Source organism: Stutzerimonas balearica DSM 6083 (assembly GCF_000818015.1).
In the GTDB taxonomy this organism is placed as follows: domain Bacteria; phylum Pseudomonadota; class Gammaproteobacteria; order Pseudomonadales; family Pseudomonadaceae; genus Stutzerimonas; species Stutzerimonas balearica.
This window is the reverse complement of sequence record NZ_CP007511.1, coordinates 1,381,199-1,436,731: the sequence shown is the minus strand read 5'-3', so window position 1 is coordinate 1,436,731 and position 55,533 is coordinate 1,381,199. Positions and strand designations below refer to the sequence as shown.

The following is a 55,533-nucleotide window of genomic DNA, read 5'->3' as shown; positions in this document are numbered from 1 at the left end:
TCGCGGCCGGATGGATCAGCAGCAACAGCGCCAGCGGGCTGGCCAGCAGCAAGGACAGCGTACGCGCGGCCGGCCGGTACACGAATGCTGACTCAGCGTCGGGCGTGTTCATCATTCGCCGGCGCATCGAGGTCCTGGGTTGCCTCCAGCCAGAGCGCGTTGATGATGCCGAAGCTGCAGGCCAGCAACACGCCAAGAATCCAGGTGAAGTACCACATCGTTCATTCTCCTTGGCCCGGATGGGCACCGATGAAGCAGGCAGCGCCGTACAAGCCGGAAATTCTGCGCGAGGGCAGCCGTTGCCCACCCGCTTGAATTAAGGACGGCGCAGGTGCGCCGCGAACCGGCGTTGCGCAAACGCCGGGTATCTCAATACAGGCCATGCGGATTGGCTTCGATGGTCTGCTGGTTGATCCGCCCCCACATCCGCACATAGCTCCAGAGCGTGTAGCAGAGGATCAGTGGCACGAAGATGCACGCCACCACGAACATGATCCCCAAGGTCTTGTGGCTCGACACCGCGTCCCACAAGGTCAGGCTCGATGCCGGGTCCAGGCTCGACGGGAAAACGAACGGAAACAGCGCGAACCCGGCAGTGCAGATGCTGCCGACGATCATCAGGCTGGTGCCGAGAAAACTTACGCCACCGTGGTTGCGGGTCGAGCCAAGCAGTGCCAGCAAGGCACCGACCACGCCGGCGATGGGCGCGATGAGGGTCAGCGGATAGCGACCGTAGTTGGCCAACCAGCCGACATTGTCCTGCGCCACCTGCTTGTCCAGCAGCGGATTGAGCGCCGCGCCCGGGTCACTCACCGACAGCTGGCTAAAACCGTGAATGCCCAGCGCCAGCCAGGCACCCGCGGCGAGGAAGCCGAGCAGGAACACCAGTGCGCACAACCGCGTCGCCTGGCGCGAGCGCTCGCCCAGTGCGCCATCGGTGCGAAGCATCAGCCAGGCACCGCCGTGAGCGCAGAGCATGCTCAGGCTGACGATGCCACAGAGCAGCGCAAACGGATTGAGCAACGCAAAGAACGAGCCCTGGTAGGTCGAGCGCATCAGCTCGTCGAGCTGGAACGGCAGCCCGATAAACAGGTTGCCGAAGGCCACGCCGAACACCAGCGCCGGCACCGCACCACCGACGAACAGCGCCCAGTCCCAGGCATTGCGCCAGCGCGGGTCTTCGACCTTGCTGCGATAGTCGAAGCCCACCGGCCGGCAGAACAGCGCGAACAGCACCAGCAACATGGCCCAGTACAGCCCGGAGAACGCCACCGCATAGACCATCGGCCAGGCGGCGAACAGCGCGCCACCGGCGGTAATGAACCACACCTGGTTGCCGTCCCAGTGCGGCGCAATCGTATTGATCGCCGCGCGCCGCTCGTTGTCGGTCTTGCCGACGAAGGGCATCAGCGCCATGGCGCCCATGTCGAAGCCATCGGTCAGGGCGAAGCCGATCAGGAGCACACCGATCAGCACCCACCATACGAGTTTGAGCACTTCGTAATCGAACATCTTCGTTACCTCACACGGTGGTAGGTTCGGTGGGGGCATCCTTTGCGACAGGCCTCGCAATCGCCTCAGGCGATTTCGGCGCCTGGCCGGCTGCGGCCTGCCCACGTTCGAAGTGGTAACGCCCGGTATGCAGGCTGCTGGGGCCGAGGCGTGCAAAGCGGATCATCAAAAACATTTCCACCACCAACAGCAGGCTGTAGAAGCCCACCAGGGCGATCAACGAGCCCCAGATGTCGCCCGCAGCCAGCGTCGAGGTGGACAGATGCGTCGGCAACACCTCGCCGATCGACCAGGGCTGGCGGCCGTGCTCGGCCACATACCAGCCGGTCTGCGCGGCAATCCAAGGCAACGGCAGGCTGAACAGCGCGAAACGCAATAGCCAGGGCTTGCTTTCCGCATCCCGCTTGATCGAGGCCCAGCTGGCGAGGGCGAATAGCAGCAGCATCAGGAAGCCCGAGGCGACCATCACGCGGAACGTCCAGAACAGACTGAACACGTCAGGAATGGTATCGAGCGCGGCCTGCTTGATCTGCTCATCGGTGGCATCCACCACATCGGCGGTGTACTTCTTCAGCAGCAGGCCGTAGCCAAGGTCGCCCTTGACCTCGTTGAATGCGGCAATCGCCTCGGCCGACTTGTCACCGCCACGCAGCCGTTGCAGCCGCTCGTAGGCCAGGATGCCGTTGCGAATGCGCCGCTCGTGGTCGGCGATCAGATCCTTGATACCGGTGACCTGCTCGTCCAGCGAACGGGTTGCGATCAGCCCGAGCACATAGGGAATCTTCACCGCGTAGTCGGTGCGCTGGGCATCCTGATTCGGCAGACCGAACAAGGTGAAGCCGGCCGGCGCAGGATGGGTCTCCCACTCCGCCTCGATGGCCGCCAGCTTGACCTTCTGCACATCGCCGATTTCGTAGCCGGATTCATCGCCGAGGATGATCACCGAGATCGTCGACGCCAGGCCGAACACCGCGGCGATGGCGAACGAACGACGGGCGAAGCCCAGGTCGCGCTTCTTCAACAGATAGAAGGAAGAAATCGCCAGCACGAATATCGCCCCGGTGACATAACCGGCCGACACCGTGTGAACGAACTTGACCTGCGCCACCGGGTTGAACAGCAATGCGCCGAAATCCACCAGCTCCATGCGCATGGTTTCGAAGTTGAACTCCGAGCCCACCGGGTTCTGCATCCAACCGTTGGCGATGAGAATCCACAGCGCCGACAGGTTCGAACCCAGCGCCACCAGCCAGGTCACCGCCAGGTGCTGCACCTTGGAAAGGCGGTCCCAGCCGAAGAAGAACAGCCCGATGAAGGTCGATTCGAGGAAGAACGCCATCAACCCTTCGATCGCCAGCGGCGCACCGAAGATGTCGCCGACATAGTGGCTGTAGTAGGCCCAATTGGTGCCGAACTGGAACTCCATGGTCAGCCCGGTAGTGACGCCCAGGGCGAAGTTGATGCCGAACAGCTTGCCCCAGAACTTGACCATGTCCTGGTACACCTGCTTGCCGGTCATTACATAGACCGACTCCATGATGGCGAGCAGGAACGCCAGCCCGAGCGTCAGCGGCACGAACAGAAAGTGGTACATCGCCGTCATGGCGAACTGCAGACGGGATAGATCGACAACGCTTTCCGAGATCATCTCGGCCCTCCCTCGAAGTTCTGGCTTCGTGATTCAAGCAAGTGCTCGGCCACGCGTGCCGAACCGTTTTGCGGAATGCTGGGCGCATCGAACCAGATGATTTTTATGCTTATAAGAATGGCGAGCTTGACCAGCAGGATGATGACGACATCGCGTCGCAGGGATGACTTGAACATGCCTCTTGCTCCTTCAACGCGTCGCGTCGCCGCTGCGCCCGGCGAGCCGATGCGCAGTCTGCGATTGACGGCCCCCGATGGGGCGAGGGCCTTGACCGGCCATGGCTGCCCGGCTCAATCGCCTTGCCTCGCGCCTTGCCGTGGAATGCTCCGGCACCAGACGGGCGCAGTGTCCGGCGCAGGCGAAACGGCAACAATTGCGACAGCCTGCCGCAGGCCCTGCGCACTCGTGCGGAGCCGACCGCACAAGCGTAGATGCCGGGCCGGCGAAGGCAGCCAGACAACCCGCGGCAAAACTGCGCCAGATCAACGCGGCCGCCAGATAGCCCGGCAGGTGTCGACCGACTCTGCCGCCGCCCATGGGAAAGCGCACGCCACAGAGCCGCCCTGCTGCGGCAGGCTGTCGCATCACGACACCTGCAGCCAGCGGCGGAACGCCGTCGCGCCCGTGCTGGACAACGGACACCAGGCGAAATCCCAGGGCAACGGCGGCAGCTCCTCGGCCTCGGCAGCCGGCTGACGACCGCCCAGCCGCAGTCGCGGCTTCCAGTCGTAGACGCACGGCCCGCCCTGCCAACCAAGCACGACGCCTAGCGCCGGGCTTTCATCGCTGCTGACCCAGCGCGCCGCCGCCGCCACCAGCATCGCGTCGACCAGTTCGTCGTCGACCCGGCTGCCGTAGGGCGAACCCAGCAACCAGCGGCAGACATTGAGGTGAAGGGTCCAGTCGAGCGCCAGCTGTCGCCCGTAGGCCCAGGTCATGAACTGGCGAAACAGGTTCAGCCCGTCGGGCGGGTCCAGTTTGAGCAAACCGGGGCATACATCGAACAGTGCATGCCAATACGGCAGTAGCCTGGCATCCAGATGCACGAAGCTACGTGCATGGCTGGGGAAGTCCGGAAACGGCAGGCGATAGGCTGCGCGGCCTTCGGCCCGGGCAAATCTTTCCATCGCGGTCATATTGGTTTCTCCTGAGTGAGCCACGCCGAACGCGGCACGACAAACCGGCAGCCGAAGCCGCCGGAGACCGGGCAAGGTTCAGGAGCGAATCAGGGTGCGCGAGGATTCAGCGACGGCCAATGCGCACGTGGCGTGCGCAAGGGTCCGTCTGCGGCCCGCAACCGCTGCCTGGCGGGGCGGCCGAGCCAGCCCAGACACAGCAGAAGAGCGCCGAGCAGCAGCAGCGAGCTGCACAGCGGGCAATCGAACGGCATGTCGGCCGACTCATGCGCGTGCCCGAGGCTAAGCGCCGCATCGGCGCCGGGCGCATCGGGGTCTGACAGGCACAACGCCGGGCCACCCAGCGCCAGGCGAAAACCGATGTGAGTGGCATGTTCCAGCGCGCAGGCATAGGCGTTCGCGAGGATGAGGATCAGCAACATCCAGGCGAGCAGGCTGCGGTTTTTCTTGACGCTGGTCATGTTTGAACTCTATGCCCGCCACCGCAACGGCGAAACGAGGCAAAGCGTCGCAGCATCGCCGCAGGAGCGGGCGATCAATGATTCACGGTGAACGCCAGCATCGCCGAGAGCTGGCAGAGCGAACGGCCACTCTGCTCCTGCCAGCGGTTGAAGGCGGCCTGCACCGTGGCCAGATCGCGCTGGCTGGTGGGGGCCTTGTCGATGATTTCCTGAGCCTTGAGTGCGGCGACCACATCGTTGCTGGGAACGAAGGTGTCCTTGCCGACCATGCGCAGCAGGCGCGGCGCGGAGAGGCCGCCCAATTGGCTGCCCTGCCTGGCCAGATAGCGCCACAGACCGACGATGTTGGTGCCCGGCCAATCGGCGATCAGATTGCCGAAACTGCCCTTCTCCCGCGCCACGTCGAGTACGAACTGGGCGTTGCGTGGCACGCTCTTCAACTTGCCGAGGTGACGGATCAGTTCGGCGTTCTGCATCAGACGCTCGATGTGCTCGCCGCCCATCAGCACGACCTTGTCCGGCTGGAAACCAAAGAACGCCTTTTCGAACGCGGGCCACTTGGCGTCGACCAGGCTGTGTTTCAGGCCGGCGCGAAAGATGCGCAGGGCGATCAACGACAGGTAGCGGTCGTCCGGCAGCGCGCGCAACTCTTCGGCAGTGTGCGGCTGCGGCAGCCGTGCCTCCAGCGCGGCGGCCGAGCCGAAGCGGTTGAGGCAGTATTCGTGCAGCCACTGGTAATCATGCATGGGCGGGCCTTTCGGTTGAGCAAACGACGGCAAAGGGTGCCGAGGATGACGACCGGCCGCAAGCACCGCCGACACCCAGCTGACCGCGGCTGCGATCAAGCCACGCCGCTGTGCGGCTTGGGCCCTCCTGCCGACGAAGGCGCAGGGTGGAAAGCACGCACGGCGATCTTTCCACAGCGAGCCACCGACAGGGCCCGAGCCGGAGGCTTTCTGCCAGCACATCCTTGCCCGGCGGAGCCGGTAGATGGCTGCGGCCATCGGCCCTACGGCACAGAACGGACCTCTCGCGCAGCGATCTCCGCCACGCGCCCGGCCAGGCCCCGGGGCAGAGAACCGCACCGTCGCCATCCGCACATTCACCGTCCGCCACCCGCGCATCTCAGCCGCGCAGCGCCTCGGCGGTTTCGCGCAGCAGCCGCTCGGTGCCGATCCAGCCCAGGCAGCCATCGGTGATCGACACGCCGTAACGCAGCTCGCCGGACAGCGGCTGGCAACCATCGAACAGATTGCTCTCGAGCATCACGCCGCGCAGGCTGACATCGCCGGCCAGCCGCTGCTCGATAACCTCTGCCAGCACGGCCGGCTGGCGCAGGGGGTCCTTGCCGCTGTTGGCGTGGCTGCAATCGACCACCAGCCGCACGGCAATCCCCTGCTTGGCCAGCGCTGCCCGGGCCTGCGCCACGCTCGCGGCATCGTGATTCGGCCCGCGATGGCCGCCGCGCAGAACGAGATGCGTGTCGGGGTTGCCGTGGGTTTCCAGCAGCGCCGGGTGGCCCAGCGCGTCGATGCCGAAATGCCGATGGGGATGCGCGGCCGAGCGCATCGCATCGCAGGCGATGGTCAGGCTGCCGTCGGTGCCGTTCTTGAAGCCCACCGGCAAGTCCAGCCCGCTGACCAGCTCACGGTGGATCTGCGACTCGCTGGTGCGCGCGCCGATCGCGGCCCAGCCAAGCAGATCGTCGAAGTAGCTGGCCGCCATCGGTTGCAGCAGCTCGGTGGCCAACGGCAGTCCGGCTTCGAGGATGTCCAGCATCAATCGACGCGACAGGCGCAAGCCCTCGGCCATGTCGCCGCGGCCGTCCAAATGCGGATCGTAGAGCAGGCCTTTCCAGCCCACGGTGGTCCGAGGCTTCTCCACATAGGCGCGCATGACCAGCAGCAGCTGGTCGCTCAGCTCCGGTGCCAGCGCGGCGAGACGTTCGGCGTATTCCAGCGCGGCGACGGGGTCATGCAGGGAACAGGGGCCGACGACGACCAACAGGCGTGGGTCGCGACCATCGAGCACGGCGCGGATGGCGTTGCGATCATCGTGTACACGTGCGGCAAGCGCGTCCGATAGGGGCAGGCGCTGACGCAGGACGGCGGGGCTGGGCAAGGGTTGAGCACTGCGGCGGGCGGCGCCAGCCTGGCTGGGACTGGGCTCGATGAGGCTCTGGGCGGTAGCGGTGGTATGCATGATCTGGCGATTCCTTCGGCCGGCGCGGTTTCCCGCGTCGGCGCTAGTCGAGTGTTCGGTCGTGAGGTTTGAGCGCGGCGGCGGTGAAGCGGCTAAATCGCCAGTCGTAGCGGTAGTAACGGTCGGTGCGGTAAGTAGTCATGGCTCATTTCCTCGTTGCGTTGGCCGTGATGGCCGGAAAAAAACAAAACCCCCGGTCGGGTTGCCGACCGGGGGTTTCTTGGAAAACGTCTCTGGTGGCGACCCTGCTTGCTAGGCCGCCTGTGGGGTATCAGGCGCGCCTATGGCTAAACCAATACCCAAAGAAGTAATAGACCGCAGCCGCAATCTGCCCACGAACGAGCGCAGCGCACATGGCACCGGCATCGACAACGTGAACGGCTACGGGTTTCAGGGACATGCTGATCTCCAGACGATGGCCGAACCATACCCCGCCGGGCGTGCGGCTTTCAACCCGCCTGGCGAAGAAGCTTGCTAGGGGGGCTTCATACGTAGGGTGGGCTTCAGCCCACCGCGCCAGCTCGTGGACGCGCATGGCGGGCTGAGGCCCGCCCTACGCCCGCTTCCGGCGCCCGGCCTACAGGCTCATCACCTCGACGAAGCGCGGCGTGGCGTTGTCGTCAATGCGCAGGCTCTTGAAGTCGAACAGGTTGCGATCGGCCAACTGCGACGGCACCACGTTCTGCAACGCCCGGAACATGATCTCGGTGCGCCCCGGCGACTTGCGCTCCCACTCCTGCAACATTTCCTTGACCACCTGACGCTGCAGGTTCTCCTGCGAGCCGCAGAGGTTGCACGGGATGATCGGGAACTCCTTCATCTTCGAATAGGCTTCGATGTCCGCCTCGTTGCAGTAGGCGAGCGGACGGATCACCACGTTGCGGCCATCGTCGGAAAGCAGCTTGGGTGGCATGGCCTTGAGCGTGCCGCCGTAGAACATGTTGAGGAAAAAGGTCTCGAGGATGTCGTCGCGGTGGTGCCCGAGCGCCATCTTGGTCGCGCCGATCTCGTCGGCGAAGGTGTACAGCGTGCCACGGCGCAGGCGCGAGCACAGCGAGCAGGTGGTCTTGCCTTCCGGGATCTTCTCCTTGACCACCGAGTAGGTGTCCTTCTCGATGATGTGGTACTCGACCCCCAGCGCCTTCAGGTACTCGGGCAGGACATGCTCGGGAAAGCCCGGCTGCTTCTGGTCCATGTTTACCGCCACCACCTCGAAGCGGATCGGCGCGACCTTCTGCAGATAGAGCAGCACGTCGAGCATGGTGTAGCTGTCCTTGCCGCCGGACAGGCAGACCATGACCTTGTCGCCGTCCTCGATCATGTTGAAATCGGTGATGGCTTCGCCGGCCAGGCGGCGAATGCGCTTCTGCAGCTTGTTCTGGTTGACCGAAAGGGTGCCCATGGTGGATGTCCGGAGGAATGCAAAGCCGCGCATTTTACGCGCAAAGCACGCATCGCCCCAGCCCGACCGTCACCCTCGGCTGTGACGCCGCGCCACACGCTGGGGTGGCCCGCGTGCTAGGGTCCTCGCATGAACGATGACCTCTGCCCTTCCCTCGACCTGCCCGAGCAGCTGCTCGTGCTCCTGCGCGAGCAGCCGCACGGCTTGAGCGAATACGAGCTGATCCAGCGGCTCAAGCAGCGGCACAGCACGCACGTGCCGAACCTGCCGCTGGCCGACAAGCTGGTGCTCTTCAGGACACATTTCCTGGTATTCAACGCGCTCTATCTGCTGCGTGACCGCCTGGGCGAAGCCGACATCGCCCATCTGTCGATCAATCCCATGGCGATCCGCCTGCTGCCCTATAGCAGCGGCGAAGCGGCGCTCGCCGAACGCGATCCGTTGCGCGACTACTACCTGGACCTGCGCAACCTGCGCGACACCGACGAGGACGATGTCGAGCGATTACTGGCCAGCTTCTGGACGCGCATGCAGGGCAGTGACGAAAAGCAGGCGGCGCTGGAGCTGTTCGAGCTCGACCGCGTCGCCGAGCCGGTGACCGCACTGATGATCAAGCAGCGCTACAGGCAACTGGTCAGCCTGCATCACCCGGACCGAGGCGGCAGTACGGAGCGGCTGCAGTCGATCAACCTGGCGCTGGAAATTCTGGAGCGCTATTACCGCTGAGCGCATAGCTCCCATTCGCTCTAATCCGCTGGTCTGCAAGCGCGGGCCGCACTCCTATACTGCGGCATAAGGTCGCAGCCAAAAGCCACGGCACAAGGCAAACCAGGCGAGCGGCCTCACCACCATTGAGGAGACGCCGGCATGATCAATCACGTATGGGGCCTTTTCGCCCACCCCGGTCAGGAGTGGCAGTCGATTCGCGGAGAGGAAGAAACCATCAGCCACATGTACCTGACTCACGTGCTGCTGCTCGCCGCCATCCCGGCGGTATCTGGCTTCATCGGCGCGACGCAGGTCGGCTGGAGCATCGGCGGCGGCGAGCCCGTCAAGCTCACGCAGGCCAGCTGTATGCAACTGGCGGTGATGTCCTACCTGGCCATGCTTGCCGGCGTCGCGGTGATGGGCGCTTTCATCCACTGGATGGCGCGGACCTACGACGCCAACCCGACCCTGGCCCAGTGCATCGTGTTCGCCGCCTATACCGCCACGCCGCTGTTCGTCGGCGGGCTTGCCGGGCTGTATCCGCACATCTGGGTCGCACTGACAGTCGGTACCGCGGCGGTCTGCTACACGGCCTACCTGCTCTACGTCGGGCTGCCGAAATTCATGAACATTCCCAGCGATGAGGGCTTCATGTTCTCCAGCTCGGTGCTGGCGGTTGGCCTGGTGGTGCTGGTCGCCATCATCGCCACCTCGGTGATCGTCTGGGGCATGGGCATGGGCCCGGTCTACGTGCGCTAAACATCAGCGGGCCGGGACCTGCGGCCCGCTTCACCGATCTCTGCGCCAGGGGCCGCCCCTTTGCGGCGGAAACCCTTGGCGCATCTGCCGTTCTAAACAGGAACGCCAGCCGACGCGCAGCGCTCGGCCGGGCCTTTCCAGGCAGATGGAGATCGCTCATGAGTCCTCACTTTCTTACCTTGATGACCCGGCCTGACCAGGCTTGGGCCGACATCCGCCGCGACGAGGAAAAGCACAGCTCGAACTACCTGATCCATCTGCTGCTCTGGGCGTTATTGCCTGCAGTCTGCATGTTCATCGGCACGCGCTATGTCGGCTGGAGCCTGGTCGAGAACGAGCGGATCTGGCTGGACACCCGCAGCGCCCTGCAGCTGAGCGGGCTGATCTACCTGACGATCATCCTCGGCACCTTCATCATGGGCTTCTTTCTGCGCTGGATGTCACGCAGCTTCGAGGCACGACCGACATTCAACCAGTGCGTCGGCTTCATCGCTTATCTGATCACACCGTTCTTCATCGCCGGCCTGGGCGCGCTTTACCCGACGCGCTGGACGGCCGTTCTCGTGCTCGTCGCCGCAGGGCTGTATTCGACCTATCTGCTGTTCGTCGGCCTGCCGAAGTTCATGCGCATCGATGATCGCAATACCTTTCTCTACGGCGTCAGTACCTGGGCCGTCGGGCTGCTCGTGCTGGTCAACCTCAAGGTGCCGATGATCCTGTTCTGGTCGCTGGCGCTGGACCCGACCTACGAGCGCTCCGGTGTGCAGAACCAGAGCTACGGCTTCGAGGAAAACCGCCCGCAGGAAGCGCCGGGCGGCGTGGACAACGAGCGCCGCTTCAACGAACGGCCGAACGAGTGACGTGACGCCGGTCCGCTGGCGCTGTCCGACGGCGAGCGCTTTGGCATAATGCGGCACTCCCCAGGAGTGCCCTATGCCCGAACGACTTCATGCGCGTGTCGAGGCCTGCTACCAGCTTGCCGAACAGTTCTTCGCGCGCCGCTTCGAGCGGCCGCAGGTGAGCTTCAAGCTGCGCGGCCAGAAGGCCGGCGTCGCCCATCTGAACCAGAACCTGCTGCGTTTCAACGCCCAGCTGTATCGCGAGAATACCGAGCATTTCCTGCGCCAGACCGTGGCGCACGAGGTCGCCCACCTCATCGCCCACCAGATGTTCGGCCCACGTATCCAGCCACATGGCGAGGAGTGGCAGCTGATCATGCGCGGCGTCTACGAGCTGCCAGCCGATCGCTGTCACAGCTACGAGATCCAGCGCCGCCCCAGCATGCGCTACATCTACCGTTGCCGCTGCCCCGAGCAGGAGTTTCCGTTCACCGCCCAGCGCCACGCGCTGGTGCGCAAGGGCCGTCGTTATCTGTGTCGCAGCTGCCGTGCCCCGCTCGCCTACAGCGGCCAGCAGCGCGTCGAGTGATGAGCCAGCGCCCTGGCGAAAACCAGGCTGCGTAGGCTGGAAAACCGCAGCGCGTTTTTTCCGCCGCGTTCCGACATGCCAAGCAACGGAAGTCAGCCGAACCTGGCAGGTGGATAAGGCTGCGCCGTTATCCACCCTACAGGCAGCGATCACGAACAGAGCCGCCAGCACCGCCGACAGGGCAGCCAGCCGGCATGTTCCCAGTGCGTAGGGTGGAAAACCGCAACGCGTTTTCCGCCGCGTTCCGACATGCCAAGCAACGGATGTCAGCCGAACCTGGCGCGTGGATAAGGCTGCGCCGCTATCCACCCTACAGGCTGCGGGCGCGCCAGGCGGCGATCACGAACAGAGCCGCCAGCACCGCCATCAATGGCAGCCAGCCGGCGTGTTCCCAGACATAACCGGCGACATAACCCACCACGCTCGAGCCCAGGTAGTAAGCGCACAGGTACAGCGCCGAAGCCTGCGCCTTGGCGCCCTCGGCATGGATGCCGACCTGACCGCTGGCCACCGCGTGCGCGGCAAAGAACCCCAGCGTGAACAAGCCCAGGCCCAACACGATCGCCGCCAGCCAGGCACTGGCACAGAGCGCCACACCGAGCAACATCAGCCCGACGCCACCGCGCAACACGTTACGCGCGCCGAAGCGAGGCACCAGCCGTCCGGCCCAGCCGGCGCTGAAGATGCCGGCCAGATAGACGACGAACAGCAGCCCGATGACCGTCGAAGACAGCCCGAACGGCGCGCCTGCCAGGCGGAAGCCAATGTAGTTGAACAGGGCGACGAAACCGCCCATCAGCAGGAAGGCCTGGAGAAACAACCCGCGCAGCCTGGGGTTGCGCAGATGCAAACGGAAGTTGCCGAGCAGCACCCGAAGCGAGAGCGGCTGCGCCTTGAAGTGGCGCGAAGCCGGCAACAGCCAGACGAACAGGCCCAGCGCGAGCAGGCCGAGTCCGGCGATGCCGCCCAGGGCGAGTTCCCAGCCGCCGATGTCACTGAGCAGCCCCGACAGCAGGCGACCGAGCAGCCCACCCAGTGCCGTTCCACCGATATAGAGTCCCATTGCCGCCGGCAACGAAGGCGGGTCGAATTCCTCGCCCACATAGGCCATCGCCAGCGCCGGCAGACCGCTCAGCGCCAGCCCCAGCAAGGCCCGCAGCACCAGCAACAGGTTCCACGACTCCACCAGCACGCAGGCCAGGCCCAGCAGGCTGGCCAGGCCGAGCGCGGCGGCCATCACCGGCTTGCGTCCCCAGCTCTCGGCCAGCGCTCCGGACACCAGCAGACAGAGCGCCAGGCACAGGGTGGTCAGCGACAGCGCCAGACTGCTGGTCGCCGCCGACACGGCGAAATGCGCTGCCAACAACGGCAACAGCGGCTGCACGCAATAGAGCATCGCAAAGGTGGCGAAGCCGGCGCAGAACAGCGCCAGCGTGGCCCTGCGATAAGCCGCAGTGCCCTGCCGCAAGTGGGTGTGAAGGGTGTCGGTCGTCATGTTTCCCGTCGCCGAGAGAGTGGAAAAAAGCCGCGGAGCCTAGCACACAAAGAGGCCATATACGCCACCACAGAGGCCTGCAACGCCAGACGCTGGCCCATGGCGGCGCGCGGTCTGTCTTTCGACATCAGGCTCGCGGCACCGACGCACGCCAAAGCCGTCCGTGCCAGCGGGCCCATTCCAACGCCCCGCCTGTCGGTCAACGACCGAACCGAATGGCGCCGACCGAGTCCCTTACTAGACTCCCTCTGTATCGCCGGTTCGGAGTTTGGCAATGACAACAACACACACGCCTGAACAGTCCTCCAGCAAGCGCGAAGAAACCCGCCTCTTCGTTTTCCTGATCGTTTTCCTCTTCCCCATGCTCAGCGTACTGCTCGTGGCCGGCTACGGCTTCATCGTCTGGATCACGCAGATGTTCTTCGGGCCGCCCGGCCCGGCGAGCTGAGCCCGGGGCGCCGACGCCCAGCTGAACCGGTGCCCTCGCCGCGCACCTCGTCACGACCTGGTTGGAAGTCTTTCATGGAGACAGCCCTGCACATCGCCAGCCTGCTGGTGCACTGCCGGCCACAATGGCTGGACGCGGTGAAAGCGAACCTGGGCCTGCTGCCCGGCGTCGAGCTTCACCAGCACAGCCCCGCAGGCAAGCTGGTGGTGGTCCTCGAAGCGGACCACGAACGCGACATTCTCGCCACGCTGGAGCACATCCAGCAGCTGCCCGGCGTGCTCAATGCCGCGCTGATCTATCACGAAGAACTCCTCAGCCTCGAAGGAGAAGCCCCATGAGCCTGACTCGCCGCGAATTCGCCAAGGCCAACGCAGCCGCCATCGCTGCGACGGTGGCCGGCCTGCCGATCGCCAGCACCGCCAGCAACCTGATCACCGAGGCCGATGCCACCAATCTCAAGTGGAACAAGGCACCGTGCCGCTTCTGCGGTACCGGCTGCAGCGTCATGGTGGCGACCCGCGAGAACCGCGTGGTCGCCACCCACGGCGACATCAAGGCGGAGGTCAACCGCGGCATCAACTGCGTCAAGGGCTACTTCCTGTCGAAGATCATGTACGGCGCCGACCGCCTGACCCAGCCCTTGCTGCGCATGAAGAACGGCCAGTACGACAAGCAGGGCGCGTTCGAGCCGGTCACCTGGGACCAGGCCTTCGACATCATGGCCGAGAAGTACAAGGCGGCCCTCAAGGCCGGAGGTCCCGAGGCCATCGGCATGTTCGGTTCTGGGCAATGGACGATCTGGGAAGGCTACGCCGCCAACAAGTTGATGAAAGCGGGGTTCCGCTCCAACAACATCGACCCCAATGCGCGCCATTGCATGGCCTCGGCAGCGTTCGGCTTCATGCGCACCTTCGGCATGGACGAGCCGATGGGCTGCTACGACGACATCGAAGCGGCCGACGCCTTCGTGCTCTGGGGTTCGAACATGGCCGAGATGCACCCGGTGCTGTGGACGCGGGTCACCGACCGCCGCCTCAGCGCGCCGCACGTGAAGGTCGCAGTGATGTCCACCTTCGAGCACCGCAGTTTCGAGCTGGCCGACATCCCCATGGTGTTCAACCCGCAGACCGATCTGGTGATCCTCAACTACATCGCCAACCACATCATCCAGAGCGGCGCGGTGAACAAGGAATTCGTCGACAAGCACACCCGCTTCGCCAAGGGCGCGACCAACATCGGCTACGGCCTGCGACCGACCGACCCGCTGGAGCTCAAGGCCGAGAACCGCGGGGTGGCCAATACCTGGACCGACATGAGCTTCGAGGACTACGCCAAGTTCCTCGAGCCCTACACGCTCGAACATGCCGCGCGCGAAAGCGGCGTGCCGGCAGAACGGCTCGAAGCGCTGGCCAAGCTCTATGCCGACCCGAAAACCAAGGTCATGTCGTTCTGGACCATGGGTTTCAACCAGCACACGCGCGGTGTCTGGGCGAACAACATGATCTACAACATCCACCTGCTGACCGGAAAGATCAGTGAGCCGGGCAACAGCCCGTTCTCGCTTACCGGCCAGCCCTCGGCCTGCGGCACGGCGCGCGAGGTCGGCACCTTCTCCCACCGCCTGCCGGCGGACATGGCAGTGACCAACCCCAAGCACCGCGCCACCAGCGAGAAAATCTGGAAACTGCCGGCCGGCACCATCCAGGAAAAGCCCGGTTTCCACGCCGTCGAGCAGAGCCGCATGCTCAAGGATGGCGTGCTCAAGGTCTATTGGACGCAGGTGACCAACAACATGCAGGCCGGGCCGAACATCATGCAGGAGGTCCTGCCCGGCTGGCGCAACCCGGAAACCTTTGTCGTCGTCTCGGACGTCTACCCGACCGTCTCGGCACAGGCGGCCGACCTCATCCTGCCAAGCGCCATGTGGGTGGAGAAGGAAGGCGCCTATGGCAACGCCGAGCGCCGCACGCAGTTCTGGCACCAACTGGTCGAGGCACCCGGCGAAGCACGCTCGGACCTCTGGCAGCTGGTGGAATTCTCCAAGCGCTTCACCGTCGACGAGGTCTGGCCGGCCGACCTGCTGGCCAAGGCGCCGGAACTCAAGGGCAAGACGCTCTACCAGGTGCTGTTCACCAACGGCCAGGTCGACCGCTTCCCCAACGAGGAAATCGCCGAGGGCTTCGGCAACCATGAGGCCGAGGACTTCGGCTTCTATATCCAGAAGGGCCTGTTCGAGGAATACGCCTCGTTCGGCCGCGGCCATGGCCACGACCTGGCCCCGTTCGATACCTATCACCAGGAGCGCGGCCTGCGCTGGCCGGTGGTCGACGGCCAGGAGACGCGCTGGCGCTACCGCGAGGGGCTGGACCCCTACGTGGAAAAAGGCAGTGGCGTGCAGTTCTATGGCAACGCCGACAAGAAGGCGATCATCTTCGCCCTGCCCTACGAAGTGCCCGCCGAGGTGCCGGACGAGGATTACCCCTTCTGGCTCAGTACCGGCCGGGTGCTCGAGCACTGGCACACCGGCAGCATGACGCAGCGGGTCGACGAGCTCTACCAGGCCGTGCCGGATGCGCTGGTGTACATGCATCCCGAGGACGCACGCAAGCTCAACGCCCGCCGCGGCAGCGTGGTGAAGGTGATCAGCCGGCGCGGCGAGATGCAGGGCCGCATCGAGACGCGCGGGCGCAACAAGCCGCCACAGGGGCTGGTGTTCGTGCCGTTCTTCGATGCCAACAAGCTGGTCAACAAGGTCACCCTCGACGCCACCGACCCGATCTCCAAGCAGACCGACTTCAAGAAGTGTGCGGTGAAGATCGAAGTGGTCAGCATCGCCTGAGGAGAGCCGACATGACATTCCGTTTCCTGCCGTTGTCTCTGCTCGCGGTGTTCGGCCTGGCCGTTGCCGCGGACGTGAACTACCCGCTCGATGCCCCGGCGCCGGACGGTCGCCGTCCGGGCGGCACCCTCACCCAGGAGTTCACCCCGCCGCCCTTGCGCGACGAGGAGAACAAGGACCTGCGCCGCGAACGCAACTATCCCGAGCAACCGCCGACCATTCCGCACACCATCCGCGGCTACGCCATCGACAAGAACGCCAACAAGTGCCTGTCGTGCCACAGCCGCGAGGCCAGCGCGCGGACCCAAGCGCCGATGATCAGCATTACCCACTTCAGCGACCGCGACGGCCAGGTGCTCGCCGCCGTGTCCCCGCGGCGCTATTTCTGCACGCAGTGCCACGTACCCCAGCACGACGCCAAGCCGCTGGTGGAAAACCAGTTCAAGAACATCGACGACCTGCTGTATCGGGAAAATCCCGCCACCGGGAAGCAGAACTGAGGAGGCCTGAATGAAGTCGATAATGGCCATGCTCAAGCGCTACTGGGGCGTGCTGCGTCGCCCCAGCGTGCACTACAGCCTCGGCGTGCTAACCCTTGGCGGCTTCATCGCCGGGATCATCTTCTGGGGCGGCTTCAACACCGCGCTGGAAGCGACCAACACGGAGGCGTTCTGCATCTCTTGTCACGAGATGGAAAGCAACGTCTACGTCGAGATCAAGGACACCATCCACTACACCAACCGCTCCGGCGTGCGCGCCACCTGCCCGGACTGCCATGTGCCGCACGAATGGACCGACAAGATCGCGCGCAAGATGCAGGCCTCCAAGGAGGTCTGGGGCAAGATCTTCGGCACCATCAATACCCGCGAGAAGTTCCTCGAGAAGCGCCGCGAACTGGCCGAGCACGAATGGGCGCGGCTCAAGGCCAACGATTCGCTGGAGTGCCGCAACTGCCACGACTTCGACTTCATGGACTTCACTCGCCAGAGTCCGCGTGCAGCCAAGTTCCACTCCACCGCCCTGGCCAACGGCGAAGCGACCTGCATCGATTGCCACAAAGGGATCGCCCACCGCCTGCCGGACATGAAGGGGGTGCCGGGCTGGTAAGGAGCCCGGCCCTCGGCCAGCGCCGCGACCGTAGGGTGGAAAACCGCAAAGCGTTTTCCACGCGCCCCGTTGCGTAAGGCATCGAGCCTGGCGGACCCTCGCAGCCGGCGACCCCACGCGTGGATGAGGCGGCGCCGTCATCCACCCTACGGCCCCCCACAAGCGCCGCCCGATCTCCCGAGCGGCAGGCGCCGGATGTAGGGTGGAAAACCGCAAAGCGTTTTCCACGCGCCCCGTGGCGTAAGGCACCGAGCCTGGCGGCCCTCGCAGCCGGCGAACCCACGCGTGGATGAGGTGCACCGTCATCCACGCCACCTCCTGGCAAGCCGGGCGATCGGCGCCAGAACCCTTCCCCTGCCAACGGGTCGAAGAGTCGCTATCCTTCTGTGACACCTCACTCTGCCGTACTGCCCGTCAAGGAGACTCCCCGATGCGCCACTGCCTGTTCGGCCTGCTCATGGCTGCCAGCGTCGCTGCCCACGCCGAAATCCAGACCCAGGAAATCCCCTACAAGGCTGCCGACGGCACCGAAATGATCGGCTACTACGCCTATGACGATGCGATCGAGGGTCCGCGTCCGGGCGTGGTGGTCGTGCACGAATGGTGGGGGCTCAACGACTATGCCAAGCGCCGAGCTCGCGACCTGGCCGAACTCGGCTACAGCGCGCTGGCCATCGACATGTACGGCGAGGGCAAGAACACCGAGCATCCTAAGGATGCGATGAGTTTCATGAAGGCCGCGCTGGCCGATGCCGACGCCGCCAAGGGCCGCTTCAACGCCGGCCTCGACCTGCTGCGTCAACAGCAGCAGACCGATACCCGCAAGCTCGCCGCGGTGGGCTACTGTTTCGGCGGCAAAGTGGTACTGGACATGGCGCGCCAGGGTGTGCCGCTGGCCGGCGTGGTGAGTTTCCACGGCGCACTGGCCACCGAGACGCGCGCCGTGCCGGGCAGCGTCAAGGCGCGCGTGCTGGTCGAGCATGGTGCCGAGGACAGCATGGTCAGCACCGACGATGTTGCCGCGCTGAACGTGGAAATGGTCAAGGCGGGCGCGGACTACCGGTTCGTCAGCCTGCCAGGCGCCAAGCATGGCTTCACCAACCCGGGCGCCGATGCCTTCAAGGAAAAGGGCCTCGATCTGGCCTACAACAAGCAGGCCGACGAACGCTCCTGGAACGACATGCGGCGCTTCCTCGAGGAAACCTTCAGCCGCTGAGGCTGGCACAAGCCGGTCGCATCGGCCGGCTTCGTTCAGCCCTGGCGATACGGCAGCGCGGCCTGCGCCGCCTGCCGATAGGCCAGTACGCCGACGCGCTCCTGGCCAAGAAAGTCGGCAACAGCCGCACGCAATCCCGGGTGCGCCAGGTAATGCCATGAACGGGTGATCACCGGCTCGAAACCGCGGATAAGTTTGTGTTCCCCCTGCGCGCCGGCATCGAAACGCCGCAGGCCGCTGGCAATCGCCCACTCGATGCCCTGGTAGAAACAGGTCTCGAAGTGCAGCCGGTCGAACTCGGCCAGGCAGCCCCAGTAACGGCCGTACAGCGTGTCGTCATCGCACAGGCAGAACGCCATCGCCACCGGCCGCTCGCCCTGGCGCACCCAGATCAGGCGAATCGCCTCGGGCATCCGCTCGGCCAGCAGGCTGAAGAAGCTGCGCGTCAGGTAAGGAGCCTGGCCGCGTACCTGGTAGGTATTGGCGTAGCAGGCGTAGACGAAATCCCAGTCGGCCTCGCTCAGCTCCCCGCCGCTGCGCCAGTCGAACGCCAACCCCTGCCCCGCCACCTGTTCTCGTTCCTTGCGCAACTGCTTGCGCTTGCGCGAGGCGAGGGCATCGAGAAAGTCCTGGAAGTCGCGATAACCGCGGTTGTGCCAGTGGAACTGGCAGCCGATGCGCTCGAGCCAGCCATCCCGCCCGGCGAGCAGCGCATCGGCTGCCGGCTCGCTGAAATTCAGATGCAGCCCCGACAGGCCGGCGGCGTCGAGCCCGCGGCTCAGCTCGTCAAGCACTCCGGCCGCCGCCTGCGCATCACCCAGCAGGCGCTGCCCGGCGACCGGCGAAAAAGGCACCGCACAGAGCAGCTTGGGGTAGTAGCGAATGCCGGCTCGCTGGCAGGCATCGGCCCAGGCCCAGTCGAATACGTACTCGCCATAGGAGTGTGCCTTGCGATACAGCGGCAACGCGGCGCGCGGCACGCCATCGGCATCCAGCAGCAGGCGATGCTCGGGCTGCCAGCCACTGCGGCCACCCACGCTGCCACTGTCTTCGAGCGAAGACAGAAAGGCGTGGCGCAGGAACGGCTGGCGGTTCGCGAGCAAGGCGTCCCAGTGCTGGGCGGGAATATCCGCGAGCCGGGAAAGAGTCTGGATGGGCATGCGCGCAGTCTGCCCGGCCTCGGCGACGAAAAAAACCCCGCCAGTCGGCGGGGTTCAAGGGAGCGTTACGGATGAAGAGATGAAACGACGTGTCGGTTAGAACACGTACTGAGCGCGCAGGCTGATGGCGTCGCCGTCGTCGTCGCCATTGGCGTTGACTACGTCGTCGACGCTGGTCTTCAGGTAGTTGGCCGACAGCTTGACCGACTCGTTGGCGTACCAGTTCACACCGATGGTGTGGGTCTTGGCACCGGCTTCTGCGCTGTCCAGCGCACCGACATAACCGCTCGGGGCGATACCGGTCTCGTCGACGGTGATGTCGTCGAAGCGGTAGAAGACTTCCCAGGCGCCGGTACGCTTGTTTTCCGGCTTGATCTTGTCGAACTTGCCGCCGTCGAGCTTGTAGGAGCGCGACTCACCGGTGAGGGTGTAGGCCAGCTGCACGTTGTAGCCGGTGGCTTCGAGGTCTTCGAAACCTTCCATGCCATCGACGGTACGGGTCAGGTATTCACCCTGCACCGAGAACGGGCCGATCATGTAGGCCGCTTCCAGGCCCCAGGCCTGATCGGTGCCGTCGGTCATGGTGCCGCCGAAAGTGGCACGGTTGCCGTTGGCGCTGTCTTCGGTGGTGCCGCGCACCGACAGGCGCGGACGGATGCGCTCGCGGTAGCCTTCTTCCACGTCGCGGCTGCCGAAGCTCGCGCCCAGGTGCAGCACCTGGTCCTTCTCGACGATCGGTGCGATCACGCCACGCAGCACGAAGCTGGTGTTGTTGGAGCCATCTTCGTCCTCGAGCATGTCGGCGCCTTCGCCGCCGTCCTGACGATAGGCACCGGCCTCACCGTGGAACATGCCGACGGTGGTGCGCAGGCGGACACCTTCGCCATCTTCGTGGCTGTTCAGCCAGGGCGCCAGGTCATAGATCGAGGAACGCTCGATCGCGGTGATCCACTTGGAGCTGATCGCTTCTTCCAGGCCGAAGGTCGGTTTGATGCGGCCGATCGACAGCTGCACCGGCTCCCAGCCGTTGTAGTGGATCGCCAGCTCGTCCCAGTTGCTCGAGTCATTGGTGAAGTTGCGGTTGAAGGTGTAGCCCCAGTCGGTGAAGGCAACGCCGGAGATTTCCAGACGCGCGCGGCGGAAGTAGGTCTCGTCGGCGCGCTCGCCGTTCTGGGTGTAGAAACCGTCGAAGCTGTCGGCATCGGCCTGCAGGCGACCGTTGATCTTGAAGGAGAACTCCTTGTCGGTGGTCCCGACCTCCAGGCCTCCCTTGGTCTTGATAACGAGATCGGCGCCATCGGTGGTGACGGTGCCGGCGAAAGCCTGGGCGGAAACGGCCAGAGCCAGGGCGCTGGCAGCGAAACCGGCGAAGTGCTTGCGGATCATCCAAAATTCCCCTTTATGTTTAGCGTCGGAAACACACGAGTTGGGCTCTTTGTGTTGCGGGGGAATGTTGGCGAGCGGTTATTGCAGCCAAGTGGCTGTTGCGTAAAGGTTTTGTGACACGGGAACTTTTGCCCGAAGCGCGTCGCAGAGCGGCTGGCCAGCCATTGACGACGAGCGGTAGCGCGCCGCGGTGCGCTCGATCAGTCGCGCCCGGCGCGCTCGCTGGGCCGCCGCGCACCGGCTACCAGCTTGTCCACCGCGCGTGCGGCGGCGACCATGCCGAAGCTCGCGGTGACCATCATCGCGGCGCCGAAGCCGCCGGCACAGTCGAGCTTGACGCCCTCGCCGACGAAGCTCTTGCTCTGGCAGACCCCGCCGTCCGGCTTGGGGTAGCGCAGCTGTTCGGTGGAGAACACGCACGGCACGCTGTAGGTTCGCCCCGGTGTGCGCGAGAAGCCGTACTCGCGGCGCAGCAGCGAGCGCACCTTGGCCGCGAGCGGGTCGTTGTAGGTCTTGTTCAGATCGGCGACCTGGATCTGTGTCGGGTCGACCTGCCCGCCGGCGCCGCCGGTGGCGACGATCTGGATCTTGCGGCGCTTGCACCAGGCGATCAGCGCAGCCTTGGCCGGTACGCTGTCGATGCAGTCGATGACGCAGTCGAGGTCTTCGGTGATGTACTCGGCCATGGTCTCGCGGGTGACGAAGTCGGCCACGGCATGCACCCGACAGGCTGGGTTGATCGCGCGGATGCGCGCGGCCATCTCGTCGACCTTCGGCTTGCCCACGGCGCCGTCGATGGCCTGGATCTGCCGGTTGGTATTGGTGATGCAGACATCGTCCAGGTCGAACAGGCTGATCTCGCCGACGCCGCTGCGCGCCAGGGCCTCGGCGACCCAGGAACCGACCCCGCCGAGCCCGACCACCGCCACGTGCGCAGCGGCCAGCCGCTCGAGCCCGTCGCGCCCGTAAAGCCTGGCTATGCCGCCGAAACGCTGCTCATCGACCGTCATCTCACACCCCCCGAAAACCAGCCGCGATTATAGGTGTTCGGGGCTGCCGAATCGCAATCGGCGCGCCCTTTTCGGGCCCTCTATACAGCCGTCGAGGCCGAGAGTAGGATGCGCGCCAGCCGGCGTCCGCCGGTCCTTCCCTTCGTTCCTTCTCCTGGAACTTCGCACCGATGTCTGCTCGCAAATTGGGTCTCAACCTGGTCATGGTCGTGGCCGTGGCCTCGCTGTTCACTGGCCTGTGGGCCTGGTTCAACCAACCGGTGGATGCACCGGACTGGCCCGACCAGATCTCCGGCTATTCGTTTTCCCCGTTCCGCCTGCACCAGTCGCCCCAGGACAACATCTACCCGAGCGACGACGAGATCCGCGCCGACCTCGAGCTGCTCAGCAATCAGACCGACAACATCCGTACCTATTCGGTCGACGGCACGCTCGGTGACATCCCGCACCTGGCCGAGGAACTCGGCATGCGGGTGACGCTCGGCATCTGGCTGAGCAACGACCTGGAAGCCAACGAGCGGCAGATCGCGCGTGGCATCGAGATCGCGCGCAACGAACGCAGCGTGATCCGCGTGGTGGTCGGCAACGAAGCGCTGTTTCGCGAAGAGGTGACGGTCGAACAGATGATCGGCTATCTCGACCGGGTGCGCAGCGCGCTGAAGGTCCCGGTGACCACCGCCGAACAGTGGCACATCTGGCAGAAATACCCGGAGCTGGCCCGCCACGTCGACCTCATCGCCGCCCACGTGCTGCCTTACTGGGAATTCATCCCGCGCGAAGATTCGGTGGACTTCGTGCTCGAGCGGGCCCGCGAGCTGAAGAAACAGTTCCCGAAAAAACCGCTGCTGCTGGCCGAAGTCGGCTGGCCGAGCAACGGCCGGACCCGCGGTGGCGCCGAGGCCGACCAGGCCGAGCAGGCGATCTATCTGCGCACGCTGGTCAACAAGCTCAACGCCAAGGGCTTCAACTACTTCGTCATCGAGGCCTTCGACCAACCCTGGAAGGCCGGCGAGGAAGGTGCGGTCGGCGCCTACTGGGGCGTCTACAACGCCGCGCGCCAACCCAAGTTCCCGCTCACCGGGCCGGTGGTGGAAATCCCGCAGTGGCGCCTGCTGGCCAGCGCCTCGGGCATCCTCGCGCTGCTCGCCTTGGCCCTGCTGCTGATCGACGGCAGCGCCCTGCGCCAGCGCGGGCGTACCTTCCTCACCATCGTCGCCTTTCTCGCCGCGACCATGCTGGTGTGGATCGCCTACGACTTCAGCCAGCAGTACAGCACCTGGTTCAGCCTGACCGTCGGCGTGCTGCTGGCGCTCGGTGCCCTGGGCGTGATGGTGGTACTGCTCACCGAGGCCCACGAGCTGGCCGAAACGGTGTGGAAGCGCAAGCGCGTGCGACCGTTCCTGCCGGTGACCGACGAGACCGGCTACCGGCCGATGGTGTCGGTCCACGTGCCCTGCTACAACGAGCCGCCAGAAATGGTGAAGCAGACGCTCAACGCCCTGGCGCGCCTGGACTACCCGAATTTCGAAGTGCTGGTAATCGACAACAACACCCGCGACCCCGCGGTCTGGGAGCCGGTGCAGGCGCATTGCGAAGCGCTCGGCGAGCGCTTCCGCTTCTTCCACGTCGCGCCACTGGCCGGCTTCAAGGGCGGTGCGCTGAACTATGCGCTGGAGCGCACCCATCCGGACGCCGAGGTGGTCGCGGTGATCGACTCGGACTACTGCGTCAGCCCCGACTGGCTGCGCCACATGGTGCCGCACTTCGCCGATCCGAAAATCGCCGTGGTGCAGTCGCCGCAGGATTATCGCGACGAGCATGAGTCGCTGTTCAAGAAGCTCTGCTACGCCGAATACAAGGGCTTCTTCCACATCGGCATGGTCACGCGCAACGACCGCGACGCGATCATCCAGCACGGCACCATGACCATGACCCGGCGCAAGGTGCTCGACGAGCTGAAATGGGCCGACTGGTGCATCACCGAGGATGCCGAGCTGGGCCTGCGGGTGTTCGAGAAAGGGCTGTCGGCGGCCTATTTCGAACAGAGCTACGGCAAGGGCCTGATGCCCGACACCTTCATCGACTTCAAGAAGCAGCGCTTCCGCTGGGCCTATGGCGCAATGCAGATCATGAAGCGCCATCTGGCCAGCCTGTTCTTCGGCAAGGGCAGCGAGCTGACCCGCGGCCAGCGCTACCACTTCGTCGCCGGCTGGCTGCCGTGGGTGGCCGACGGGTTGAACATCTTCTTCACCGCCGGTGCGCTGCTCTGGTCGGCGGCGATGATCATCGTCCCCAACCGGGTCGACCCGCCGCTGTTGATCTTCGCCCTGCCGCCGCTGGCATTGTTCTTCTTCAAGCTCGGCAAGATCCTGTTCCTCTATCGCCGTGCGGTGGGCGTGAATATGCGCGATGCGGCGTCGGCGGCGATCGCCGGCCTGGCACTGTCGCACACCATCGCCAAGGCCGTGCTGTTCGGCATGGTCACGCGCAGCATCCCGTTCTTCCGCACGCCGAAGATGCGCAGCAACCACGGGCTGTTGCTGGCGCTGGCGGAGGCGCGCGAGGAGGCCTTCGTCATGCTGCTGTTGTGGGGCGCCGCGCTCGGCATCGCCATCACCCAGCCGCAGCCGGGGCTGGATGTGATGTTCTGGGTCGCGGTGCTGCTGATCCAGTCGCTGCCCTATGTCGCGGCGCTGGCCATGGCGATGCTCTCGTCGTTGCCCAAGCCCGAGCAGCATGCGCAGGCCAAGCCCGCCTGAGCCTGCCGCAACACCCGCAAGGCCCGGCCCAGTCGCCGGGCGTTCTGCTTTAATATGCCGCCTTTTCCGCCCTGCCGACCGGAGCACCGATGACCGCCCCTGCCCTTTCCCCGACCCTGCAACTGGCCTGCGAGCTGATCAATCGCGCCTCGGTGACGCCTCTGGACGAAGGCTGCCAGCAGCTGATGAGCGCGCGGCTCGCCGCCTGCGGCTTTGCCGTCGAGCCGATGCGCATCGAGGACGTGGACAATTTCTGGGCACTGCGCGGCAGCGAGGGCCCGGTGCTCTGCTTCGCCGGTCACACCGACGTGGTGCCGACCGGCCCGGTCGAGGCCTGGCACAACCCGCCGTTCGCCGCGCGCATCGACGAGCAGGGCATGCTGCACGGCCGCGGCGCGGCGGACATGAAGGGCAGCCTGGCGGCCATGGTCGTGGCCGTCGAGCGCTTCGTCGCCGACCACCCGGCACACAAGGGGCAGATCGCCTTTCTCATCACCAGCGACGAGGAAGGCCCGGCGCACCACGGCACCAAGGCGGTGGTCGAGCGCCTGCGCGAGCGCGGCCAGCGGCTGGACTGGTGCATCGTCGGCGAACCGTCGAGCACCACGCTGGTCGGTGACGTAGTGAAGAACGGTCGCCGCGGCTCGCTCGGCGGCACCCTCACCGTGCGCGGCCAGCAGGGCCACGTGGCCTACCCGCACCTGGCGAAGAACCCGATCCATCTCGCCGCGCCGGCACTGGCCGAACTCGCCGCCGAGCACTGGGACGACGGCAACGCGTTCTTCCCGCCGACCAGTTTCCAGGTCTCCAACCTCAACGCCGGCACCGGCGCGACCAACGTCATTCCCGGCACCTTGACCGCGGTGTTCAACTTCCGCTTTTCCACCGAATCCACGGTCGAGGATCTGCAGCGCCGTACCGCGGCTATCCTCGACAAGCACGGCCTGGACTGGCACGTCGACTGGGCGCTGTCCGGCCTGCCGTTCCTCACCGAACCCGGCGAGCTGCTCGATGCGGTGTCGGCGAGCATTCGCGCGGTCACCGGCCGCGACACCACGCCGTCGACCAGCGGCGGCACCTCCGATGGCCGCTTCATCGCCACCCTCGGCACCCAGGTGGTCGAACTCGGCCCGGTGAACGCGACCATCCACCAGGTCGACGAGCACGTGCTGGCCAGCGACCTCGACCTGCTCGCCGAGATCTACTACCAGACCCTGGTGCGCCTGCTCGCATGCTGACCTGCCCGATCTGCCAGGCGCCGCTCGCCGCGGTCGAGCGCGGCGTCGCCTGCCCGGCCAACCACCGTTTCGACCGTGCGCGCCAGGGCTATCTGAACCTCCTGCCGGTGCAACACAAGAACAGCCGCGACCCGGGCGACAACCAGGCCATGGTCGAGGCGCGGCGGCGCTTCCTCGACGGCGGCCACTACGCGCCGCTGGCGCGGCGCCTGGCCGAACTGGCGGCCGAACGCGCGCCGCGCGCCTGGCTGGACATCGGTTGCGGCGAGGGTTACTACACCGCGCAGCTTGCCGAGGCTCTGCCAGCGGCCGAAGGCTACGCGCTGGATATTTCGCGCGAAGCGATCAAGCGCGCCTGCAAGCGCGCGCCACAATTGGAGTGGCTGGTGGCGAGCATGGCGCGCGTGCCGCTGGCCGATGCCAGCTGCGACCTGCTGGCCAGCGTGTTCAGCCCGCTGGACTGGGCCGAGGCTCGACGTCTGCTCGCGCCCGGCGGCGGCCTGCTGCGCATGGGGCCGACCCGCGAGCACCTTTGGGAGCTGCGCGAACGGCTCTACGACGAGGTGCGCGAATACGACGACGAGAAGCACCTGGCGCTGATTCCCGACGGCATGCACCTGGCGCACAGCGAGACGCTGACCTACCACTTGCAGCTCGACGATGCCCAGGCCCGAAGCGACCTGCTGGCGATGACCCCGCACGGCTGGCGCGCCAGCGCTGAACGCCGCGCCGCGGTGATCGACGCACCGCTCGCCGTGCGGGTTGCGATACGCTACGACTGGATCGAGCGCGACTGATACCGACTCATACGAGGCAGCCCAGATGCGGCAACCGGACATCGAAATCTACCTGAAGGACGCCAGCCAGGACGCCGTCGGCCAGTGGCTGACCGAAGCCATCGGCCCCTGTACGCCCTGGCAGCAGAAAGGCCAGACGTTCAAGTGCAGCGCCGCCGGCATTCCGGTGACCTGGCTGCCCAATGCGGTCGGCAAGTGGCACTGCCTGCTGCTGGAAAGCGACGCCACGCCCTGGGCCGACGACATCGCCTGCGCCCGCGCGGCGCATCAGGCGCTCGGCGTGCAGGTCCGCTGCGCACCGGGCGGCTGGAGCGAAGACGAAGCCGAGGACGACGCCGACCGCTGGATCCGCATCGATGCCGATGGCGAGCAGGAGATCGTCTGGCGCACGGGTTGAGCGCGCCAGGGTCGCAGGCGCCCGCTCCCCCGGACCGCCGCCTCGCCGGTTCCTGGTGGGCTGAAGCCCACCCTACCGCCCAGGTACTCCTTCGCAGGGTGGGCTTCAGCCCACCGCCAACCCTCAGCCTGACGGGCCCCTGGTCGCTGAGTCCCAGCGCCACCTGCCCTACCGCCCAGCTGCGCATCCCGTAGGGTGGGCTTCAGCCCACCGCCAACCTCAGCCTGACCGGCCCCTGGTCGCTGAGCCCCAGCGCCACCCGCCCCTACCGCCCGGCTGCGCTTCCCGTAGGGTGGGCTTCAGCCCACCGTGCACCCTCACCCGAAATCACCGCCCGGAAACGACAAAGCCCGCCATCACGGCGGGCTTTGTGCTTATAGCGGCCGGAGTCAGAGGCCGGCAACATCCTCGGCCTGCAGGCCCTTCTGGCCCTGGATCACCGAGAACTCCACCTGCTGACCTTCGGTCAGCGAACGGTGGCCTTCGCCACGGATCGCCCGGTAGTGGACGAACACGTCAGCGCCACTGCCGCGCTGAATGAATCCATAGCCCTTGGCATCGTTGAACCACTTGACGGTTCCGACTTCGCGCTCAGCCATCTGACACTTCTCCAACTCGCTTTTTTATTATTCCCCGAAGGGGCGGTATCGGTTCGCCGCTGGCCTGGCGCGTCCTGCCGGATCGTCACCCTGCCCGCGTTCACGACCGCGTTCGAGTATAGGAACAAGGTCTGCCGGTTGAAAGCCCGCACCGGGCAGGTTGTCGCCGTGCGCGACGCCCTGCCCGGCAAGCCTGTCACGCCCGGCGACGGCGGCGCCACAGCCAGAGCGCCAGTGCGGCCAGCGTCAGCAGTGCGGGCACCAGCGCGATGTTGAGGAACTTCAACGTACGGCCGAGCGCCTCGATATCGGCATTGAGCTGGTAACGCACCTCGCGCAGCTCCTTGCGGATCGCCAGCTTTTCCTGCAGGAACTGCTGCAGCGCCACCTGCTGCTCGTCGCTCAGCTCCAGCGCCTTGTCCGGCTCGGGGCTTTGCAACTCGGCGAGCTTCTGCTCGGTGGCGGCCAGGCGCTGCTGCAGCACGTCCTCTTTCTCGCGGAAGCGCGCCTCGGCCTGGCGTTGCAGCTGCTCGACGACAACGAAAGGCCGGGTGAAGCGGCCACGCGAGCGCACACTGATCAGCGCGTCGCTGCCGGCGAGGTTGTCCAGCGCGTTGATCACGAAGGCGCCGTTGTCAGCCCAGGGCTGCGGGATGCGCTGGCCGAAGAAATCCTGCACCTGCACCCACATGCGATCGGCGAGCAGGTCGGTGTCGGCGACGGCGATCACGTTGATGCCCTCGCTCTCCTTCAAGCCATCCTTGCGCCCTTCGATGCCGTTCGGATAGGCCGACTTCGCCGGGCCCTGGATGCGTGCCGCCAGCACATAGCGCTCGCCGGTCGGCTGCAACTCGCGCAGCAGCGCCTCGGGGTTCTCGAGAAACGCAAAGCGCTGCGCCTCCAGCGGCGCAGCCAGGTCAGAGCTCCTCAGCAGCGGCGTGAAGCGCGTGCTGGCGCCTTCCAGCGGTTCGAGCATGCCGGCGGTGGCCAGGGTCAGGCTCTCCAGCGGCGCGGTGACCACGTCGTCCGAATCGATCGCCTGCCGTGGCAGGCTCAGCCAACCCGGGTGGCGTACCGGCCGCCGTTCGGCGCCGACGCCTACCGACATGGCGAACGCCGCGTCGGCCACTACCTGTTGCGGTACCAGACGCACCCCCCAGGCCTTGAACAGCGGTTCGAGCTCCGAAGCACGCTCCTCGGCCAGCTGCTCGCCCGGGCCGATGCCCATGCCGGGGTCGGCTTCGCTGTAGGGGTCGACGAACACCAGCAGCTTGCCGCCGCGCATGACGAACTGGTCCACCGCGTAGAGCGTCTGCTCGGGCAACTGCTTGGGATGCACCAGCATCAGCACCGAGACGTCCTCGGGAATGGCGTCGATATCGCGGCGCAGGCTCTCGATATGGAACAGCTGGCGAATCTCCTCGAGCACCATCCACGGCGGCGTCGGCTGCTGGCTGCGCATGTCGAAGCCACCGTTGAGCTGCAGCCCCGAGAGCAACCCGACCACTGGCATCCTGGCGCTGGCCAGGCTCTGCACCAGGCGGCTGATCTCGTACTCGAGAAACTCTTCCTGATCCAGCGGGAAGAACGGAATGGTCTGGCTGGCGCCCTCGGCATTGGTGCCGGCGAGGCCGAAATAGACCTTGTCGCCGCCGCGGTCCAGCGGCACGCCCTGCAGGCCGAACCCGGCGGCCTGGTCCTCTGCCTCGGAGAACGGCTCGGGATCGATCACCTGAAGCTTGAGCTTGCCGCCGGCGGCCCGCTCGTAGGCCCGGAGCATCTCCTCGACGCGCCGTGCATAGTTGCGCAGCGCCACCAGGTCCTTGGCGGCTTCGTCGGAATAGAAGAACTTCAGCTCGATGGGCTCATCCAGCCCTTCGAGAATCCGCCGGGTGCCGTCGGAGATCGTGTAGAGCTTCTGCTCGGTCAGATCCAGCCGGGCGTTGGTCAGGCTCAGCCCCGAGAGAATGTTGAAGGCCAGGAACGCCAGCGCGATCAGCAGCAGGCCGGCACCGGAATAGATCACTCGTTTCATGTCGGCAGCTTCCTTACTGAGCTTTCTTCAGGTCGACCACCACGGCGGTGGCGGCCAGCCAGGCGACGATCAGGCTGAGGAAATACAGCAGGTCGCGCAGGTCGATGACGCCCTTGCTGATCGAGTCGAAGCGCACCAGAAAGCTCAGCGAGGCCACTGCGTCGACCAGCCACTGCGGCGCCCAGGCGAAGGCATCGAGCACCATCGGCAGGCCGCTGACGATGAACAGGAAGCTGACGCTCACCGCAAGGATGAAAGCGATCACCTGGTTCTTCGCCAGCGCCGACATGCACGAGCCGATCGCCAGGAAGGCGCCGGCCAGCAGCCAGCTGCCGAGGTAGGCGGCGACGATCACGCCGTTGTCCGGCTCGCCGAGGTAATTGACCGTGACGACCATCGGGAAGGTCAGCAGCAGCGCGAGGCCGGCGAACACCCAGGCGGCGAGAAACTTGCCGGTCACCGCCTCGAAGCGGGTGATCGGCAGGGTCATCAACAGCTCGATGGAGCCGGACTTGCGCTCCTCGGCCCACAGGCGCATGGCGATCGCCGGGACCAGGAACAGGTAGAGCCAGGTGTGAAAGCTGAAGAAGGGGGTCAGGTCAGCCTGGCCGCGCTCGTAGAAACCGCCCAGATAGAAGGTGAATACCCCGGACAGCACGAGAAAGATCAGGATGAATACGTAAGCCAGCGGCGTGGCGAAGTAGCTTGCCAGCTCACGCTTGAAGATCACGGGCAACTGGCTCATGCGGCTTCTCCACGGGTCAGGGTGCGGAACACTTCATCGAGACGGCCGCGCTCAACGTCCAGCTCGCGGATCGCCCAGCCGCGCTCGGCAATCAGCGCATTGACCTGCGGGAAGATCACGTGCCCGGGCTGCGCCAGCACGGTCAGGCTGTGCTCGCGCTCGTTGCGCTCGACACCGGCAGCACCCGGCAGGGCCGCCAGGGCAGCTTCGTCCAGCGGCCCTGCGCTGACCAGCGTGACGGCCTGGTGATACTTCGAGCGGCTCTCCAGTTCCAGCGGCGTGCCATCGGCGACCAGCCGGCCGTTGGCGATCACCACGGCGCGGGTACAGACCGCACTCACCTCTTCGAGAATATGGGTGGAAATGATGACGATCTTGTCCTGCGCCAGGCCCTGGATCAGCTGGCGCACCTGATGCTTCTGGTTCGGGTCGAGCCCGTCGGTAGGCTCGTCGAGGATCAGCACCTCGGGATCGTGCAGGATCGCCTGGGCCAGGCCGACGCGACGCTTGAAACCCTTGGACAGGGTCTCGATGCTCTGCCCCAGCACCTTCTGCAGCTCCACCTGGGCGACAGCCGCCTCGACCCGCTGACGTTTGTCCGCGCCGCGGAAACCGCGCACCTCGGCGATGAACTCGAGAAAACCACGTACCGTCATGTCGCCATAGCAAGGCGCACCTTCGGGCAGATAACCGATCAGCCGCTGGGCCTGGAGCGTCTGGATACGGATGTCGTGACCGAGAATGCGGGCAGTGCCGGAGGTCGGCGCAAGAAAGCCGGTCAGCATCTTCATCGTGGTGGACTTGCCCGCGCCATTGGGGCCGAGGAACCCCAGCACCTCTCCGCGCCGGACCTGGAACGACAGGTCGTCGACCGCGGTGTGCTGGGCAAAACGCTTGGTCAGGTTGCTTATTTCGATCATGGGCTCTCACCGGTGCGCACGAGGCCTGGCGTGCCGCCGCGCGACCCGACCCAGGCCCTGCAAAAATGCCGGCCGAACTATAAGAACAGCTACCGGACGAATGCAACCGCGCCACCGCGTCGAAAGAAGCTACGCTGAATCACGCATCACTGGTCGGACCGGGCCACCGGGAACACGACGGGCCTGCAGACACCGCCGTTGGTTGTCTCGATGCAACAGACGCGACAGTGGTTCGCGTCATCTCAATGCGGCACCCGAGGGTGTCGCGCCCGGTGGCTGACAAAGGGGCAAGCCGTGAAGTCAAGTCGTTCGAACGCAAGCAAGAACCGCCTCCCTCTCTATTGTCTGCTCGGCGCGCTCGCCAGCTCAGCGCACGGCGATGAGCCCGCGCGATATCCCGACGCTGAAGCCAGCGATCCGGCGGCGCTGGGCTGGATGGTTGGCTAGCCACCGCCGGCTGATCGCATCCTGCGCTTCGACGATGGCAGCTACTTTCGTTTCCCGCAGATGCGCTGGAGTGTCGCCAACTTCCGGCAGCTGATGCCCACCATCAATGTGTCACGCGGTCTGACTGAGCCCACCGTGCTTGAAGCGAACCCGAGCGAAGGCATCGATGCGCTGACCTTCGTCCCGCTTGGGGGTGGCGCGCCAATGACCTGGAAAGCGTCGCTTCAGGCCAATTACACCGATGGGATCATCATTCTCCATCGAGGGCGGGTGGTGTATGAGCGCTACTTCGGCGTGTTGCAACCCGAGGGGCAGCATGCCGCCATGTCGATTACCAAGACCTTTACCGGCACATTGGCGGCGCTTCTGGTGGCCGAAGGTGAGCTCGACCCCACCCGCAAGGTGGCTGAGTACGTGCCCGAACTGGCCGTATCGGCGTTCGGCAACGCCACCGTGCGCCAGCTGATGGACATGACCACCGGCATCCATTTCAGCGAGGACTACGCCGATCCCAAGGCTGAAGTATGGGCCCACGCAGCCGCAGGCAATCCCCTGCCAAAGCCGACGGATTACAAGGGCCCGCGCACCTACTATGAATTCCTGGCCACCGTTCGGCCGGAGGGCCAGCACGGCGAAGCCTTCCATTACCGCACGGCGAATGCCGATGCGCTGGGCTGGGTGCTCGCGCGAGTCAGCGGTCGCAACGTTGCCCAACTGTTGTCGGAGCGAATCTGGAGCCGGCTGGGCGCTGAACAGGACGCCTACATGTCGGTGGACTCGATCGGTACGCCGTTTGCCGGAGGCGGCCTGAACACCAGCCTGCGCGACCTTGCCCGTTTTGGCGAAATGGTGCGGAACGAAGGTCGCTACAACGGCATTCAGATCCTGCCAGCGGAGGTCGTGGCCGATATTCGGCACGGCGGGGATCGCGCAAAGTTCGCGAAGGCCGGCTACAGCCTGTTGAAGGGCTGGAGCTATCGCAACATGTGGTGGGTCACCCATAACGACCACGGTGCGTTCATGGCCCGCGGCGTTCATGGTCAGGCGCTGTATATCGACCCGAAGGCGGAGATGGTGATCGCGCGCTTCGCCAGCCACCCGATTGCAGCCAATGCGGCGAACGATCCGACGTCACTGCCGGCCTACGAGGCGGTGGCCAAGCATCTGCTCGAACATCCCGGTAGCATGCGAAAGGTGCAAACAGCCCCGGACTGAACGCGGCAATGGCTGATCTGAACGAGATCCACACCACGCGCCTGCTCCTGCGGCAATGGAAGCCAGCCGATCGTGCCCCCTTCGCCGCGATGAATGCGGACCCAAGGGTCATGCGGCACTTTCCCGCACTGCTCAGCCGGGCCGAGAGCGACGCGATGGCTGACCGCTGCCAGGCGCTGATCGAAGAACGCGGCTGGGGATTCTGGGCCGTCGAGCTGAAGGCTACTGGCACATTCATCGGCTTCGTCGGCCTGCATACGCCTTCGGCGGCCTTGCCATTCTCGCCGTGCGTGGAAATCGGCTGGCGTCTGGCCGCGGCATACTGGGGCCAGGGCCTGGCCAGCGAAGCTGCGCGGGCCGCGCTCGGGTTCGGTTTCGGCAGCCTCGATCTTTCTGAAATCGTATCCTTCACCGCGATCGAGAACCGGCGTTCACGTGCCGTGATGGAGCGCCTTGGCATGCGCGAGTCGGAGGCGTTCGAGCATCCGGGGCTGCCCGTCGGCCATCCGCTTCGCCGGCACTGCCTGTATCGGCTGGAGCGCGAGCGCTTCGCCGCGCCGTTGACTGCAGCTGACTGAGCGCGCTCGAATGGCTGGCCCCGCTGGCAGCGGCCTGCGCACAGCAGGACTTTCATCCCCCCACCAAGGACACTCTTCAATGCCTCGGCTGTTGCTAGCGCTTCTGTTGCTCGGCGCTTCCGGCGTCACTTTCGCGGAGGATGCCGAGATCGGGCGGTTGTTCGACAAGGCCCACGTTGAGGGGACGCTGGTGATCGAATCGGCTGATACCGGCCAGCGCTACGTTCACGATGAGGCCCGCGCGAACCAGCCGTTCACCGCCGCCTCCACGTTCAAGGTGTTGCACACGCTGATCGCGCTGGAGGAAGGCGCCATCGCCGGGGCGGACGAGATCATCCCCTGGGACGGCACTCATTACGAGATCGAGGACTGGAACCGCGACCAGACCTTGAAGAGCGCATTCAGGGTCAGCTGCGTCTGGTGCTACCAGAGGCTGGCCCGACGAGTGGGCGCGGCAGCCTATCCGCGCCACATCCGCCAGGCGCATTACGGGCAGCTACGCGACCCCTTCGACGCCACCGAGTTCTGGCTCGATGGCTCGCTGCGGGTCAGCGCCGTGCAGCAGGTAGGCCTGCTACGCCAGCTGGTCGCCCGCAGCCTGCCGTACCGGGCGAACGACTACGACACCCTGAAGACCATCATGCTCGCCGACAGCACCCCGGCTTACCGCCTGTACGCCAAGACCGGCTGGGCGGCTCGTAGCCAGCCCGGCATCGGCTGGTACATCGGCTATGTTGAAGTCGGCGGTCAGACCTGGCTGTTCGCGCTGAACCTGGACACCCGTGATGCGACCGATCTGCCCCTGCGCCAGCGGATCGCACTGGACGCGCTACGGGCCAAGGGCATCCTGCCTGCCGAATGAATCCTCCGGCGAATTCCGCGGCAGCCGGCGAAGCCGCGATCTATACCACCCCACACGGAGCCCCCATGCGCAGCGACGAGATCAAAGCGGTATTCGATCAACAGGCCGCCCGCTACGACGAGCGCTGGGCCAGGACCGCGCCCATTCGCGGTGCCCTGCATTTTCTTCTGGAGGCGGTGTTCGCACCGCTGCCGGCCGAGGCCCGAGTGCTGTGCATCGGTGCCGGCACCGGCGAGGAAATGCTGCACCTGGCCCAGTGCCGGCCCGGTTGGACCTTCACCGCGGTGGAGCCATCGGGCGCGATGCTGCACGTCCTCTGCGACAAGGCAACCCGAGTCGGAATCGAACAGCGCTGCCAGTTCCATGAGGGCTACCTGGAGACACTGCCCGAGCAGGCCCCCTTCGACGCGGCAACCTGCCTGCTGGTATCCCAGTTCATGCTCGAGCGCGACGCACGTATCGGCTTCTTTCGTGGCATAGCCGCCCGCCTCGGCCCGGGCGCACTATTGGCCAGCTCTGACCTGGCCGCGGACGTCACCACGCCGGCCTATGCGGCACTGCTGGAAACCTGGCTGAACATGATGACCCTCGCCGGCATTCCCGCGACGGGCCTGGAACAAATGCGTGCAGCCTATGCCCGTGACGTGGCGATACTGCCCCCCGAGCAGGTCGCAGCCATCATCGAGGCCGGCGGCTTTGCCAGTCCGGTGCCCTTCTACCAGGCCGGGCTGATCCATGCCTGGTACGCGCGGCGGGCCGATGCGCCCTAGCGCGCGGCCAGTGCCGCAGGCGCTGCTGATCGCCTCCCTCGCTGGCGCGTTGATCTGGGCATTGTCGCCCTGGGCCAGTGGTCAGGCCGAACCCTGGGACGGCGACGGTCTGTACTACAGTGGCGCGCTGTTTACCGCCGGCGTGCTGGCCGGTTTTATCGTGCCGCGACCGCTCTGGGCACAGTACCTGGGCGTCATCGTCGGTCAGGTGCTGTACCTGCTACTGTTCCTGCCAATCGGCCCGTTGCTGGCCGTCGGCCTTGTGTTCCTGCTGCTCTGGTCGCTGCTGTTCCTGGCCGGCGCCTATGCCGGCGCCCGCCTTCGTACCCGCTGACGCGCTTCGAAACGGCTGCCTAGCGAGCCATCGCAGGTCACGCGCCGGCCGGTTGCCGGTCCACCACCGCGCCGCGCAGGTTTTGCCCGCCCACCGTGCTTGCGGCACACTTGCCGCCTTCGAGGGCCTGTCCCTTCCATAGCCGAATCCACCGCATGACTCGTTCCCCCGTTCGCCGTCTGGTCTTTTCCCTGCTGCGCCGTGTGCTCTATCTCTGGGTGCGCTCGGAGACCATCAACCAGTCCGCCTTCACCCTCAAGCTCGACCGCAGCAAGCCGGTGTTCTACGTGCTGCCGCGGGCATCGCTGAGCGACCTCGCCGTGCTCGATACCGAATGCAGCAAGGCCGGGCTGCCGCGGCCGGTGGCCGAGGTGGCGGTGGGCAACCATCTGGAGCCGGCGGCATTCTTCTTTCTGGCCCCGGCGGCGGACTGGTTCGGCCGCCGCAGCCGGCCGACACCGCCTGCGCCGCTGGTGCGGCTGGTCGGCGCGCTCGAGCAGAATGCGGTGGACAATGCGCAGATCGTCCCGGTCAGCGTGTTCTGGGGCCAGTCGCCGGACCGCGAGACGAGCCCCTGGAAGCTGCTGTTCGCCGACAGCTGGGCGGTGACCGGCCGGCTGCGCAAGCTGTTGAGCATCCTCATCCTCGGCCGCAAGACGCGGGTGCAGTTCTCCACGCCGATCCAGCTCGACGAACTGGTGGCGCTGAACAAGGGCCACGAGCGCACGCTGCGCATGGTCCATCGCATGCTGCGCGTGCACTTCCGCCAGCAGAAGACCTCGGTGATCGGGCCCGACCTCTCGCACCGGCGCAACCTGGTCAAGGGCCTGGTACATGCACCGGCGGTGCGCGAGGCGATCCGCGACGAGGCCGAGCGCGAGAAGATTTCCCTCGAGAAGGCCGAAGCCAAGGCCCTGCGCTATGGCAACGAGATCGCCTCGGACTACGCCTACACGGCGGTGCGCTTCCTCGAGGTGGTGCTGTCCTGGTTCTGGAACAAGATCTACGACGGCATTCGCGTCAATCACCTGGAACCGCTGCAGGAGGCGGTACGCGGCCACGAGGTAGTCTACGTGCCCTGCCACCGCAGTCATATCGACTACCTGCTGCTGTCCTACCTGCTGTTCCGCAACGGCCTGACACCGCCGCACATCGCCGCCGGCATCAATCTCAACATGCCGGTGGTCGGCGGGCTGCTGCGCCGCGGTGGCGCCTTCTTCATGCGCCGCTCGTTCAAGGGCAACCCGCTGTATACGGCGGTGTTCAACGAGTACCTGCACACCCTCTTCACCCGCGGTTTTCCCGTCGAATACTTCGTCGAGGGCGGCCGCTCGCGCACCGGGCGCATGCTGCAACCCAAGACCGGCATGCTGGCGCTGACGCTGCGCAGCTACCTGCGCTCCTCGCGTCTGCCGGTGCTCTTCGTGCCGGTGTACATCGGCTACGAACGGGTGCTCGAAGGCCGCACCTACCTAGGCGAGCTGCGCGGCGCGGCGAAGAAGAAGGAATCGATCCTCGACATCTTCAAGGTCATCGGCGCGCTCAAGCAGCGCTTCGGCCAGGTCTGGGTCAACTTCGGCGAGCCCTTGAAGCTCGGCGAGTTCCTCGAGCAGGAGCAGCCCGGCTGGCGCCAGCAGAGCTACGCCGCCGATGCCCGCCCCGCCTGGCTCAACGACACCACCAACCGGCTGGCCGAGCGCATCGCCCAGCGTCTGAACGAAGCCGCAGCGATCAATCCGGTCAACCTGGTGGCCCTGGCGATGCTCTCGACCAACCGCCAGGCGCTGGACGAGCGTTCGCTGTCCCGGGTGCTGGACCTTTACCAGACCCTGCTGCGCGCGGTGCCCTACTCGCCGCACACGACGCTGCCCGACGGCGACGGCCAGGCACTGATCGCCTACGTCAAGGCGCTCGGGCTGATCGCCGAGCAAAAGGATGCGCTGGGCAACATCTTCTACCTGGACGAGCAGAACGCCGTCCTGATGACCTACTACCGCAACAACGTGATGCACATCCTGGCCTTGCCGGCGCTGCTGGCGAGCCTGTTCCAGAGCAGCGCGCGGATCAGCCGCGAGCAGATCCTGCGTTTTACCGAAGCGCTGTACCCCTATCTGCGCGCCGAGCTGTTCATCCGCTGGGAGGTCGAGGAGCTGCCGGAGGTGATCGACCGCTGGCTGGCGGCCTTCGTCGAGCAGGGTTTGCTCAGGATCGATGGCGACAGCTACGTGCGCCCGGCGCCAAGTTCGCGCCAGTTCGTCCTGCTGACGCTGCTGGCACGGGTCATCGTGCAGACCCTGCAGCGCTTCTACATGGCCATCTCGCTGCTGCTCAACAGCGGCCAGTACAGCCTCAGCGCCGAGGAACTGGAGAACCTGAGCACGGTGATGGCCCAGCGCCTGTCGATCCTGCATGGGCTCAACGCGCCGGAATTCTTCGACAAGACGCTGTTCCGCCACTTCATCGCCACGCTGCAGGCCGAGGGTGTGGTGCATCGCGACGAAGCCGGCAAGCTGGGCTACCACGCCATGCTTGGCGAACTCGCCGAAGGCGCCGCCAAGCGCGTGCTGCCGGCCGAGGTGCGGCTGTCGATCCGCCAGGTCGCACTGGAGCGTCATGACGAACCGGCAGCGCCGGCCAGCTGAGCCATACTTGCCCACAGTTCAAATCGGGGAATCCGCCATGCGTCGACTCATCACCCTCACCGCCGGCTTGCTGCTGGCCGCCAGCGCTCATGCGCTATCACTCGCGGACCTGACCCAGAGCGATGCCAGCGCCGGCCTCAAGGATGCGCTGGCCCAGGGCGCCAAGGTCGCCGTGCAGCAGCTCGGCCGCCCCGGCGGCTTCAGCAGCGACCCGGACGTGCGCATCGAACTGCCGGGCAACATCGGCAAGGCATCGCGCATGCTGAAGATGCTCGGCATGGGCAGTCAGGTCGAGCAGCTGGAAAACAGCATGAACCTGGCCGCCGAGAAGGCCGTGCCGGAAGCCCAGCAGCTGCTGCTCGATGCGGTGCGCAAGATGACCGTGCAGGATGCCAAGGCGATCCTGGCCGGCGGCAAGGACTCGGCCACCCAGTACCTGGACAAGTCCAGCCGCGAGCAGATTCGCGCGCGCTTCCTGCCGATCGTCAAGCAGGCCACCGATCAGGTCGGCCTGGCCCAGCAGTACAACGCGGTGGCGGCCAAGGTGCCGGCCGCGTTGAACGGCAACTACGCCAACATCGAGAGCTACGTCACCGAGCAGGCGCTCGATGGCCTGTTCACGGTAATCGCCGAGCAGGAGGCGAGCATCCGGCAGAACCCGGCAGCAGCCGCCACGAGCCTGGCGAAGAAGGTGTTCGGCGCGCTTTGAGACCTGTGATCCGGGCGTTCCCGCCTGCACATCCGCGGTGGGCTGAAGCCCACCCTACCGGGCTACCGGATCGCCTGCCCGCATGGATGGCTTCGGCCATCCACCCTACGTAGGGTGGAAAACGCGCGCAGCGCTTTTCCACACCGCCCCCATCGCCCCCCGAACCGTGGGGTGGGCTTCAGCCCACCTACCGGCTACCGGATCGCCTGCCCGAGTGGATGGCTTCGGCCATCCACGCTACGTAGGGTGGAAAACGCGCGCAGCGCTTTTCCACACCGCCCACCCCCAGAGCCGCCCCGAACCCCTAGGGGGGCTTCAGCCCACCTACCAGCTACCGGGTCGCCTGCCCGCGTGGATGGCTTTGGCCATCCACCCTACGTAGGGTGGAAAACGCGCGCAGCGCTTTTCCACACCGCCCCCAGAGCCGCCCCGAATCCTAGGGGGACTTCAGCCCACCCACCGGCTACCGAGTCGCCTGCCCGCATGGATGGCTTCGGCCATCCACCCTACGTAGGGTGGAAAACGCGCGCAGCGCTTTTCCACGCCACCCCCAAAGCCGCCGCGAAATCGTAGGGTGGGCTTCAGCCCACCAACGCGCTAACAACCCAGGCACCCCTTCCCTCAGGAACCGGCCTCAGCGTGGCCCCATGATCTGCTCCAGCGCATCGGGCTGCGGCGCGCCCTGATGTTGCTGCAGGCGCCCGTTGGCATCCATGTAGAAGATCGCCGGCGTCGCCGCCGCACCGGTCTCGCCCATCAGCATCAGGTTATCGTCGAGCTTCTGGCGCATCGCCGCCGAGACTTTCTCCTGCGGCTTGAGCGTGCTGGCCTTGCCGGCGGATTCATGCTCTTCCAGCGCCGCCTCCGGGTCGTTCGCCGCCAGCAGCGCAGCGGACTTGCCCAGGCTGTCGGCACGCAGCATGCCGACCATGACATGGCGCAACTGCACCTTGCCGGACTCGACCCAGGGCCGGGCCTGCTTCCAGAACATGTTGCAGTAAGGACAATTGGGGTCGCTGAACACGTAGACCACGCGCGGCGCGTCGTCCTCGCCGTCGGCGATCCAGGTTGCCTTCTCCAGGCGCGACCACATTTCCTTGCCCAGCGGCTCGTAGACCAGCTTTTCCAGCGGAGCGCGAGACAGATCGTCGCCCTTGGCATCGAGCAGGCTACCGATCAGCACGTGCTCGCCGTCGGGCGTCAGGTACAGGGCGATGCCCTGGCCGTTGTAGCGCGCCGCATAGCCCTTGAGCCCGCCGGGCGCCTCGAAGCTGCCTACCACCTGGGCGCCACGCGCCTCGACGGCGCGGATCGGTTCCGGCCACTGTTCGGCCTGCACGAACGAAGTGCCCAGCAGGCCGAGGCCGGCAAGGAGAAACGGAGCGGTTCGAATCACTGCGGGGATTCCTCTTTCAGTACTTCCAGAGCCCGCGCCAGACTGGCACGGGAGAGTTCACCGAGATGGCTGCCGACCTGGCGGCCCTCGGCGTCGTAGAACAGCGTGGTGGGCAGCGCGGTGGAGCCGACGTGCTGGCCGAGGCGGCCGCCGCTGTCGAGCAGGACATTGTCCAGCGCCAGACCCTGAGCGGCGAAGAAGCGCTCGATCTCGCCGCTACCCTCGCCCTGGTTGACGAACAGGAACAGCGTGTCCTGCTCCCTTGCCTGAGCCTCGGCCAGTACCGGCATCTCGCGTCGGCACGGCGGGCACCAGGTTGCCCAGAGGTTGACCACCAGCGGCTGGCCGGCGTAGTCCTCCAGTGCCACCGGGCGGCCCTCGGCGTCGCGCAGCGCCAGCTCGGGCAGGCGCGTGCCCTGCTCCAGTGAATGCAGCACGTAGCTGCCGCTGCCCCAGGCCAGCACGCCGGTCGCCAGCGCGATGCCCAGCGGCTTGCGCAGCCCGCGGTCACGCCAGCCCTGCCAGGCACCGAGCGCCAGCGCCGCCAGCAGCCCCGGCCAGGCGATGAAACCGCCGTCGCGGATGTCGATCACCCGCCACGGCTCGCCCTGAAAATGCTCGAAATAGCGCACCACGAACGCCAACCGGGCAACGAGCAGGCCCACCAGCAACAGGTGGAACAGCTGGCGCTCGGGATTGCAGCCATGGCGCCGGCCAACCCACCAACCGACTACCGTCGCCAGCAACAGGCTGCCCAGCAACAGTACATGCGGCATCGCCAGGGCCAGGGACCCGACGTTCAGCGTCAACATCAACCTTGCTCCCGTGTCTGCTTCCAGTGTTCGAGGAATTCCCGCGCGCCGACCTCACCGGTGATGCGCCGATCACGACGCTCCTTGCCATCAGGGCCGATCCACAGCAGGGTCGGCGGGCCGAGCACGCCATAGCGCGTGAGCAGCTCGCGGCTGGCGGCGTTGCTCGCGGTGACATCCGGGCGCAGCAGCCGCACGCCCGCCAGGCTCGCCTGCACCTCGGCATTGCCGAACACCTCCTTTTCCATGACCTTGCAGGACACGCACCAGTCGGCGTAATAGTCGACCAGCACCCATTGGCCTTGCGCCTGCGCCGCCGCCAGTTCGCGGTCCAGCACCGCCGGCTCGCTGAAGGTCAGCGCCTGCTGTTCGTGGACGCGCTCGAGCGGCGCCGCACCGGCATAGACCGCCAGCGGCCGCCAAGGGTCGCTCGCCCCGCCCGCGGCACCGAGCAGCATCGCCGCTCCCCACAGGCCGCACAGCACACCAGCCGCACGCGACGGCACCTGGCCACGCCCGAGCTGGCCGGCCAGGTGTAGCAGCACGACGGCACCACTCAGCAACAGCGCGCCCCAGAGCCCGAGCCATTGCCAGTCCTGCAGCAGCGGACGCGCGACCAGGAGCGCCGCGGCGAGAAAGAAGAAGCCGAAGGCCACCTTGACCCGCTCCATCCAGGGCCCCGGCTTCGGCAGGAAGCGGCTGCCGACGGTGACCAGCAACAACAGTGGCGTGCCGATCCCCAGCCCCAGGACGAACAGCACCAGGCCGCCCTGTAGCGCGCTGCCGCTCTGCGCGATATAGAGCAGCGCCGCGGCCAGCGGCGCGGTCATGCAGGGGCCGACCAGCAGGCCCGACAACACGCCCAGCGCCGCCGCACCCGCGAGGCTGCCGCCACGCTGGCGATCACCGGCACGTTGCAGGCGATCACGCAGCACCGCCGGCAGCTGCAGCTCGAACAGGCCGAACATCGGCAGCGCGAGAAAGACGAACAGCGCAGCGAAGCTGCCGAGCAGCCAGGGCTGCTGCAGCGCCGCCTGCAGGTTGGCACCGAGCAATGCGGCAAGCACGCCGAGCGCCGCATACACCAGCGCCATGCTGAGCACGTAACTGCCGGCCAGGGCGACCCCGCGCCTTGGCGTGGCGCCCCCGCCGACGACGATGCCGGCGAGGATCGGCAGCATCGGCAATGAACATGGGGTAAAGGCCAGCAGCAGGCCGAGGCCGAAGAACAGCAGCAGGCTCCAGGCGAGCGTCTGGCTGGCCAGGCCGCTGGCCAGCGCCTGGTCCTTGGCTTGCGCCTCAGGTGCCGGCGCCGCGGCAGCACCATCAAGCGCGACCTCGCGGGTCTGCGGCGGGTAGCACAGCCCGGCATCGGCACAGCCCTGCCAGCCCAGACGTACGCTTGCCTCGCCCCCCGGCGGGACGATCAGTTCGAGGCTGCCGCGATAGACCTCCTGATCACCGAAGAATTCGTCGCTGTGCGGCTCGCCCGCGGGCAACGGCGGCTGGCGCTCGGCCGGCAGACCGTCGAACTTCAAGCGCTGCTGGTAGAGGTAATAGCCCGGCGCGATCTGCCAGTGCAGGCGCGTGGCGCCCGACTCCTCAGGGCTGACGGTCAGGGCGAAGGCCTCATCGACCGGCAGGAAATCGGTTTGCGCACTGGCGCCGAACAGGCCGCCGGCCGGCAGCGCGAGACCGGGCGCAAGCAGAAACAGGCAAAACAGCAGGGCGCGCATGAACATTCCTTACAGACCACGAAAACGCCGTGCAGCATGCCGGCGACCGATTAACGCGCCATTAACGGCTTCGCCGCGGCTGCATAACGCTGCCTTAATCGCTAAGGTCGACACTTGGTTTTTTGCACGGATCCATGCATGCACGTATTGCTCGCCGAAGACGATGAATTGATCGCCAGCGGCATCGTCGCCGGCCTCGGCGCCCAGGGGCTGACCGTCGATCACGTGGCCAGCGCCGCGGCGGCCGAAGCACTGCTGCGCGCGGCCGCTTTCGACGTGCTGGTGCTCGACCTCGGCCTGCCCGACGAGGACGGCATCGAACTGCTGCGCCGCCTGCGCCAGCACGGGCTGGACCTGCCGGTGCTGGTGCTCACCGCGCGCGATGCGGTCAGCGACCGCGTGACCGGTCTGCACGCCGGTGCCGACGACTATCTGCTCAAACCGTTCGACCTGCGCGAACTGGCCGCGCGCCTGCATACCCTGGTGCGACGCAGCGCCGGGCGTGCCGTCACCCAGATCGAGCACGGCCGCCTCCGCTACGACCCCGGCAGCTGCGAGGCGCGCCTGGACGGCCGCCCGGTCGACCTGTCGCGCCGCGAACAGGCGCTGCTGCAGGCGCTGCTCAACAGCCGCGGCCGGGTGCTCAGCGCCGATCAACTGAAGGATGCGGTCTACGGCCTGGCCGATGACGTCGAGAGCAACGCGCTGAACGTGCATATCCACCATCTGCGGCGCAAGCTCGGCAGCGGCATCGTCGAGACCGTGCGCGGCCTGGGCTACCGCCTCGGCCCGGCCGGCGGGGAAGACCTCCCATGAGCCTGCGCCTGCGCCTGACCCTGATGCTCGGCACCGCCTTCGTCCTGCTCTGGATGCTGGCGGCGACCTGGATGCTGGTCGACCTGCGCAACCAGCTGATGCTTTCGCTCGACCAGCGCCTGGCGGCCTCGGCCCGCATGGTCGCCGGCCTGTTGGTGCAGCTGCCACGCCCCATGCCCGGCGACGGCCCGCCGCAGCGCCTGAGCGCCGAACAACTGGGCATCCCCAACGGCCTGGCTTGCCAGGTCAGCTCGCTGCGTGGCGAAGTCCTGGCGCGCAGCCACGCCACTCCTGACCAGCAGCTGGCTGCCGAGCGCAACGGCTTTCGCGTTCAGCTGATCGAGGGTGTGCCCTGGCGCAGTTTTACCCTGGTGCAGGGCGAGCTGCGCATCACCACGGCCGACCGCCTGGACGAACGTGCCACGCTCAAGCGCTCGGTACTGCTGGCCGCCGCACTGCCGGTGGCACTCGCCCTGCTCGGCAGCCTCGGCCTGCTCTGGCTGGGGCTGGGCCGCGGGCTGGCGCCGCTGCAGCGGATTCGCGAGGCGCTGACCCGGCGCAGTGCGGAGTCGCTCGAGCCGCTGCCGACCGCCGGCCTGCCGGCCGAGCTGCTGCCGCTGGTCGAGACGCAGAACCAGCTGTTCGAGCGCATCGCCCAGGCCATCGAGCGCGAACGGCGATTGACCGGCGATGCCGCCCACGAGCTGCGCAGCCCGCTGACCGCGATCAAGACCCACCTGCAGGTCGCGCGGATGACCGAAGGCGCCGCTGCCGAACGGGCGCTGGCCAACGCCGAGGCCGGTGCCGACCGCCTGCAGCGCACGCTCGAGCAACTGCTGTTGCTGGCCCGGGTGGAAGGCAGTCTGGATTTCGACGACGGCCAGCAATGCTCGGCCGCCGAGGTCGCGCGCCTGGCCATCGAGGACGCCGCCGGTGCCGAGCAGGCATCCATCGAGCTGCGGCTCGCACCCGGGCTACCCGACACGCCACTGGCAATGCCGCCGGTGCTGGCGATCGCCGCGCTGCGCAACCTGCTGGACAACGCCCTGCGCCACACCGCGGCGGGCACCACGGTGAGCCTGTGCGTGGAGCCCGCCGATGGGCAGGTCCGCTTCCGGGTATGCGACCGCGGGCCGGGTATCGCCGCCGAACATCTTGCGCACCTGACCCGGCGCTTCTGGCGCCACGCCAACAGCGCCGGGAGCGGCCTGGGTCTGGCGATCGTCCAGGCCATCGCCGAGCGCTGCGGCTGCACGCTCGACTTCGACAACCGCGCCGAGGGCCTCTGCGTATCGCTCAACGTCGCGCTGCGCGACGCAGCGGAAACACCAGGCTGAAGGTGGTCCAGCCCTCGGCCGAATCGCAGTGGATGCGCCCCTGGTGCGCCTGGATGATCGAGCGCGTGATCGCCAGGCCAAGCCCGGCATTGCTCGGGCTGCCTTCGCGGCGCGCCGGGTCGCCGCGGTAGAAGCGGTCGAACAACCGCTCGCGGTGCTCCGGCGCAATCGTCGTGCCGGGGTTGGCCACGCTCAAGCGGACCTCGCCCGGCCCGGACTCGATCGCCAGGCGGATCACACCGCCATCGGGCGTGTAGCGCAGCGCATTGGACAACAGGTTCGACAACGCCCGGCGCAGCATCAACAGATCGCCCTGAATCGTACCGGCACCGGACAGCTCGAAGCGCACCCCGCGCTCGTCCGCCGAGAGCTGGTAATAGTCCAGCAGCTGCGCGCACAACGCCTCCAGCGCGACGGGTTTGGCGTCCGGCACGATCAGCCCGTTATCCGCCTTGGCCAGAAACAGCATGTCGTCGATCATCCGCGACATGCGCTGCAGCTCCTCCAGGTTCGAATGCAGGTTGTCCTGGTACGCCTCCACCGTGCGCGCACGGGTCAGCGCCACCTCGGTATGAGTCATCAGATTGCTCAGCGGCGTGCGCAGCTCGTGGGCGATGTCGGCGGAGAAGTTCGACAACCGCACGAAGGCGTCTTCCAGCCTCGCCAGCATGGCGTTGAAGGCCTGCACCAGCTGTTGCAGCTCGGCCGGGATCGAGTCGTCGGGGATGCGTTCGCGCAGGGATTTGGCCGAGACCGAGGCGGCCACCTGGGTGACCTCGCGCAGCGGCTGCAGGCCGCGGCGCACCAGGGCCCAGCCAAGCAGGCCGCTGAGCGACGCGCAGAGCACCAGCGCACCCCACAGCCAGCCGCTGAAGGTATGAAAGAACGCCTTGTGCACGGTGACATCGAGCAGGATCAGCAGCGTCAGCGCCGTCTGACCGACCGGCACCTGCGTCACCTCCGCGCGCCAGAGGCGCCCATCCAGCGACAGCTCGCCGTCGCGCTCGGCGGCCAGCGCGAGCAGGCGCGGGTCGGCCCCGCCTGGCAGCGGCTCGGGAAACAGTTGGCGCCCCGCTGAATCGAAGACGAACCCCCTTATCTCGCTGTGCCCACCGAGCAGGGCCTGCAGCCGTGGACGCAGCCGCTCGAAGTCATCACCGGCCTGCAGCTCGCCGAGCAGCGCCTCGCCGGCGCGAAGCTTCTCGTGCAGGGTGTGCTGGTCCAGCTCGTTGAAGTGGCGTTCGCTGAGCTGGTGAAAGAAGTACCCCGCGGCCGCCAGCACGCCGGTCACCGCGAGCATGAACATCAGGCTCAGCCGCGCCGTGAGCGACAGCCGCTTCATGACGGGTCCGGCTCGTCGAGCATGTAGCCCATGCCGCGCGCGGTATGGATCAGTTTGGGCTCGAAGCCATCGTCGATCTTCACCCGCAAGCGGCGGATCGCCACCTCGATGACGTTGGTGTCGCTGTCGAAATTCATGTCCCAGACCTGCGAAGCGATCAGCGACTTGGGCAGCACCTCGCCGCGCCGGCGCAGGAGCATTTCCAGCAGGGCGAATTCCTTGGCGGTCAGGTCGATGCGCTGGCCAGCCCGCGTGGCGCGGCGCTTGAGCAGGTCGACCTCCAGATCGGCAACCTTCAGCTGGGTCTGCAAGGCCGCCGCGTTGCCGCGTCGCAGCAGGGTGCGCACACGGGCCAGCAGCTCGGAAAAGGCGAACGGCTTGACCAGATAGTCGTCGGCACCCAGCTCGAGCCCCTTCACGCGGTCCTCGACACGGTCGCGCGCAGTGAGAAACAGCACCGGCACCTCGCGCCCGGAGGCACGCACCAGGCGCAGCACTTCCCAGCCATCGAGGCCCGGCATCATCACGTCGAGGATCAGCAGGTCGTAGGGCATGCTCAGCGCGTGTTGCAGCGCGTCGGTGCCGGTCGTGACCCGGTCGACGGTGAACCCCGCCTCGCTCAGGCCCTGCTGCAGGTAGGTGCCGGTTTTCGGCTCGTCTTCGGCAACCAGCAGTTTCATGTCCCGTTCCTCGGCTCGGCGATGGGCGAAGTTTGGCAGCCGCAGCGGCAAGCGCGCCATGAGCTGACAGAAACGTAATCTTTCCATCAGCTCCATGTAAGGCCGCGAGGTCTATCTTGAAGGCATCCATCCCGGAGGCCGGCCATGCAACGCAGCGGAACTCCCCAGCCTTTCTGGCGCAGCCCCGCCGGCATCGCACTGCTGATGCTGGCTTCGATCGTGCTGTTCTACCTGGTGCGCGAACATCTGACGCATACCGCCGAAGCACTGCCTTATCTGATCCTGCTGCTCTGCCCGCTACTGCACCTGTTCGGCCACAGACACGGAGGCCACGATGGCGACCGCTGACCAGCCCGGCAACCACGCCCACGCGCATCACCACCCCGCCCACCATTCGCAGCCACCCCACCTAGCCGAAACCGCGACCGAACAGGACCCGGTGTGCGGCATGCCGGTGGCCGGCGACAGCCCGCTGCATGCCAGCCATGGCGGGCGCGACTACCACTTCTGCAGCCAGCGCTGCCTGGACCGCTTCGTCGCCGAGCCGCAGCGCTATGCCGGCGCCGAGCCCGCGGCGGCGCCGGTCGAGGCCGACCCGGCCGCCGAGTACACCTGCCCGATGCACCCGGAGATCCGCCAGATCGGCCCCGGCACCTGCCCCAAGTGCGGCATGGCGCTGGAGCCGGTGATCCCCGAGCTGGAGGAACAGGAGAACCCCGAGCTGCGCGATTTCTCCCGGCGCTTCTGGTGGACCCTGCCGCTGACGGTGATCGTCACCCTGCTGGCAATGGCCGGGCATTCGCTGGCGCTGTTCCACGGCGCCACGCAGAACTGGGTGGAACTGCTGCTGGCGACGCCGGTGGTGCTCTGGGCTGGCTGGCCGTTCTTCGTGCGCGGGGTGCAGTCGATCCGCCAGCGCAGCCCGAACATGTGGACGCTGATCGGCCTGGGCACCGCCGCGGCCTATGTCTACAGCGTGGCAGCCACCCTGGCGCCGCAGCTGTTCCCGGCGACCTTTCTGCAAGACGGGCGCATCGGCGTCTACTACGAGGCGGCGGCGGTGATCATCTCGCTGACGCTGCTCGGCCAGATGCTCGAGCTGCGCGCGCGCTCGCAGACCTCGGCAGCGATCAAGTCGCTGCTCGGCCTGGCGCCGAAGACCGCGCGACGGATCAACGCCGACGGCAGCGAGGAGGACATCGCGCTGACCCACGTGCACCTCGGCGACCGCCTGCGCGTGCGCCCCGGCGAGAAGGTGCCGGTGGACGGTCGCGTGCTCGAGGGCGAAAGCGCGGTGGACGAGTCGATGCTCACCGGCGAGCCGCTGCCGGTGACCAAGCGCAGCGGCGATGCGTTGATCGGCGCCACGCTCAACACCCACGGCAGCCTGGTGATGGAAGCGCAGAAGGTCGGCGCGTCGACCATGCTTGCGCAGATCGTGCAGATGGTCGCCCAGGCCCAGCGCAGCCGCGCGCCGATGCAACGCCTGGCCGATCTGATCGCCGGCTGGTTCGTGCTGGTCGTGATCGCCATCGCCGTGCTGACCTTCTTCGGCTGGGGCCTGTTCGGCCCGCAGCCGAGCTGGGTGTTCGGCCTGATCAACGCGGTGGCGGTGCTGATCATCGCCTGCCCCTGCGCGCTGGGCCTGGCCACGCCGATGTCGGTGATGGTCGCCACCGGCAAGGCCGCCGGCAGCGGCGTGCTGTTCCGCGACGCCAGCGCCATCGAGAACCTGCGCAAGATCGACACGCTGATCGTCGACAAGACCGGCACTCTCACCGAGGGCCGCCCGGCCTTCCACAGCGTGGTCGCAGCGCCCGGCTTCGGCGAGGACGAGGTGCTGCAACTGGCGGCCAGCCTCGACCAGGGCAGCGAGCACCCGCTGGCCCACGCCATCGTCAAGCGCGCCCGCGCGACCGGCATGCAACTGAGCCCGGTCGAACAGTTCGAGTCGGCCTCGGGCATCGGCGTGCGCGGGCGCGTCGCCGGTCGCCAGCTGCTGCTCGGCAACACCGCGCTGCTCGATGAAGGCGGCGTTGACAGCGGCGCGCTGCGCCAGCGCTCCGAAGCGCTGCGCGCCGAGGGCGTGAGCATCATGTACCTGGCGGTCGACGGTGCGCTGGCCGGGCTGCTGGCGGTGGCCGACCCGATCAAGCCCACCTCGCGCCTGGCGGTCGAGCGGCTGCAGGCCGATGGCGTCCGGGTGGTCATGGCCACTGGCGACGGGCTGACCACCGCACGCTCGGTGGCGCGCCAGCTGGGCATCGAGGAGGTGCACGGCGAGGTCAAGCCGCAGGACAAGGAGCGCCTGGCCGCCACCCTGCAGCAGGCAGGGCACCGCGTGGCGATGGCCGGCGACGGCATCAACGATGCACCGGCGCTGGCGCGCGCCGACGTCGGCATCGCCATGGGCACCGGCACCGACGTGGCGATGAACAGCGCCCAGGTCACGCTGGTCAAGGGCGACCTGCTGGGCATCCTGCGCGCCCGCAGCCTGTCGGTGGCGACGGTGCGCAACATGCACCAGAACCTGACGTTCGCCTTCCTCTACAACAGCCTGGGCATCCCGCTGGCCGCCGGCCTGTTCTACCCGCTGACCGGCCACCTGCTATCGCCGATGATCGCCGCGCTGGCGATGAGCGTCAGCTCCGCCTCGGTGGTGTTCAACGCGCTGCGCCTGCGCAACGCCGATGTTGACGGAGGGCTTGACCTTGCCACGATGTCAAGGTCGAGCATCGAGCCAGGCCACTGAGGAGATCGCCATGAACACCACTACGCTGAAGGTCACCGGCATGAGCTGCGGCTCCTGCGTTCGCCATGTCAACGCCGCCCTTGCGGCGCTCGATGGCGTCGTACAGGTCGACGTGGAACTGGCCAGCGGTATCGTCCGCGTCCGCGGCGACGCCGAGCCCCAGGCGCTGGTTACCGCCCTCGACGAAGCCGGCTACCCGGCAGAACCCATCGCCGAGGCCCCCGCCGCGCCGGCGAAGAAAACCGGCTGCGGCGGCAGCTCTGGCTGCTGCTGCCGCTGACACACGCTCTGGAGAATGCGCATGAACAAGTACCTCGTCACGCTCACCGCCCTGCTGATGTCGGGCATGGCCCAGGCCGCCACGGTCATCGACGTGCATCGCGACGCCAACTGCGGCTGCTGCAAGGACTGGATCAAGTACCTGCAAGCCAACGGCTTCGAGGTGCGCGACCATGTGGAAAGCAACATGCCGGCAGTCAAGCAGAGCCTCGGGGTCGTACCCCGGCTGGGCTCGTGCCACACCGGGGTGATCGACGGCAAGTTCGTCGAGGGCCACGTGCCGGTGGCGGCGATCCGTGAGTTGCAGCAGCGCGGTGACCTGCTCGGCGTCGCCGCACCGGGCATGCCCGCCGGCTCGCCCGGCATGGATTATGGCCAGGCCAAGCAGCGTTACCAGGTCATCGGCCTGACCCGCGAGGGGCGCGACATGGTGCTCGGCGAGTACCAGGGCGATCAGCTGCAGCGCTGAGCCGCAGGCGGGCACGCCGATGGGCTGGCTCATCGCCAAGTACCTGCTTACCGCTGCCGTGGTGGTGCTGGTATCGGAAGTCGCCAAGCGCAGCGATCGGCTCGGCGGCTTTCTCGCTGCCCTGCCGCTGATCACGGTACTGGCGATGATCTGGCTCTATGTCGAGCGCCAACCGCTGGAGAAGATCGCCAATCATGCCTGGTACACCTTCTGGTACGTGCTGCCGACGCTGCCGATGTTCCTGCTGTTCCCACGCCTGCTGGCGCGGCTGGGCTTCTGGCCCGCGCTGCTGGCCGGCGCCCTGCTCACCGTAGCCTGCTTCGGCCTGCTGGCGCTGTTGCTGCGGCGCTTCGGCGTACAGCTGCTCTAGCCGCGCGCATGGCGGCCACCAGCTGACAGAAGCGTAATGTTCCGCTCAGCCAGTGGTCAGCTCGGCCCGGTTATCGTTGCTCTGTTGCTGCGCTAAGCGCAGCGCAATCAGTGCCAGAACAAACCCGCAAAGGATCCACATGCACGCCAACCAATCCCGGCGCACCTTCGTCAAAAGCCTGGCTGCCGGCGGTGCCGTCGCCGGCCTCGGGCTGTGGCGCCAGCCCGTCTGGGCGCTGACCAGCCCAGGTCAGCCGACGGTGCTCAGCGGCACCGAGTTCGACCTTACCATCGACTCCATGAGCGTGGACTTCACCGGCAAGCGCCGCACCGCCATGGCCATCAACGGCAGCATTCCCGGCCCGCTGCTGCGCTGGCGCGAGGGCGATACCGTGACCCTGCGCGTGCGCAACCGGCTGCCCCACGACACCTCGATCCACTGGCACGGCATCCTGCTGCCGGCCAACATGGACGGCGTGCCCGGCTTCAGCTTCGCCGGCATCGCCCCGGACGGCATGTACGAATACCGCTTCAAGGTCAAACAGAGCGGCACCTACTGGTACCACAGCCATTCGGCGTTCCAGGAGCAACTCGGCGTCTACGGCCCGCTGATCATCGACCCAGAGGAGCCGGAGCCGTTCGCCTACGACCGCGACTACGTGGTGTTCCTCTCCGACTGGACCGACGAAAGCCCGGCACGGGTACTGGCCAAGCTGAAGAAGCGCTCGGACTACTACAACCAGGGCCGGCGCACGCTTGGCGATTTCATCGACGATGTCGCCGACAACGGCTGGACCGACACCATCAGCGAACGCTGGGCCTGGGCGAAGATGAACATGTCGCCGACGGATCTGGCCGATATCAGCGGCGCCACCTACACCTACCTGCTCAACGGCCAGGCACCGGACGGCAACTGGACCGGCCTGTTCCAGCCAGGCGAGCGCATCCGCCTGCGGCTGATCAACGGCTCGGCGATGAGCTACTTCGACTTCCGCATCCCCGGCCTCAAGCTCACCGTGGTCGCCGCGGACGGGCAGAACGTCGAACCGGTGCAGGTGGACGAAGTGCGCCTGGCCGTGGCGGAAACCCTCGACGTGATCGTCGAGCCGGACGGCAGCCAGGACGCCTACACCCTGTTCGCCCAGTCCATGGACCGTAGCGGCTTTGCCCGCGGCACCCTGGCCGTGCGTGATGGTTTGCAGGCGCCGGTTCCCGAGCCCGATCCGCGCCCCGAACTGACCATGGAAGACATGGGCCATGGCGATCATTCCGCCCATGGCCAGGCGGCTGCGCCTGCGCAGAGTGACGATCCTCACGCCGGACACGGCGGCATGAGTCACGGCGCGATGAATCAGGGCCAGATGGACCACGCCGCCATGGGCCACGGCTCGTCCGGCAGTGGCATGCAGGCGCATCCGGCCAGCGAAACCGATAATCCGCTGGTGGACATGCAGACCATGATGCCGGTGCCCAAACTGGACGATCCCGGTATCGGCCTGCGCGACAACGGCCGGCGCGTGCTGACCTATGCCGACCTGCGCAGCACCTTCGCTGACCCGGATGGCCGCGAGCCGAGCCGCACCATCGAACTGCACCTGACCGGCCACATGGAGCGCTTCGCCTGGTCGTTCGACGGCATTCCCTTCGCCGACGCCGAACCGATCCGCCTCAAGTACGGCGAGCGGGTGCGCTTCGTGCTGGTCAACGACACCATGATGCACCACCCCATTCACCTCCACGGGCTGTGGAGCGACCTGGAGGACGAGCACGGCAACTTCCAGGTGCGCAAGCACACCATCGACATGCCGCCGGGCTCCAAACGCAGCTACCGCGTCACCGCCGACGCCCTCGGGCGCTGGGCCTATCACTGCCACATGCTGATGCACATGGACCTCGGAATGTTCCGTGAAGTCCGCGTAGAAGAATGACGGAGAAACCTATGAACACGATCAAACTGCACGCCCTGCTCGCCTTCGGCCTGACCACCGCGCTCAGCCTCAACACCGCCTACGCGCAAAGCGAGCACGACGGTCATCATCCCGCCAATGCACCAGCCGAACAGGCCGCGCCGCAGGCCAGCCAGCCCAAGGCGCAAGGCGGCATGCAGGGCATGGACCACGATCAGATGATGCAGATGCACGACCAGCACATGGGCAATGGCCAGATGATGGACCACGGCAGCATGGGTCAGGGCCAGATGATGGGCCACGATGGCGCGATGCCGAAGGACATGCCCAAGCCTGCCGAGAAGGGCAACCAGCATGCGCATTGAGACGCTGCCCGTCGCGGTCGCGCTGAGCCTCGCTGCCGCGACAGTGCAGGCCCAGCAGGCCATGGATCACTCCGGCCACGCCGGACATGACGCGCCGATGCAGCAGATGCCGATGGATCACGGGCAGACGGACCACGGCGCCATGCCTGGCGCCCCCTCGGACCGCGCGTCGACGAGCCAGGAGAGCATGGACCATGGCAGCCACGGCTCGATGACACATCCGCCCGCCACAGGTATCCCGCCGGGCGAGGCATCACGGGCGCCGGTGCCGACGATCCGCGATATTGACCGTACAGCCGCCTTCCCAGAGCTGCCGCCCCACGAGATGCATCGCGGCGGCAGCAACTTCCTGTTCCTAGCCGATCAGCTGGAATGGCAGGACGCCGACGAAGGCAGCACGCTGGCCTGGGACATTTCCGGCTGGTATGGCGGCGATATCGACCGCCTCGCCTTCCGTTCCGAGGGTGAGCGCACCAATGGCCACACCGAGGAGGCCGAGCTGCAGCTGCTCTGGAGCCACGCCATCGGCCCCTGGTGGGAGACCGTCACCGGCGTGCGTCAGGACTTCAAGCCTGGTTCGCCACAGACCTGGGCCGCCTTTGGCGTGCAGGGCATGCCGCTGTTCGGTCTGGAAACCGAAGCCACCGCGTTTCTCGGCGAGGGTGGCCAGACTGCACTGCGCCTGGAGGCTGAATACGACATCCTGCTGACCCAGCGCTGGGTACTGCAGCCCACCGCGGAGCTGAACCTGCACGGGCGCAACGACGAGGCGCGCGGCGTCGGTTCCGGCCTCAGCGATGCGAATGTCGGGCTGCGCCTGCGTTACGAGATCAGCCGCCAGTTCGCGCCCTATGTCGGCGTGAGCTGGAATCGCGCCTACGGCAACACGGCCGACCTGCTGCGTGACGAAGACGAGGATCTCAGCGACACCCGTCTGGTGGCCGGCGTACGATTCTGGTTTTGAATAAAGCCTGACGCATGAATACAGCAATCAAGACCCTGACACTGGCCGCCGCCGCACTGGCCATCGCCGCAGCCGCGACCGTGTATTCGGGCGCCATCAACGTCGCCGCCGACGCACCGCACTCGGCAGCGGTCGAGGCGGTGCTGGAAATCGTTCGTGAGCGCTCGATCGCCCGGCGTGCGCACGACATCGAAGTGCCGGCGCTCGACGACCAGGCGCTGATTCGCTCCGGGGCGGGCAACTACCAGGCCATGTGCGTCGGCTGCCACCTGGCGCCGGGCCTGAGCGAAACCGAGCTGAGCGCAAGCCTCTATCCGGCGCCGCCAAACCTGGCCGCGCACGGCCATGGTGGCGATCCGGCGCGGGCGTTCTGGATCATCAAGCACGGCATCAAGGCCAGCGGAATGCCGGCCTGGGGCCAAAGCATGGGTGACGACTACATCTGGGGGTTGGTCGCCTTTCTCGAACAGATGCCAGGCCTCGACGCGCAGCAGTACCGCGACCTGGTGGCGGCGAGCGGGGGCCATCAGCATGGCGGCGGCGAGTCGGGCATGCACGACCACAGCGACCAGCATCACGCCGCACCCGCCAGCGAGCCGACACCCGCCGGGCTCGAGGCTCCGCAGGCCGGCGAAATCCATCGGCATGCCGACGGCAGCGAGCACCGGCACTGACGCAGTGCCACGCCGCAGGCCGAACCGGCTCGATACGCTCACCGAACCGCGCCGAGGGGGGTTGGCTATAGACGCGGCAAGGCGGCTCGGACAGCTGTCGAGCCGCCCTGCCGGCCCCTCAACCCTTGAGTTTCTGGGCGACCTTGGCGACCAGCTCGCCCTGGTAACGGGCCATGGTCAGTTCCTTTTCCGATGGCTGGCGTGAGCCGTCGCCACCGGCAATCGTCGAGGCGCCGTAGGGCGTGCCGCCGTTGACCTCGGAGATGTCGGCGAACTCGGGGATGCCGTAGCCGGTCGGCACGAGGATCATCCCGTGGTGCGCCAGGGTGGTCCAGGTCGAGGTGATGGTCATCTCCTGGCCGCCACCGGTGCCCGTGGAGGTGAACACGCTGGCGACCTTGCCGTGCAGCTTGCCTTGCGCCCAGAGGCCGCCGGTCTGATCGAGGAAGTTGCGCATCTGTCCCGACATGTTGCCGAAGCGGGTCGGGGTACCGAAGATGATCGCGTCATAGTCGGCCAGCTCTGCCGGGCTGGCCACCGGCGCGGCCTGATCGACCTTGCCACCGGCCTTCTCGAATGCTTCCTCGGGCATGGTTTCCGGAACTCGCTTGATAGTCACCTCGGCGTCGGAGACGCCGCGAGCGCCTTCGGCCACGGCATTGGCCATGGTC

General features: G+C 66.6%; 57 protein-coding genes (2 of these 57 only partly in view). 32 read left to right on the top strand and 25 right to left on the bottom strand.

Translation table 11 applies throughout. The annotated features are described in order from the left end of the window. The 11 genes from CL52_RS06550 to ttcA form a co-directional block, all read right to left on the bottom strand. Positions 1-112, bottom strand: partial view of a cyd operon YbgE family protein gene (locus tag CL52_RS06550; protein ID WP_043219208.1) — the 5' portion only. Its footprint begins 191 nt before the window's first position; 112 of the gene's 303 nt are visible here — the first part of the coding sequence; its start codon is at positions 110-112; its stop codon lies beyond the left edge, outside the window. Continuing rightward, positions 93-218, bottom strand: coding sequence for a cytochrome bd-I oxidase subunit CydX (gene cydX, locus CL52_RS20405; RefSeq protein WP_041106309.1), 126 nt, complete (start codon positions 216-218; stop codon positions 93-95). The genes CL52_RS06550 and cydX overlap by 20 nt, the downstream gene beginning before the upstream one ends. A gap of 151 nt (positions 219-369) precedes the next feature. Next, entirely contained in the window at positions 370-1,512 is a 1,143-nt protein-coding gene (cydB, locus tag CL52_RS06540) for a cytochrome d ubiquinol oxidase subunit II (protein ID WP_043219207.1), read from the bottom strand. A 10-nt stretch (positions 1,513-1,522) separates the two neighbouring features. After that, positions 1,523-3,160 carry a cytochrome ubiquinol oxidase subunit I gene (locus CL52_RS06535; RefSeq protein WP_043219205.1) on the bottom strand — a complete coding sequence of 546 codons (1,638 nt, stop codon included), beginning with the start codon at positions 3,158-3,160 and terminating at the stop codon, positions 1,523-1,525. Continuing rightward, positions 3,157-3,336, bottom strand: a complete 180-nt coding sequence (gene cydP / locus CL52_RS06530; protein ID WP_043219204.1) for a cytochrome oxidase putative small subunit CydP — start codon at positions 3,334-3,336, stop codon at positions 3,157-3,159. The genes CL52_RS06535 and cydP overlap by 4 nt, the downstream gene beginning before the upstream one ends. Positions 3,337-3,744: 408 nt before the next feature. After that, positions 3,745-4,296, bottom strand: coding sequence for a putative natural product biosynthesis protein (locus CL52_RS06525; RefSeq protein ID WP_041106316.1), 552 nt, complete (start codon positions 4,294-4,296; stop codon positions 3,745-3,747). A gap of 89 nt (positions 4,297-4,385) precedes the next feature. After that, positions 4,386-4,757: a DUF2946 family protein gene (locus CL52_RS06520; RefSeq protein ID WP_043219202.1), complete on the bottom strand. Its 372-nt coding sequence runs from the start codon at positions 4,755-4,757 to the stop codon at positions 4,386-4,388. Positions 4,758-4,831: 74 nt separating this feature from the next. Then, complete coding sequence (locus CL52_RS06515) at positions 4,832-5,503, bottom strand: DNA-3-methyladenine glycosylase I (protein ID WP_043219200.1); 672 nt, start codon at positions 5,501-5,503, stop codon at positions 4,832-4,834. 379 nt (positions 5,504-5,882) lie between these two features. Further along, a complete protein-coding gene (locus CL52_RS06510) occupies positions 5,883-6,959 on the bottom strand; it encodes a 3-deoxy-7-phosphoheptulonate synthase (RefSeq protein WP_043219199.1) in 1,077 nt (358 codons plus the stop codon). Between the two features lie 271 nt (positions 6,960-7,230). Next, positions 7,231-7,359 (bottom strand): hypothetical protein, encoded by a 129-nt coding sequence (locus tag CL52_RS21610; protein ID WP_256363844.1) that lies wholly within the window; start codon positions 7,357-7,359, stop codon positions 7,231-7,233. Between the two features lie 177 nt (positions 7,360-7,536). After that, positions 7,537-8,361, bottom strand: coding sequence for a tRNA 2-thiocytidine(32) synthetase TtcA (gene ttcA / locus CL52_RS06500; protein WP_043219196.1), 825 nt, complete (start codon positions 8,359-8,361; stop codon positions 7,537-7,539). Between the two features lie 129 nt (positions 8,362-8,490). Between ttcA and CL52_RS06495 the strand changes: the two genes are divergently transcribed. The 4 genes from CL52_RS06495 to CL52_RS06480 all read left to right on the top strand — a co-directional run bounded on the left by CL52_RS06495 (position 8,491) and on the right by CL52_RS06480 (position 11,256). Continuing rightward, positions 8,491-9,087, top strand: a complete 597-nt coding sequence (locus tag CL52_RS06495) for a DNA-J related domain-containing protein (RefSeq protein WP_043219195.1) — start codon at positions 8,491-8,493, stop codon at positions 9,085-9,087. A gap of 141 nt (positions 9,088-9,228) precedes the next feature. Then, positions 9,229-9,828: a Yip1 family protein gene (locus CL52_RS06490; RefSeq protein WP_043219193.1), complete on the top strand. Its 600-nt coding sequence runs from the start codon at positions 9,229-9,231 to the stop codon at positions 9,826-9,828. Between the two features lie 158 nt (positions 9,829-9,986). After that, positions 9,987-10,688, top strand: a complete 702-nt coding sequence (locus CL52_RS06485) for a Yip1 family protein (protein WP_043219191.1) — start codon at positions 9,987-9,989, stop codon at positions 10,686-10,688. A gap of 73 nt (positions 10,689-10,761) precedes the next feature. Then, positions 10,762-11,256, top strand: coding sequence for a SprT family zinc-dependent metalloprotease (locus tag CL52_RS06480; RefSeq protein WP_043219190.1), 495 nt, complete (start codon positions 10,762-10,764; stop codon positions 11,254-11,256). A 310-nt stretch (positions 11,257-11,566) separates the two neighbouring features. Here the strand turns inward: CL52_RS06480 and CL52_RS06475 are convergent, their stop codons facing one another. Next, complete coding sequence (locus tag CL52_RS06475; RefSeq protein ID WP_043219189.1) at positions 11,567-12,751, bottom strand: MFS transporter; 1,185 nt, start codon at positions 12,749-12,751, stop codon at positions 11,567-11,569. A 274-nt stretch (positions 12,752-13,025) separates the two neighbouring features. On the opposite strand from CL52_RS06475, the gene napE reads away from it, so the two are divergent. The 6 genes from napE to CL52_RS06445 all read left to right on the top strand — a co-directional run bounded on the left by napE (position 13,026) and on the right by CL52_RS06445 (position 18,361). Further along, positions 13,026-13,199 carry a periplasmic nitrate reductase, NapE protein gene (gene napE, locus CL52_RS06470; protein ID WP_041106988.1) on the top strand — a complete coding sequence of 58 codons (174 nt, stop codon included), beginning with the start codon at positions 13,026-13,028 and terminating at the stop codon, positions 13,197-13,199. A gap of 74 nt (positions 13,200-13,273) precedes the next feature. Continuing rightward, the gene (locus CL52_RS06465; RefSeq protein WP_041106990.1) at positions 13,274-13,537 is read left to right on the top strand and encodes a chaperone NapD; all 264 of its coding nucleotides are present in this window, start codon (positions 13,274-13,276) and stop codon (positions 13,535-13,537) included. After that, complete coding sequence (napA, locus tag CL52_RS06460; RefSeq protein ID WP_041106992.1) at positions 13,534-16,038, top strand: nitrate reductase catalytic subunit NapA; 2,505 nt, start codon at positions 13,534-13,536, stop codon at positions 16,036-16,038. The genes CL52_RS06465 and napA overlap by 4 nt, the downstream gene beginning before the upstream one ends. 11 nt (positions 16,039-16,049) lie before the next feature. After that, the gene (locus CL52_RS06455; protein ID WP_041106993.1) at positions 16,050-16,538 is read left to right on the top strand and encodes a nitrate reductase cytochrome c-type subunit; all 489 of its coding nucleotides are present in this window, start codon (positions 16,050-16,052) and stop codon (positions 16,536-16,538) included. Between the two features lie 10 nt (positions 16,539-16,548). After that, a complete protein-coding gene (locus tag CL52_RS06450; protein WP_041106994.1) occupies positions 16,549-17,145 on the top strand; it encodes a cytochrome c3 family protein in 597 nt (198 codons plus the stop codon). Between the two features lie 430 nt (positions 17,146-17,575). Then, the gene (locus CL52_RS06445) at positions 17,576-18,361 is read left to right on the top strand and encodes a dienelactone hydrolase family protein (RefSeq protein WP_041106996.1); all 786 of its coding nucleotides are present in this window, start codon (positions 17,576-17,578) and stop codon (positions 18,359-18,361) included. A gap of 35 nt (positions 18,362-18,396) precedes the next feature. On the opposite strand, the gene CL52_RS06440 is transcribed toward CL52_RS06445, so the two are convergent. The 3 genes from CL52_RS06440 to tcdA form a co-directional block, all read right to left on the bottom strand. After that, entirely contained in the window at positions 18,397-19,521 is a 1,125-nt protein-coding gene (locus tag CL52_RS06440; RefSeq protein WP_043219188.1) for a GNAT family N-acetyltransferase, read from the bottom strand. Positions 19,522-19,617: 96 nt separating this feature from the next. Continuing rightward, positions 19,618-20,907 carry an OprO/OprP family phosphate-selective porin gene (locus tag CL52_RS06435; protein ID WP_041106999.1) on the bottom strand — a complete coding sequence of 430 codons (1,290 nt, stop codon included), beginning with the start codon at positions 20,905-20,907 and terminating at the stop codon, positions 19,618-19,620. Between the two features lie 200 nt (positions 20,908-21,107). After that, positions 21,108-21,917, bottom strand: a complete 810-nt coding sequence (gene tcdA, locus CL52_RS06430; RefSeq protein WP_043219187.1) for a tRNA cyclic N6-threonylcarbamoyladenosine(37) synthase TcdA — start codon at positions 21,915-21,917, stop codon at positions 21,108-21,110. A gap of 170 nt (positions 21,918-22,087) precedes the next feature. Between tcdA and CL52_RS06425 the strand changes: the two genes are divergently transcribed. The 4 genes from CL52_RS06425 (at position 22,088) to CL52_RS06410 (ending at position 27,108) form a co-directional block, all read left to right on the top strand. Beyond that, the gene (locus CL52_RS06425) at positions 22,088-24,676 is read left to right on the top strand and encodes a glycosyltransferase (RefSeq protein ID WP_043219185.1); all 2,589 of its coding nucleotides are present in this window, start codon (positions 22,088-22,090) and stop codon (positions 24,674-24,676) included. Positions 24,677-24,765: 89 nt separating this feature from the next. Then, positions 24,766-25,914: a succinyl-diaminopimelate desuccinylase gene (dapE, locus tag CL52_RS06420; RefSeq protein WP_043219183.1), complete on the top strand. Its 1,149-nt coding sequence runs from the start codon at positions 24,766-24,768 to the stop codon at positions 25,912-25,914. Then, positions 25,908-26,711: a putative RNA methyltransferase gene (locus CL52_RS06415; protein WP_041107007.1), complete on the top strand. Its 804-nt coding sequence runs from the start codon at positions 25,908-25,910 to the stop codon at positions 26,709-26,711. The genes dapE and CL52_RS06415 overlap by 7 nt, the downstream gene beginning before the upstream one ends. 25 nt (positions 26,712-26,736) lie before the next feature. Beyond that, positions 26,737-27,108, top strand: coding sequence for a hypothetical protein (locus tag CL52_RS06410; protein ID WP_043219182.1), 372 nt, complete (start codon positions 26,737-26,739; stop codon positions 27,106-27,108). A gap of 389 nt (positions 27,109-27,497) precedes the next feature. Here CL52_RS06410 and CL52_RS06405 read toward each other — a convergent pair whose 3' ends face one another. The 4 genes from CL52_RS06405 to CL52_RS06390 form a co-directional block, all read right to left on the bottom strand. Next, positions 27,498-27,707 (bottom strand): cold-shock protein, encoded by a 210-nt coding sequence (locus CL52_RS06405; protein ID WP_041107010.1) that lies wholly within the window; start codon positions 27,705-27,707, stop codon positions 27,498-27,500. Between the two features lie 196 nt (positions 27,708-27,903). Then, complete coding sequence (locus CL52_RS06400) at positions 27,904-29,742, bottom strand: GldG family protein (protein WP_041107012.1); 1,839 nt, start codon at positions 29,740-29,742, stop codon at positions 27,904-27,906. A gap of 13 nt (positions 29,743-29,755) precedes the next feature. Continuing rightward, positions 29,756-30,487, bottom strand: a complete 732-nt coding sequence (locus CL52_RS06395) for an ABC transporter permease subunit (RefSeq protein WP_043219180.1) — start codon at positions 30,485-30,487, stop codon at positions 29,756-29,758. Further along, entirely contained in the window at positions 30,484-31,407 is a 924-nt protein-coding gene (locus CL52_RS06390) for an ABC transporter ATP-binding protein (protein WP_043219179.1), read from the bottom strand. The genes CL52_RS06395 and CL52_RS06390 overlap by 4 nt, the downstream gene beginning before the upstream one ends. Before the next feature lie 465 nt (positions 31,408-31,872). On the opposite strand from CL52_RS06390, the gene CL52_RS06385 reads away from it, so the two are divergent. The 7 genes from CL52_RS06385 (at position 31,873) to CL52_RS06355 (ending at position 38,964) form a co-directional block, all read left to right on the top strand. Beyond that, positions 31,873-33,069, top strand: a complete 1,197-nt coding sequence (locus CL52_RS06385; protein WP_369806216.1) for a serine hydrolase domain-containing protein — start codon at positions 31,873-31,875, stop codon at positions 33,067-33,069. Positions 33,070-33,077: 8 nt separating this feature from the next. Continuing rightward, entirely contained in the window at positions 33,078-33,647 is a 570-nt protein-coding gene (locus tag CL52_RS06380) for a GNAT family N-acetyltransferase (RefSeq protein WP_043219177.1), read from the top strand. Positions 33,648-33,726: 79 nt separating this feature from the next. Beyond that, positions 33,727-34,509, top strand: coding sequence for a class D beta-lactamase (gene blaOXA / locus CL52_RS06375; RefSeq protein ID WP_043219176.1), 783 nt, complete (start codon positions 33,727-33,729; stop codon positions 34,507-34,509). Between the two features lie 65 nt (positions 34,510-34,574). Continuing rightward, complete coding sequence (locus tag CL52_RS06370; protein ID WP_043219175.1) at positions 34,575-35,279, top strand: class I SAM-dependent methyltransferase; 705 nt, start codon at positions 34,575-34,577, stop codon at positions 35,277-35,279. Continuing rightward, positions 35,245-35,613, top strand: coding sequence for a hypothetical protein (locus CL52_RS06365; protein WP_043219173.1), 369 nt, complete (start codon positions 35,245-35,247; stop codon positions 35,611-35,613). Before CL52_RS06370 ends, CL52_RS06365 begins: the two co-directional genes overlap by 35 nt. A 155-nt stretch (positions 35,614-35,768) precedes the next feature. Further along, positions 35,769-38,255 (top strand): glycerol-3-phosphate 1-O-acyltransferase PlsB, encoded by a 2,487-nt coding sequence (gene plsB / locus CL52_RS06360; RefSeq protein WP_043219172.1) that lies wholly within the window; start codon positions 35,769-35,771, stop codon positions 38,253-38,255. A gap of 37 nt (positions 38,256-38,292) precedes the next feature. Then, positions 38,293-38,964, top strand: coding sequence for a DUF4197 domain-containing protein (locus tag CL52_RS06355; protein WP_041107028.1), 672 nt, complete (start codon positions 38,293-38,295; stop codon positions 38,962-38,964). A 634-nt stretch (positions 38,965-39,598) separates the two neighbouring features. On the opposite strand, the gene dsbG is transcribed toward CL52_RS06355, so the two are convergent. From dsbG to dsbD, 3 genes are read right to left on the bottom strand one after another with little or no spacing between them, the layout of a single operon-like run. Further along, the gene (gene dsbG / locus CL52_RS06350; RefSeq protein WP_043219170.1) at positions 39,599-40,360 is read right to left on the bottom strand and encodes a thiol:disulfide interchange protein DsbG; all 762 of its coding nucleotides are present in this window, start codon (positions 40,358-40,360) and stop codon (positions 39,599-39,601) included. Next, positions 40,357-41,172: a TlpA family protein disulfide reductase gene (locus CL52_RS06345; protein WP_043219169.1), complete on the bottom strand. Its 816-nt coding sequence runs from the start codon at positions 41,170-41,172 to the stop codon at positions 40,357-40,359. Before CL52_RS06345 ends, dsbG begins: the two co-directional genes overlap by 4 nt. After that, entirely contained in the window at positions 41,172-42,908 is a 1,737-nt protein-coding gene (gene dsbD, locus CL52_RS06340) for a protein-disulfide reductase DsbD (protein WP_043219167.1), read from the bottom strand. Before dsbD ends, CL52_RS06345 begins: the two co-directional genes overlap by 1 nt. 138 nt (positions 42,909-43,046) lie before the next feature. On the opposite strand from dsbD, the gene CL52_RS06335 reads away from it, so the two are divergent. Together CL52_RS06335 and CL52_RS06330 are read left to right on the top strand one after the other, a co-directional pair. Then, positions 43,047-43,724 (top strand): response regulator transcription factor, encoded by a 678-nt coding sequence (locus tag CL52_RS06335; protein WP_043219165.1) that lies wholly within the window; start codon positions 43,047-43,049, stop codon positions 43,722-43,724. After that, positions 43,721-45,061 (top strand): ATP-binding protein, encoded by a 1,341-nt coding sequence (locus CL52_RS06330; RefSeq protein ID WP_043219163.1) that lies wholly within the window; start codon positions 43,721-43,723, stop codon positions 45,059-45,061. The genes CL52_RS06335 and CL52_RS06330 overlap by 4 nt, the downstream gene beginning before the upstream one ends. Here CL52_RS06330 and CL52_RS06325 read toward each other — a convergent pair. Together CL52_RS06325 and CL52_RS06320 are read right to left on the bottom strand one after the other, a co-directional pair. Next, positions 45,021-46,403 carry a heavy metal sensor histidine kinase gene (locus tag CL52_RS06325; protein ID WP_043219162.1) on the bottom strand — a complete coding sequence of 461 codons (1,383 nt, stop codon included), beginning with the start codon at positions 46,401-46,403 and terminating at the stop codon, positions 45,021-45,023. The two genes, CL52_RS06330 and CL52_RS06325, sit on opposite strands and share 41 nt — an antisense overlap. Next, positions 46,400-47,083 carry a heavy metal response regulator transcription factor gene (locus CL52_RS06320; protein ID WP_043222978.1) on the bottom strand — a complete coding sequence of 228 codons (684 nt, stop codon included), beginning with the start codon at positions 47,081-47,083 and terminating at the stop codon, positions 46,400-46,402. Before CL52_RS06320 ends, CL52_RS06325 begins: the two co-directional genes overlap by 4 nt. A gap of 144 nt (positions 47,084-47,227) precedes the next feature. On the opposite strand from CL52_RS06320, the gene CL52_RS06315 reads away from it, so the two are divergent. From CL52_RS06315 to CL52_RS06275, 9 genes are all read left to right on the top strand, one after another. Continuing rightward, positions 47,228-47,431 (top strand): DUF2933 domain-containing protein, encoded by a 204-nt coding sequence (locus CL52_RS06315; protein ID WP_008570355.1) that lies wholly within the window; start codon positions 47,228-47,230, stop codon positions 47,429-47,431. 100 nt (positions 47,432-47,531) lie between these two features. Then, on the top strand, positions 47,532-49,835 hold the full coding sequence (locus CL52_RS06310) for a heavy metal translocating P-type ATPase (RefSeq protein ID WP_052264617.1): 2,304 nt from the start codon (positions 47,532-47,534) through the stop codon (positions 49,833-49,835). Between the two features lie 10 nt (positions 49,836-49,845). Next, complete coding sequence (locus tag CL52_RS06305) at positions 49,846-50,115, top strand: heavy-metal-associated domain-containing protein (protein ID WP_043219159.1); 270 nt, start codon at positions 49,846-49,848, stop codon at positions 50,113-50,115. A 21-nt stretch (positions 50,116-50,136) separates the two neighbouring features. Continuing rightward, positions 50,137-50,583, top strand: coding sequence for a DUF411 domain-containing protein (locus CL52_RS06300; protein ID WP_043219158.1), 447 nt, complete (start codon positions 50,137-50,139; stop codon positions 50,581-50,583). Positions 50,584-50,602: 19 nt separating this feature from the next. Next, on the top strand, positions 50,603-50,953 hold the full coding sequence (locus tag CL52_RS06295; protein WP_043219156.1) for a DUF3147 family protein: 351 nt from the start codon (positions 50,603-50,605) through the stop codon (positions 50,951-50,953). Between the two features lie 139 nt (positions 50,954-51,092). Then, complete coding sequence (locus CL52_RS06290) at positions 51,093-52,880, top strand: copper resistance system multicopper oxidase (RefSeq protein ID WP_043219154.1); 1,788 nt, start codon at positions 51,093-51,095, stop codon at positions 52,878-52,880. A gap of 11 nt (positions 52,881-52,891) precedes the next feature. Then, positions 52,892-53,224, top strand: coding sequence for a hypothetical protein (locus tag CL52_RS06285; protein ID WP_043219153.1), 333 nt, complete (start codon positions 52,892-52,894; stop codon positions 53,222-53,224). Beyond that, positions 53,214-54,188: a copper resistance protein B gene (locus CL52_RS06280; RefSeq protein ID WP_043219151.1), complete on the top strand. Its 975-nt coding sequence runs from the start codon at positions 53,214-53,216 to the stop codon at positions 54,186-54,188. Before CL52_RS06285 ends, CL52_RS06280 begins: the two co-directional genes overlap by 11 nt. A gap of 14 nt (positions 54,189-54,202) precedes the next feature. Further along, positions 54,203-54,862 carry a c-type cytochrome gene (locus tag CL52_RS06275; RefSeq protein ID WP_043219149.1) on the top strand — a complete coding sequence of 220 codons (660 nt, stop codon included), beginning with the start codon at positions 54,203-54,205 and terminating at the stop codon, positions 54,860-54,862. Between the two features lie 118 nt (positions 54,863-54,980). On the opposite strand, the gene wrbA is transcribed toward CL52_RS06275, so the two are convergent. Continuing rightward, positions 54,981-55,533: the 3' portion of an NAD(P)H:quinone oxidoreductase gene (gene wrbA, locus CL52_RS06270; protein ID WP_041107057.1), read on the bottom strand. Its footprint extends 47 nt past the window's final position; 553 of the gene's 600 nt are visible here — the last part of the coding sequence; its start codon lies off the right edge, out of view; it ends in the stop codon at positions 54,981-54,983.

Coding starts and splice junctions, on each gene's coding strand:
- cydX (WP_041106309.1), bottom strand. CDS start 218: ATGTGGTACTTCACCTGGATTCTTGGCGTGTTGCTGGCCTGCAGCTTC.
- cydB (WP_043219207.1), bottom strand. CDS start 1,512: ATGTTCGATTACGAAGTGCTCAAACTCGTATGGTGGGTGCTGATCGGT.
- CL52_RS06535 (WP_043219205.1), bottom strand. CDS start 3,160: ATGATCTCGGAAAGCGTTGTCGATCTATCCCGTCTGCAGTTCGCCATG.
- cydP (WP_043219204.1), bottom strand. CDS start 3,336: ATGTTCAAGTCATCCCTGCGACGCGATGTCGTCATCATCCTGCTGGTC.
- CL52_RS06525 (WP_041106316.1), bottom strand. CDS start 4,296: ATGACCGCGATGGAAAGATTTGCCCGGGCCGAAGGCCGCGCAGCCTAT.
- CL52_RS06520 (WP_043219202.1), bottom strand. CDS start 4,757: ATGACCAGCGTCAAGAAAAACCGCAGCCTGCTCGCCTGGATGTTGCTG.
- CL52_RS06515 (WP_043219200.1), bottom strand. CDS start 5,503: ATGCATGATTACCAGTGGCTGCACGAATACTGCCTCAACCGCTTCGGC.
- CL52_RS06510 (WP_043219199.1), bottom strand. CDS start 6,959: ATGCATACCACCGCTACCGCCCAGAGCCTCATCGAGCCCAGTCCCAGC.
- CL52_RS21610 (WP_256363844.1), bottom strand. CDS start 7,359: ATGTCCCTGAAACCCGTAGCCGTTCACGTTGTCGATGCCGGTGCCATG.
- ttcA (WP_043219196.1), bottom strand. CDS start 8,361: ATGGGCACCCTTTCGGTCAACCAGAACAAGCTGCAGAAGCGCATTCGC.
- CL52_RS06495 (WP_043219195.1), top strand. CDS start 8,491: ATGAACGATGACCTCTGCCCTTCCCTCGACCTGCCCGAGCAGCTGCTC.
- CL52_RS06490 (WP_043219193.1), top strand. CDS start 9,229: ATGATCAATCACGTATGGGGCCTTTTCGCCCACCCCGGTCAGGAGTGG.
- CL52_RS06485 (WP_043219191.1), top strand. CDS start 9,987: ATGAGTCCTCACTTTCTTACCTTGATGACCCGGCCTGACCAGGCTTGG.
- CL52_RS06480 (WP_043219190.1), top strand. CDS start 10,762: ATGCCCGAACGACTTCATGCGCGTGTCGAGGCCTGCTACCAGCTTGCC.
- CL52_RS06475 (WP_043219189.1), bottom strand. CDS start 12,751: ATGACGACCGACACCCTTCACACCCACTTGCGGCAGGGCACTGCGGCT.
- napE (WP_041106988.1), top strand. CDS start 13,026: ATGACAACAACACACACGCCTGAACAGTCCTCCAGCAAGCGCGAAGAA.
- CL52_RS06465 (WP_041106990.1), top strand. CDS start 13,274: ATGGAGACAGCCCTGCACATCGCCAGCCTGCTGGTGCACTGCCGGCCA.
- napA (WP_041106992.1), top strand. CDS start 13,534: ATGAGCCTGACTCGCCGCGAATTCGCCAAGGCCAACGCAGCCGCCATC.
- CL52_RS06455 (WP_041106993.1), top strand. CDS start 16,050: ATGACATTCCGTTTCCTGCCGTTGTCTCTGCTCGCGGTGTTCGGCCTG.
- CL52_RS06450 (WP_041106994.1), top strand. CDS start 16,549: ATGAAGTCGATAATGGCCATGCTCAAGCGCTACTGGGGCGTGCTGCGT.
- CL52_RS06445 (WP_041106996.1), top strand. CDS start 17,576: ATGCGCCACTGCCTGTTCGGCCTGCTCATGGCTGCCAGCGTCGCTGCC.
- CL52_RS06440 (WP_043219188.1), bottom strand. CDS start 19,521: ATGCCCATCCAGACTCTTTCCCGGCTCGCGGATATTCCCGCCCAGCAC.
- CL52_RS06435 (WP_041106999.1), bottom strand. CDS start 20,907: ATGATCCGCAAGCACTTCGCCGGTTTCGCTGCCAGCGCCCTGGCTCTG.
- tcdA (WP_043219187.1), bottom strand. CDS start 21,917: ATGACGGTCGATGAGCAGCGTTTCGGCGGCATAGCCAGGCTTTACGGG.
- CL52_RS06425 (WP_043219185.1), top strand. CDS start 22,088: ATGTCTGCTCGCAAATTGGGTCTCAACCTGGTCATGGTCGTGGCCGTG.
- dapE (WP_043219183.1), top strand. CDS start 24,766: ATGACCGCCCCTGCCCTTTCCCCGACCCTGCAACTGGCCTGCGAGCTG.
- CL52_RS06415 (WP_041107007.1), top strand. CDS start 25,908: ATGCTGACCTGCCCGATCTGCCAGGCGCCGCTCGCCGCGGTCGAGCGC.
- CL52_RS06410 (WP_043219182.1), top strand. CDS start 26,737: ATGCGGCAACCGGACATCGAAATCTACCTGAAGGACGCCAGCCAGGAC.
- CL52_RS06405 (WP_041107010.1), bottom strand. CDS start 27,707: ATGGCTGAGCGCGAAGTCGGAACCGTCAAGTGGTTCAACGATGCCAAG.
- CL52_RS06400 (WP_041107012.1), bottom strand. CDS start 29,742: ATGAAACGAGTGATCTATTCCGGTGCCGGCCTGCTGCTGATCGCGCTG.
- CL52_RS06395 (WP_043219180.1), bottom strand. CDS start 30,487: ATGAGCCAGTTGCCCGTGATCTTCAAGCGTGAGCTGGCAAGCTACTTC.
- CL52_RS06390 (WP_043219179.1), bottom strand. CDS start 31,407: ATGATCGAAATAAGCAACCTGACCAAGCGTTTTGCCCAGCACACCGCG.
- CL52_RS06380 (WP_043219177.1), top strand. CDS start 33,078: ATGGCTGATCTGAACGAGATCCACACCACGCGCCTGCTCCTGCGGCAA.
- blaOXA (WP_043219176.1), top strand. CDS start 33,727: ATGCCTCGGCTGTTGCTAGCGCTTCTGTTGCTCGGCGCTTCCGGCGTC.
- CL52_RS06370 (WP_043219175.1), top strand. CDS start 34,575: ATGCGCAGCGACGAGATCAAAGCGGTATTCGATCAACAGGCCGCCCGC.
- CL52_RS06365 (WP_043219173.1), top strand. CDS start 35,245: ATGCCTGGTACGCGCGGCGGGCCGATGCGCCCTAGCGCGCGGCCAGTG.
- plsB (WP_043219172.1), top strand. CDS start 35,769: ATGACTCGTTCCCCCGTTCGCCGTCTGGTCTTTTCCCTGCTGCGCCGT.
- CL52_RS06355 (WP_041107028.1), top strand. CDS start 38,293: ATGCGTCGACTCATCACCCTCACCGCCGGCTTGCTGCTGGCCGCCAGC.
- CL52_RS06345 (WP_043219169.1), bottom strand. CDS start 41,172: ATGTTGACGCTGAACGTCGGGTCCCTGGCCCTGGCGATGCCGCATGTA.
- dsbD (WP_043219167.1), bottom strand. CDS start 42,908: ATGCGCGCCCTGCTGTTTTGCCTGTTTCTGCTTGCGCCCGGTCTCGCG.
- CL52_RS06335 (WP_043219165.1), top strand. CDS start 43,047: ATGCACGTATTGCTCGCCGAAGACGATGAATTGATCGCCAGCGGCATC.
- CL52_RS06330 (WP_043219163.1), top strand. CDS start 43,721: ATGAGCCTGCGCCTGCGCCTGACCCTGATGCTCGGCACCGCCTTCGTC.
- CL52_RS06325 (WP_043219162.1), bottom strand. CDS start 46,403: ATGAAGCGGCTGTCGCTCACGGCGCGGCTGAGCCTGATGTTCATGCTC.
- CL52_RS06320 (WP_043222978.1), bottom strand. CDS start 47,083: ATGAAACTGCTGGTTGCCGAAGACGAGCCGAAAACCGGCACCTACCTG.
- CL52_RS06315 (WP_008570355.1), top strand. CDS start 47,228: ATGCAACGCAGCGGAACTCCCCAGCCTTTCTGGCGCAGCCCCGCCGGC.
- CL52_RS06310 (WP_052264617.1), top strand. CDS start 47,532: ATGCCGGTGGCCGGCGACAGCCCGCTGCATGCCAGCCATGGCGGGCGC.
- CL52_RS06305 (WP_043219159.1), top strand. CDS start 49,846: ATGAACACCACTACGCTGAAGGTCACCGGCATGAGCTGCGGCTCCTGC.
- CL52_RS06300 (WP_043219158.1), top strand. CDS start 50,137: ATGAACAAGTACCTCGTCACGCTCACCGCCCTGCTGATGTCGGGCATG.
- CL52_RS06295 (WP_043219156.1), top strand. CDS start 50,603: ATGGGCTGGCTCATCGCCAAGTACCTGCTTACCGCTGCCGTGGTGGTG.
- CL52_RS06290 (WP_043219154.1), top strand. CDS start 51,093: ATGCACGCCAACCAATCCCGGCGCACCTTCGTCAAAAGCCTGGCTGCC.
- CL52_RS06285 (WP_043219153.1), top strand. CDS start 52,892: ATGAACACGATCAAACTGCACGCCCTGCTCGCCTTCGGCCTGACCACC.
- CL52_RS06280 (WP_043219151.1), top strand. CDS start 53,214: ATGCGCATTGAGACGCTGCCCGTCGCGGTCGCGCTGAGCCTCGCTGCC.
- CL52_RS06275 (WP_043219149.1), top strand. CDS start 54,203: ATGAATACAGCAATCAAGACCCTGACACTGGCCGCCGCCGCACTGGCC.